The sequence below is a fragment of the Halanaerobium kushneri genome (genome assembly GCF_900156285.1).
Lineage (GTDB): Bacteria > Bacillota > Halanaerobiia > Halanaerobiales > Halanaerobiaceae > Halanaerobium > Halanaerobium kushneri.
In genome coordinates this window covers 57,672-115,342 of sequence record NZ_FTNC01000003.1, presented here as the reverse complement: position 1 = coordinate 115,342, position 57,671 = coordinate 57,672, and the positions used below count along the sequence as shown (strand labels likewise).

The following is a 57,671-nucleotide window of genomic DNA, read 5'->3' as shown; positions in this document are numbered from 1 at the left end:
AATCTCATCATGTTTATAATACCAGGGATCTGTTTTAGCCTGCACACCAAGGAAAGATGCTTTTTCCAGCAGGTCCTGATCCTTAGAAACCATCATTCCTCCACCACCAGTAGTTATAATCTTATTGGCATTAAAGGAATAGACTCCAATATCTCCTACTGTTCCACAGTATTCTCCCTCATATTTACCTGAAGTATAATATGAACCAAGAGCTTCTGTAGCATCTTCTACTACTTTAAGGTTGTATTTAGCTCCAATCTCCATTAATCTTTCCATATCGGCTGGGTTACCAAAGACATGGACAACTACAATCGCTTTTATTTCTTTACCTGTACTTTTATTAATTACTTTACCATTTTGATGTTCACATTTATTTGCTAAAAATGACTCCAATTTATCTAAGTCCATATTTAAATCATTATCACAGTCCATAAATACAGGCTCTGCTCCCATATAGGTCACAGGGTTAACTGCAGCAATAAAGGTTACGGTTGGTACAATCACCTCATCATCACGGTCAACACCTAAGACTCTCATTGCTAAATGAAGCCCGGCTGTTCCACTCTGAACTGCTACAGCACGCTCTACATCTAAGTAACTTTCCATTTTTTCCTGAAACTCTGCTATGTATTTACCACCTGTTGAAACCCAGCCTGACTCAATAGTGTCTTTAAGATTATCTAAAATATCCATTGAAAGATTGGGGACTGATAGTGGTATTGATCTTTTTTCTGGCATTATATCACCTTTCTATTATGAAAATATCTTAATTTTAATGTCCATTTTATAATTACAGTACTAATTATATATCAGTAGCATTATCATTTCAATTGATTCGACAAAACATCTCTTTTATTTTATACTAAAATTATATTTTATTTTAGTGTATTAGTAAAAACTCCCACTAAAATTTTAATTTCAAGTGAGAGTTAGATAAATAATCGTTAAATTTATCTGCATATGCTTTTAGAGCACTTATTCTAAACTATAATTTTCTTCAATATACTTTTTAAACTTAATCTTGGGTAATTTTCTTTTTCTAAATCTCATCTTAGTTATTATTGCTTCAATTTCATCGATGGATTTATTGTTTTTATGGTAATATTCAAATAAAATATCAAAGGTTAGCAAATTATTCATCTCTAAAGACTAGATAACCATATCCACCTTCAATTAGATACTCGTTATATCTACTCTCTGAAATTTTATTTTTTTCTAAAGCTTCTTCTGCTAATTCTGCATAATCAGATTCTACAATTAAATCATTATCTATTTTTGGTTTAGTATATAACTCTGTTGAATAACCATATTTTCTTGCTTCTATAATAACATTAATATCCTTCAATTCTTTATATCTTTTGTTATTAATATGCTTATCCAATTTAAGTCTTAATATTAGAGCTTGATGACTAATTTTAAAATAGTTTTCCAAATAAAGACAGTCTGAAATATCAACTTTATCTCTATTTTTATTAGTTAGTCTTTTCTTTAAATGAAAGTTTAAAGCTTCACGAGGCATTAATAAATAAGATGCAAAAATATCAGCTTCTCTTTCCAGATATTTTTGCTTTTCATTTAAATTAACATTATATTTTAAGTGATAATATTCATGGGCAGCAGTAAAATACTGTCGGCCTAAAGTAGCATTAACATTAATTAATATCGCCTGCACTTCACCTTTTTTTAAAAATAGTCCATATAAGCTACTGTCAATTGGCATTTTAATGATACTAACATTAGCATTATATTTTAATACTTCAAAAATATTTATGGATTCTGTATTGCTCAAGCCAAACTCATTTCTGGTTTCAATGGCTCTTGTTTCAGCAAGAGGATTATTTGCTTTACTCATTTATTTTACCTCCTGCATATTTTTAATTCATACAAATTATTAACAAAATTCTTAGCCCACTCTATTTTTTCTAAATCATCCTGAGCAATATCAGTTGAGCGGTGAGCAATTTCTAATTTATCTTCTTCCTCTCTTTCACCAAGTAAGTAATCAATACTTTTACCATATAAATTTGAGAATTTGTTTAACAAAGATAAATTAATTTTTCTGGCACCAGTTTCATAATAAGATATTTGACTTCTTTTTTTACCAATAAAATTAGCTACATCTTGCTGAGAATAATTCATTTCCAGTCGGGCTTCTTTAAGTCTTTTTGCAATAACTTCATAATCTAACATTATGATCACCCTTTCATTAAAGATCTTCTGCACTAATTGTAACATATTTGTTACAATAAAGCAATATATAATGATCAATGTAACATAAATGTGCACTTTGTTGCAAAAAAAATCCCACCAAAACCACAAGATTTCAGCAGGAGTAATCATCTAAGTATTTTTACTTTTCTAATTTAGTTACTCTTTTATTCATAAATTCTTTTATATATTAAATTATCCAGAGAGCATAATTAATGTTATTCATTTTTGTTTTCATCTAATAATTTATTAATGTTTAAAGGGGGAATAATAAGCGAAGATATATCCGGAGTATTAGCAGAATCATAATTTTTAGTTTCAATCTCAAAAGAATCTAAATCTGTTAACTGTATAAAACCAATATTAATATAAAGAATTCTCACAGACGCTTTTAACATAAAGTAAGAATAATTGTTGAATTATAAAAAATCAAATAAACTTTATAAATTTAACATAATCACTTATTCTTTTTTCATCATGAATAGCAATAATTTCGTTGATAGCATTTATAATTGGAGAAGTTATTTCTTCTTCAGAGGCAATTATTTCTTTAATTGCATTTATTAATTCATTTTCACTATGTTCCGGAAGTCTTTCAAAATCATTTTCTAAATTAAAATCAATAACTTTCTGTTGATCTTCACATTCAACCAGAACAACCTTACCACCAATTTTATCTTTAATATCTGAAATAATATTTAAAGCCCTGGCTAAGATTTCTGCTCCAGTAATAGCTTCAGTATTATAATCATCATTTCGTGCAAGTTGGCCTATTAAATAAACTATACTTTCTTTAGCATCTTTAGAAAATCCATCTATCTTCTTTATTTTAGAATTAGATAAAGTTTGCGGTATAATTAATGTTTTTAAAGCAATAGAAAAATATGCAACAATATTAATTTCATTATCTGATTCAAATTTATTCTGATCAATAATCAAATAAGTTCTTGTTAAATCTCTCTTTTCTCGATTAATTGCATTTTCTCTTAAAAAATTTTCAACATCCAGATTTTTCTCGCAAAAAAAATTAGAAACAGCATCTTCCACTAAAAAGTCTTTATTTTGGGCTTCAGCTGCTTCTATAAATTCGCTTAAAGGAATTATAGTTGTTTTAATAACTCTTTACCTCTTTGTATCTCTTTCATTGTTTGTTTAAAGTCATCTCTTTTTTTATTTAATTCAGCTCCACTTTTTTCGCGAGAAAGTTCTTTGTTTATTTTTTTAATCATTTCTGGATCTGTAACTATAAACTTATCTTTTTCTAAAGAACTAGTAGCCATAAATATCATCTCCTTAACTCCTGAATTTGAATGACTAGTTAAATTATATATCAAAACTTTTAATTTTTCAATATATATTTCAAATAATTTCCAATTAGTTTGTTCTTTAATAAACCCCCGGGAATTGCAAAGTAGTATTCTCAAAAGTTGCAAACTAAAATTCCCTATTATTGCAACGAAAAGTGTAAAATATTATTTGACATTTCCAATTATGAGTTTACAGAATAAACAATTAAGTCTAACTATAATTATTTGGAATACTCAAGCCACTCTTTTCTGCTGCTTTAAAAAATGCTTTTTTATACCACTGAGTTCCCCAGTAGTATTGATACCAGTTACTCTGCAGAAAATCATCAGCTAAATGGACATCACTTACTATCCTTTTCTCAAAATCACAGTTAATGAAATCTTTAAAAGCTTCCTTTAACCATCTATTATGGTCATATTCAATAATATTCTGATCTGAAGAAGACAGTAGACCATTAGAAAGCATAAAATCTTTCCAGTCAGCTATTCGCTCCTCCTCAACTTTTCTAGCAGTAAGAATAGAAGTAAATTCTTCATAATCTACTTCAACAATTGAATCATCTCTATACTGATTATTATTTTCTAAAAACTCCTGCAATATCTTTTTAATTTTTTTAAATGCCTCAATAAACCTTTCCTTATTCTTAACTCTGCTAACTTGATATTGACTTGAAAAGTTATCAGTTGCATCATATTCATATCGCCACTCTAAATAAGGAATATCAGGATAAGAATAAACCTGACCATGACCATAAGCTGGAACCACCCTATCCCTTTTCTGCTCGGAAACAAACGGCAGTATCCTAGTTCCTATTTGTTTCCAACTTTTTTCCTTTATTAGCTCCGATATTTCGGAGAGTATCTTATTATTTTCTCTAACACCTTCTACATCATTTACCTTACTGGCTATACCAGAAAAACCCTGGTGAGAAAAAGTATCTGCATAAGCATGGAGAGTAATCCCCAGTTTAATAGGATCAGCATTATTTACTGCTTCCTCAACTATAAATTTAATAATTTTAGATTCTTTTTTGCAGCGCATCTTTTTAGGAAAGTTTCTACCTTCACAGCCAGGGACAAAATGAAAAGCAGAAGTGTTGGCTGTCATCGAAGAATAATTATATGTACTTAAATCCGAATAGCTGTGACAGGTAGCAGCATTAATAATTTCATCACCGAGTTGAGAAAGTAAGTTGGAAGGGTTATCAGCAGCAAGAGTTATTTTATTTACTTTGGCATCATCAACAAACTGAGAGGCATAAGCTATTTTGTGGGCAGTTTCTTTTTCTATTCCAACAGAACGGGACATTGCCAGCAGAGCATAGTAATGAGCATCTTTTTTCATTAAAATCACCCTTGTTTTTTATTTGATAGATTCTCTATTGGAATAACTGGAATATTTACCTGGTTATAAAAAGAGTGAAATTAGATTATTAGTTGTTTTATTAATCTATCTATTTAAATTATAATACGTTTGTTCGATTAATTCAAGAAAATTTTTGTAATTTATCCAGGTTGTTTTCCATATAATTTATATTATCATATAATCCAACTAATAATCTTTTCCTACATCCTGCTCTAACTCCTTCAATTCCTGTTCAAGTTCTCCTCTTTCATCAATTAACTGATTGTCTCTTTCTGGCTGATAATTAAACCTTTTATATCCATTCTCTCTATAATGATTATTCTCATCACCCGCCACAAAAAATCTTTTAAAAAATCCAGTCGCAGTTAAAATACCGACAGGCACTGGAACAATTACACCCAACACCCCCAGATAATGAGAAGTTTTGATTATTTGATTTTTATCGTTCCAATAAACAGAAAAAATCAGTGCAGCCAAAAATAAAACAGCCAGCCCAATATTTACTCGACACCTATTTTTAACAAAGTCTTCTACCAGCTTTTCTTTATTTTTTACATCTTTTATTTCTTCACCAATCTTTTTAATTCTCTCTTTAATTGAACTGATCCTCTTTTTCTTTTCCAGCAGCAGCTGCTTATCTTTTTCCTCTATCTCTTTATTTTTCATTTCATATTTTTGTTCTTCTCTTTTTTCCAGATTTTCCAACACCTCATCAAGAGTAGTTCTAAATTCATTATCAGAAATTTTAGCTGAAATATTTAAGCTTTTAGCTTCTTTTTGCTGTAATGAATTGCTCGAAATTGCCTGAGCTAATATAGCAACTTCTTCTGGTTCAATAACTTCTCCTTGATATTTGATTAAATGTTCACTGAGTTCATTTATCTCCCTAAAATCCGGTAAAACTTCAGCAAGATTAACCTGGACTAGTTCCAGGAGATTAACTCTGGCAAAATCATCAAGATTAGAACTTTTGGCAGGATTGGCAAGCCATAAGATATTTAATAATAAACTGGCAGTGATTTTCAATCTTAATTCTCCATAATTATTGTATAAACTCCTTCTATAACCTCGTTGATCCTGAAGAAACCAGGAATTAGCCTGCTCAAATTTTTCAACTTTATTTTTACGAAGCTTTTTAGTATAAAGTATTGCTACTGCATCATGTTCGGCACCTTCTTTATTATAATTTCTCTTTCTCAATTCCTTATACAGCTTTGTGCTTCTTGCTTCCCTTTTAAAATCTTCATCTACTTCTTTAATATTTAAAGAAAAGTCATCTGCTAAGATTTTTTTAATATTTCTGGCTTTCCGCTGCAGATCAGTTTTGTTGATATCTTTTTCTAAACAGGTATTTAAAAAATCATCTTCAACAAAAATTCCCTGTTTAATCTCACCCAGTTCATTTGCTTTTTTAAATAAGAGGTGCTTGGTCTCTGCAACAGTAATATCAAGAACAATAAATTCAAAACCAAAATCACTAGCAATATCATATAGCTGTTTACATGTTATATTTGATTCTTCGGAATGCAAACCTAATAAGCTAACAATAAAGTTGGTATCCAAAATTAATTTTATTTTTTTATCCAGTTTTTGATCAGAAATATCTGTGCTGATATAACAAGAAATTATTGACCCTAAATAAATCTCCTGAATAATTTTGAATTTATCTCGATCCATTTTAATATGATTGATATATCTGGCAACCGGACTATATTCTCCATTACAACTTTTGCAGTTGTTTCCATTTATGAGCTCACAGAAAACTTTTTTATTGTTTTCTATAAAATCAAGGATCTCTGGCGCATCATCAATTCCCTCACTAATTAAAAAATCATTATAATCTTCATTTATTTTTTCAATTTCTTTTGCTTTCCTGGTTAAAACACTATCATATTCAAATACTATTTTTTCTGTAATTTTAATGTTATTATCTTTAAATAAGTAAATACGCTTGTCTTCACTGGCTATTAGCTCCACAATTCTTTTTAACATTCCAATTGGAATGTTAAGCTTAAATTCTTCTTTGATGCTTTCTTTGACCAGGGTTAAATCTCCATAAAATTTATCATTCTTATTTTTGAAATTTAAAAATGATTTTTTGATCAAAGGAATAAAGACTCGCATTATGTCTTTATTATTGTTATTATGATAGGCTAGAAAACTGTAAGTTATTGATTTATTAAAGTTAATTTTCACCACATCCTTAATACTAATATTTATATAACTATATTTATAATTCTTTATAAGTATAATTTTTCCTGCTTTTTAGTGAAAATTTTCTCAAAATTATTAATAATAAATAAAGAAAAAATCCCACCTATTACAGTGAGATTAGAAATCAAACTAAATCTATCTTTACTTTCCCATTGTATTTTAAACCTCCTGTATAATTAATAATGAGCTTATTATTCATCTTCCTGAAAAAAAGGAGAAGTGATTATAGTTAAATCATCATCAATGTTTGTAATATTACCGATCAAAAGAGATACTTTTTCTAATACCGGAGCAAGAATTTCTCTATCTTCTTCAATTTCTTTTTCTAAATTATCCATATTTAAATCATCTGCAAAGTCCTCATTAAGCTCATAGATTACATTTAGCTCTACTAAGATATTATAAAACATTTCAGGCATAAAAAACACTTTTCTAATAAAGGTCAAATATACAAAATTCTCATCATAATCTTTTACAATAACTTCATCTGCTATTTTAAGATCTATATTTTTTTGACCTATTTCTTCGTCTTCAAGACCTAAATAATTGAAGTCAATGTTAATCAAATTTATCTTAGGATATTTAGCTACATTAATAAAACTCATGGTGTTCACCCCTCAGCTAAAAATTACACAGATTTAATTTTACTTTATTTATTTTTAATTTTATATTTAACTTTTTCTTCAGATATAGATTTTTGATTCCAAACTGCTGCTGGCGATGTTTTATATCTTAAAATTGACGTTTGAATATCTTTTTTCAATTTATTTATTTCTTTTTCAGCTTTATCAGCAGCATTTTCCTTAGTTATTAAAAAGAGTAGATATTCAGATATATTCATTTTATCTTTTTCGGCCTTCATCTTGATTTGTTTATATAATTCTTCCGGCAAAGTAACTTCTACTTTATTTTTATTAGCTATCATTTCTTCAAGTCTTTTATGCAGCTTTTTGATAGTTTTATTGCTGAGATTATCTGAATTGTTTTCCAGTAAAATTTTAACATTAGATGGCTCTTTAATTAACCTTAGTTGATTATTATGGGTTTGATCGGGTAAAGAACCTTTTTCATATCTATGATAAGTTATTTCTCCCCAGCCTAATAGTCTGCTTATTTCTTTCTGTGTTAATTTATATTTTTTTCTAATATCTTTTATTTCTTTAACAGATAGAATATTTTTCTTTTCTCTAAACTTATCAAATGCTCTTTTTTGGTTTTCCTTATCTAATTTTTCATGAAATAGTTTTTCTTTGCAATTTTTACACACAGCTACTTTAGCATTTATTTCAATTTCTTCCTGGTTTAATATATTGCGACTCTCTTTTATTGATTCAATATTATATTCTACAAAGTCATCACATTTATCACAAAATAATTTATCAATATCTTTTGATTCTTGCATTTAAAACCCTCCTCGCTTTATAGTCAATTAGTTGTAGGGAAAATCAATAGGATAACCTGCTTCATGAAAAGATAAGCAGATAACCTGTTCTCTACCTCTAGTTTCAATCCTTATTTTTATGTAAAACAATGTATTTCCAAGAGCAGTATTGCTTTCCGAGTTAATATTATCACTTCATAATTATTATACAACTTTTAACAAGATTTATCAATATAAATTATCATATGATACTATAAACCGGACTGTATATTTGTTGTATACTAAAATTATCGGGAATTGTAGAATAAAAACATCCATTGAGTAGACTTTGTTGAAGTGAAATAAAAAACCCCCACCAAAAATTTAAAGTTCCAGTGGGAGTAATAGACAAAACTATTATTTAATTCTAAACTTTAATTTCAATTTTTTCTGTAATATCAATTAAGTTAATAATTTCTGTATATAACTCAAGATCTTCTTTTTCAGTAGTTAATGAAACTACTAATGAGTATCTCATCTTTTCTTCTGCCTTTCCTAAATAACTTCTTGTTTTCCACCAGCCATTTGCCGGATAAACTGCTATCTCATTCATTTGAGAAAGATCAGCTGCAGTACCAATCCATATATCAGAATGGATTGAACCTTTATCTCTGGCATTCATACCTAATGTCCAGTTATCAGTAGTAGTATTATTATAATTATCATTTTTATCTTTTTCTTTTTTATTTATTCTTGATAAAAAAGTCTGTTCATCTTCGTCAGGTCTTTTTAAATCAAATCTTAATAGAGCAGAAGGATATCTATATCTATCTTTCCAGCCTATTTCTCCCGGACCTGGTTCAATAAAATAAGATAAAGTGACTCTCATATTTACTTCTGTTTCTCCTAATGATAGTAAAATATCTTCTGGCCAAGGTATTTTATATAAATTCATTTCTTTTGAACGATAATTACTTGCTCCTTTTTCAAAAGGTTGAATTTCATCTTCAATTACTAAGTTAACGGCATTCTCATAACTCCATTTGGCTCTTTCTAAATTTGGAACTCCATAACCACAGGTTCTTAATAACTTTAAATAATCAGATTTAAGTTCTCCATCTAAAAACTGTTCTTTCATTTTATCTGTCCATTTTGCTGAATGAATAATTAGGGCTCTTATTGTTTCCGGCCAGACATCTGGATACTCAGCCATTAATTGCGAAGCAAACCAGGAAGCTTTAGCAGTTGCTGCACTTGTCATATTTATTGAAGCAAAATGATTTTCAGTATATTTATAATTTGTAGTTAGTTCCGAAAGATCTTCACAGCTAGAAAAAAATGGTTCTTCAGCGGATATATTATCTACAGCCAAATTTCCACCTTCCATTAATATTTCAGGTTTAATTGCCCAATCATTATCCCAACTACGAGAAGTCTTACTGAATGGAGAAAGTCCACCAACCGGAGCTAATGCTTGATAATCACTATAATCAGGATCAATGATATCTTTTTTATTAGTAAATGCACCTACTGTAATTGCATTCCAGGCCTGACCTGGTTCTTCAACTACTTCAGTGAAATTACTCTTGGGATAATTTGAATAATTACTTTTTCCGCTTATATTGCCTGAGGAAACAAATAATAGTCTTTTAGTATTATCATAAAAACCAGAAGTAACTGCATCTACTGCTGCAGACCAGGATGATGGAGCACCAGTATTTAAAATATAATTATTTGCTGTTACCGCCATACAAAATACTCGACTTAACTCAGGGTTTTCTATTTCTGCTTTGTAAATTGCTTCTTCAAGTATATAACCATATAATTCTTCATTATTTTCTCCATCTGGAGGAAGAATTTTAATTGACTCAATAAAATGATTAATGTCTAATTGTTTATCCATATTTATTGCTTGTTGTAAATCATTATAAATTGCTAATCCAGCCATCATTGTTCCATGACCAGAATGATCATAACTCCCCCAATCTAATTTATAACTCTGACAGTTATTATTACAAACTGGATCTATTAGCGGATATCCTGAATTCAAGCCCGTGTCAAGTAGACAAATACTATTTTGGGCCCTTTTGTTCACATTTAATCGCAACAACAAATCATCTACCCACTCAATCTGTTCCCTATTTTCTAGACCTGTAAAGAAATCAGCAGTCAATGATTTCCTTCTTATTTCAGCAATTACTGGTCCCTCTTCTATTAAATCTAGAATCTGCTTGTTATTAAGATAAACTGAAAATACTTTTCTTTCAGGAAAATTAATAACACCCTTACCAACCTGAATATCTAGAGATTCAGCTAGTTTTATAAATTCATCTTCGATATCTTCACCATTATCATAAATCCAAATTTCACACCATAATTTATCTTCAGCGGGGATCCACTCAATCTCACTCTGCCAGAACGACTGTAAAATTGCCAACTTAATATCTTCAATACAATTAATTAAGTCTTGATTACTTCTTTTACCTTTACTCGTTAACTGATCAGGATCTAAATATTTTTTTATTTTACCTAAAAAATGTCCCTCTTTACCGTCGGGAATAAAAACTAAAACTTGCATTTTGTTACTATCTTTTAAATGCTTAATATTAAGTATTCTTATTTTTTTCTTCAAATCTTCTAAACTTTTGACTTTATATTTAAGTGAATCATCAACTGTAAATTCTATATATGTTCCCTGTTGAGATTTAAAATACTTATTCTCTCTTTCAGTTTTTATTTTCTCGGCTTCTCTCCAGATTGATTTTAATTTATCAACTAGTTTGTTACCATGCTGTGAAACCTGTTTTGTAGGAAATTTGTTATCGACTGGTGTGCTTTTTGGTGTGAAGTCAATTACGTCTGGAGACAAATCAATAAATATATTTCTTTTATTCTCCATTTTTATTTGACACCTCAATTTTCATATGAAGTTTTTTTCTCTTTTATCATTCTCTCTAGTAAGGCTTTGTTTATTAAATCCTTATCATTTAATATAGTTTCTTTAATAGCATCATCACAGGCTTTTGTTATTTCTGAATGACTTAAACCTTTAGCTAATTTTACAATATCCTCTATTAAGAAATCACCTCTAGAAAAAGAAGCAATTCTATTTTTGATTAAACGATAGATTTCCTTTTCAGTTGGCAATTTATAAGAAATTATATCATCAAATCTTCTGAAAAGAGCATCATCTAATAATGCTGGGTGATTAGTTGCTGCTAGAATTATACTTTTAGATTTATCATTTTCTAAAAACTGTAAAAAAGAGTTTATAACACGCCTCATTTCTCCAACATCATTATCCAAAGATCTTTTATAACCTATTGCATCAAATTCATCAAATAAAAATACTGCTTCAATATCTTTAATCATATCAAAAATTATTCTCAGTTTTGCACTAGTTTCTCCCATATATTTTGTCACCAATTTATCTAATTGAACAGTGAATAATGACAAATTTAATTCTTTTGCAATAACACTAGATGTATATGTTTTACCGGTTCCTGGAGGACCTTTTAATAATATTTTTCTTCTATTATCCAAGCCATGTTTTAATAGCTTATCTCTTTTTTTATATTCTTTTACAATTCTTTTAATTTTATTATTAATATCATCATTAACTATTAACTCTGATAAATAATGTTTTTCATTAACTTCTTCAACAAGGCCTTTATATTCTCTCTTTAATCTTACTACCTTCTGAGGTCGATTTTTATATTCATCAACTAAAGAACGAATATCTCTAGCAATTATCTGATGCCCATTTTTAGCTTCATGAGCAGCTATCCGTAAAGCAACTGTAGAAAACTGTTCTTTATCCCCATTAAAGTGTGTTTTTATTATACTTTTGAGTTGTTCTCCTGTTGCCATAATTTATCACCAACTTCCTTAATTCCACAATACAAATGTATCTATATAATTATTATATTCTATAAAATTAAGCATATCAATTAAATAATTCAATTTAACTAAATTCTTATAAATTAAACTATAATGTTGTAGTTATTTGTCTATAATATTTGTTGATATCTATCTTTCATAACTTAGCTTCCAAAGTTTAAAAATATATGATAAATTTCTTCTTTATTTCCTTCCCGGTCGTGGACAGCTTTCGCCACTTTAACACCACTCAAATTATAATCTTCAGTTAAATCGTCCACAGGTTGAATTATTGCAAACTCAAAATTTATCTTTGAAAGATAATTAATATATTTATCCCATAAACCACTAAATTTACCAGCTTCTGAATAAACAATTATATAAGATCTAGCTAATCCAATCGAATTATACTTAAAAATTTTAGTTAAATGTTCTTCAATTACACCTTTTTCAAGATAATTGTATTTCAGCCTGAAAGCCTCAACAATTGCCATCTTTTGGCTAAATTGATTACTTAATATAATATCTCGAGAACCCACACCTCCTTGTGAAGTTTTCCTCTGTTGATGAGTTGCTGAACGACCTCCTCGAGGCTGATCTGTTACCTGCCAATTCCAGGCAGAGAAAACAGCTTTTAAAATAGAAGTCATAATATCATTATATTTATTTTCTTCCTTTGAGTCAGCAAAAACTCCATTTCTCTCTAACAATTGTCTTCCGGCCCAGATAATTTTATCCAGTAAAAATTTATTAAGTGCTTTTGCACTAACTACTTTTGCTATCTCTTCAGGATTAAAACCTAAAATATCTTGATAATAAGTTCTATATTGTCTTAAATCTGGTTTAAATGCTATTTCATCTACCACTTGTGGGGATAAATGTTTTCTTTTATAATTAGTTAGCTGTTCTTTTAGTTTTTGAAATTTATTAGAAGGTTTATTATCTATACCAAAATAATAAACTTCTTTTTCCTCAATTAGTTTTTTTGTTCTATCATATAGGCCCCGGTCTAAAAAGTTATTCACAGCCACTTCTAAAAAATCAATCTCTACTTTAATTTGATTGGGCAACTCATCCCATATTTGATCAAACTCTTTATTCATTTTAAGATAATCATAACATAGCAATTTATTATAAGCGACTTGTTTAGCAATAGTATGTAACTCATTTTCATTTAAGCTTTTTTTAATTATCCCCCATTCATTCAATGCCTGACGATAAAGATTCATTTGTTTTTTTAATTCTTCTTCCTGTTCAGCCATTCTAATTGTGGCTGCAAAACGATTAACAGCTATCTGTGATTTCAGGTATTTTGAATACAAAAGTTGATCAAATATTTTATAAGCCTTTCCTGGTTTGTTTTTTAATAATACTAGGGCTTTATAGTAATCTTTGGTAGCTTCAAATTCTTCTTCAGGAGCAACCATTTCTTTTTCTGTAGGTATCGAAATATTCTCTAGTCCTTCTAGATCCCCTTTTTGAAAAGCTAAGTTTAATTTAATTCGGTATACTAATTTTTGCCATTCAAGCTGTTTGGGATGTTGACTTAATATTTTATCCCCATAATTAATAATCTCCTCCGCAATTTCTGTATATCCAGCATTAACAGAATTAATTAATGCTTTCTCCATCTCCGGCAGCCAATACTGCTCCTCTAAGTATTCATTTAAATTCATATCAAAAATTTTTTTCCTTATTTTTTGCTGACTGGCTTCATCAATTACTTGCTGATAAAGAATTAAAAACCTCACTGGATCATCTGTCCCGGATAATATTTTATTAACAGCCTTATCATAATTTTCTTTACTAAATCCAGTTAACATCTTAGCTAAAAGAGGAAATAGTTCTTCATTTTCTGTAAAAAGATCTCGCTCATAAAATGAATCAAAAATGTCAGCTTTACCTGAACACAAATCATCAATAGTAAAATTAGCTAAGATATTTACAATAGTTTTTTCTAAATCACTCTTAATTGTGTTTTTCCCAACTTCATTAATAGATACTTTTTTTTGCGTATTAATTAAAATAGATAAATGTAATCGTATTTTATAAACCCAGGCTTGTTTACGTTTTAATTTACCCTCTGCTGAATCAGCAATCACTCTGCTGGCTTTTTTAGTAGCACCATCGGGTATTGGATAAATCTTCTTAAGTCGTTTCCTAATATTTATTGGTATTAAAATTTCATTTAATCTGTTATCCTGTCTTAAATAAATAAATAGACTCTCCCACGGTAATTTTAAATTATCTGGCTGTCTTGAGGTCCAGGTAACAACCAACTCCTGATCATCACTTGTAAATATCTCTCTTTTTAATTCACAAGTATAAATATTGATTATAGTATCAGCTATAGTTTGTAAAACTAAAGATTTTTCTTTATTATTAAAAGCTTTTACCGTCTGCCATTCTTCAGTAGTAGTATTTCTGACTAGATCAAATAACCAAAACATTAATTTCAGTTCAGCCCGGGGTAATCCCCCAAAAGCTTGTTTTCTACCCTTTCCCAATTCTTTCTTCCAATTATTAATCAACTTCAAAGCCATCGTATTTATAATTCCCGGATTAATTAAATTATCTGAAGCAAACTCTTTAATGTTCAGCCTTAAATCAGCCAAATAATTTAATAATTCCTGCAGCAAATTATTCTTTATCTCCCAATCATGACTGGTCTTTTTATCTTTTTCTATTTTTCTGGCAAGAGTTAACAAAACTTCAGCTATAACCTTTTCCTTAAATACCTGATCATCTTTTTCAACTTTAAGCAAAGGAGAAAAAGCAAGTTCTATTCCTTCACGCCATAAATTATTCTTAATTTCTGCAATTTTTTTACTGCGAACAGAATTGGGCAAAGAATAAAACTTCCCTGAAAAATCTAATTCAAAAAGTAAATTCAGACCAAGAGAAATAGTTTCTCTATTCAATAATAGCCCCGGAATTGCTTCTGGACAACTATTTCTTACTATATAAGCAACAATATAGGTAAGATATGGTCTAGAGTTACTATTTTGTAAAAGCTCTATTGTCCATTTGTTAAAATCTTCTGAAGCAACATCTCTTTCATCATTTTTTATAACTGCGTAAATAAGCGAATTTAACTGCTGGCGGGAACCACCATGCAGATTCATTACCAGTCCCTTTATAGGAGGTTTTCCCCACCATTTAAAAACTCTCAATATATTATTCTTATCATCAGGAAGATTAACATCTAATACAAAATTATTTTCCACTAAAAAGTCAGTTTCCAATCTTAATCTTAGTAATTCCTGCTCCCACCCTAATAAATCATCTTCATTAAGAATAAGTTCTACCGCAGCAGTAAGAAATTTGTTCCTATTTTCGGGAGACATATGCCTGGGAGCATCACTCCAGGAAAAAAATAACCTTACTTTTTTTAACCACTGCTGTAAACTAACAGTATCACTCTTTTGGCTGCCAGCTAATATCTCTTCCCAATACAAAGCGGCAGCTTTATCTTCTAAAAATCTCCAGAAAGATTTATCATAACCTCTTTTTAATTTGAAATTTTCTTTATCAAACTCGGCAATTATTTCTGATCCTTTCATTTCATTAATAGAAGGTGTATTAGGATAAACTTTAACATGTGTTTTTCTCAACTGCTTTACTCTTTCCTTAGAAATGTATAATCCCAGTTCTATTTTTTCTTCTCTTCCATGTTTTTTGTTATATAGCAATCTTAAAAAACTAAGCTCTGTTTTTTCTTCTTGATTTTTATTATGAATTTGGTTAATAATTGAACTAGGTATTTCAACTTGGTTTAAAACAAATCTAAACGAATAACTTTCAGTTAAATATTCAAAATCAACTACACCTTGATGTTCTTCATTATATTGCTCCAAAAGTTGCTGCACTGTTTTATGGTCTAAAAAAGGTAAAGTCAACTTAGACTCAGCTAATAAATGGGCCATAAATAATGAGGCTCCCCATTGAATATCAGCATTTTTTGCATATTTTTCTTCATCAGAAATAGAAGAAGTTATATTGTTCAAAACTTGTAATTGATCTGTAAGATATTCAAGCTGTTGCTTATAATCTCTAATCATTATTTTATGCTCCCTATATCATAAAGTATATATTTAAAAACAAAAAATTATTTTAATAACTGTTAATATAGTTCTTTGTCATTATAATTTTACCTGCCTTATTTGTCTGTCTTAAAAAATTTTAATTGGCAACTTGTAAATACTTATTTGTTGCATACTAAAATTACTGGGAATTGCAAAGTAGTATTCCCGAAAGTTGCAAACTAAAATTCCCTATTATTGCAACGCAACATGTAAATTCTTATTTAACACCAACAGCAGCAGAGGCTACTATTATTTTATAGCGCCAGCTATAAAAAATCCTTCTACTTATACAAACAAAAAACTCCCACCAAAATCTTGTGATTTTAGCAGGAGCAGTCGACCAAGTACATATTCAATTCTTCCTCAAGCCTGATAATATAACAATCACGCAGACTTCTCTTCCCATTCAACAACTTCTATCCCGGTTTCTTCCTTGAGTTCCTTAAATGTAGCCTCAAGCTTTTGCATTTCTTTTTCTCTAAAATAATTAACTAAGCTCTGCTCAAATTTATTTTCAAAAAAAGTACAAGCTGCTAATATTCTGGTGCAGCAGAATAGAGTTTTGCCAGAAAATATTTTTCATAAGTAAAATAAAATGAAACAATAATGATGAGAGATAAAATTATAAATACAACTAATTTAACCATAAAAGAATTTCTTCAATATCATTTAGTAAATTAATGTGTTTATTATAATATTTATTATCTTCATCAGGTATCCAGTTAATTAAAAATGACCTATAACCAGCTAAGTAATTAATTAAATCATCAATATCAGAAAAAAACTTGCCATTATTATTTTTATATCTATATTTAAAACCACCATTGGCATTATTTAATAATTCAACAAATTTATATTGGGAGACAGATTTATTACTTTTAAATAAAAAATTTATTTTAGAAATATCATATCTCCTATTTCTTGATAAACGTATTCCCTTTCCCACTACAAAACCATTTAAAGAAATTTCGTTTTTCTCACGAATTATTTTCTTATAATTTAATTTTAATTTTCTATCAGAAACTATTTTATTTACCGCTTTTATCACAAAATCTTTTGGCAACTTATCGTTATTAGAAGAAATTAAAATATCATCAGCATATCTGCTGTAATCAAAACCAAGTTTTTTACAGTATTTTTGAATTCTTATATCTAATTCTCTAAAAAATATATTTGAAGTTGCAGGTGAGGTTATAGCTCCTTGTGGAAGATAATCATTTAAAGAAATTATTGATATTAAATAATCTAAAATCTTATCTTTTTCTTCATCATTACTAGCGGTTATATAATAATCAAATATTATTTCCAATTTGTTTGTTTTGATAGACTCAAAAAAATTTTTGATATCTAATCGCAAATAATATTTTTTATAAGTATGAGGGATTAAAAAGTCTTTATAACCATAACCTTCTACAAATCCATAAACATTATCTGCTATTGGTATATTATCCAAAAAATTTTTCTTTAAATTAGATTGAAGATGAGAAAGATCCCCACTTTTTAAAGAATGTATTTTCCTATAACCATTTTTCTTAGGTATCTTATATTTAGAATATGCATTCTTTTTATTAGTTAGAGTTTTCTTTAACTTTTCTTCTGAAATCTCTAATATTTTCTTTAAAAAATAATTTAAATTATAAATCTTGATATACATCACCTCAAATAAAAACTATAAAAAAGATAATAGGATAAGTACCATCTCAAGCCTCGCTCTGCGCCAATAGTTAATTGAGGCAAATCTGAAAATATAAACTTGGTAATTTGAAGATGAAACTTAATTGTATTAAAAACCCCCTGGATTTTACAGTTAACCCTACCTCAAGAAGTATTCCACTCTCCTTGATAAAAGCTACTTATAATATATATGTTTATTTACATCAGGGATAAACAGTTTAACTGTTTAATTACTACTTATCCTACTATCTTACTAACAAAGATTCTATTTTTTCAATAATATAAAATAACTCTGGAAAATAATTTTTAAAATTTGTTTTTTTATCATATAGTGTTTTCTCTTTATCAATATTTTCTTCAAAAAAATAATCCATTAATTCTGTTATCCATTCTGTTTTATTAACTGACAACTCATTAATTTTTTTATAATAATCAACCAATACACTTTTATTTGATTGATTATAAACTTTTTTTATTTGTTTTTTCTTATTATCTAGAGTTTGTAAATTACTTAATTTACCACTAAACAATAACCTAAAAAGTGTTAAATCATCAATCTGAAATTTATTCGCTATATTTAAATTGTTTTTATAATCTAAAGCCCAACCTTTAAAAAAAGAAATGTTTTCCTGATTAATTATTATATCTTCAAGTGTATTCATAGCTACAATAACATTATACCTCATACAATAATCTTTAATTAAATTTTTTAAATTCAAATAATTATTAGCACCTTTTCCCCATTTTAAATCAAAGTTATAATCTTTATTTAATTCATTATCTATTTGGTTTCTTAAAGTCAAAAACTCTTTACGTTTTTTTCCATATAAAAACTTTTCTTTTTTTATTATATTAACATTTGTTAAAGGATTTACAAACTTATCACTTTTACTTTTAGAAAATCTTTTATTTTTATATGAATAATTTAATATTTTATCAAGGTCAACTAAAAATAAATGTGGTGTTTTATAACCTCTCTCTCGAGGAGAAAGAACTCTAGCTGCCGAATAATCTGATAGATTGTGGTAGAAATTTACTTTTCTTAGTTTTGGAAATAATTCTAAAATATTTTTATTTGTAAATAACTCTCTTTCAGTAACTCCTTCTAGAAACACAATAGCTTTTGAAAAATAAAAACTAGCTTCTGTAACTGTTATTTTATGATAACTTTTAGTGTTTTTCAAGATAGGCTTCATTCTTTTCATATCAGAATATTTATTTTCAAAATTAAAATGATATAGATTATAATCAATTTCTGAACGAATAATATTTTTTATTACCCTTGGTGAATGTGTAGCTAAAACTAATCTTAATTTTTCATTACATACATCCACCATTTTATAATTTAATTGATCAATATAATAAGGATGAAGATTTAACTCAGGTTCATCAAAAATTAATAAGGGTTCTTTTAACTTTTTATCAGAAATACGTTTTGCCAGACTCAAAAAGAAAGTCATATAATTATAAGAAGTAATTCCTTCAGAAGAAAAATCAAGTTCTCTATCATCTATATTAAACTTCCTTCCGCCAAGATATAATTGGTATAAATGATTAAAAACCTCTTTTATATTAAATTCTTCAACACTAATATTACTCTTTTTAAATTCCTCTCTTATAAATTGGAACTGTTTATTTATTTCATCTTCGTTCAACATAGTTTCCAGGGTTGAATTAATCTTATTTTTTGAATCCATTGAAATTTTATTTAGATCATTAATCATACTCCATAATTCCATCCATTTTTTCTCATTGATATTTTTACAGTGTAAAAAATAGACAGGAAAAAGTTTTTGTAACATTTTTCTTTCTTCATAACTATAATTCCATGTTGGATATTCTTTTTTATATTTTTTCATGACAACAGTAATTTTATTATCTGTTGCATTCTGATTAATAAATTTAGATATCTTATTTAAATAACTATGTGAATAGGAAAACTCATTCCTAAAAAAATTATTTAATAATATGTTCTTGAAATTACTAAGATCATAAGTAACTTTAATTTCAGAATACTGATTATATGAATTTTCTTTATCTCGTATTGTGAAATCAACTTTTTCATCAGTTAGCTTTTTATAATAATAATAAATAGTTTTTAATAAATTGCTCTTACCAGTACCGTTTTCGCCAAGTAAACAATTAGAATTCTTTAAATTTATTTCTATGTCTTTTAAAGAAATACAATTTTTAATTTTTATTCTACTTATTGGCAAAAGATCACCTTCTATATTACTAAGAAATTTTCTGATTGAATTGCTGTTATATTTACATTTCAATATAACTCCCCTAAATCCTTTTACGAATTATCAAATTTATTAATATAAATCATATTTATTGCATAAAAGCCTTCCCCATAAATTTATGAAATCACCTACCCACCCCTCACACAAAAAACTCCCACCAAAATCTTGTAATTTCAGCAGGAGCAGTCAACTTTTTCATTTAACCTTTCATTTTCAGCCTTTATTTTATCATTCTCCCTGGCTTCAGCTGCAATTTGCACTTCCTTATCCTTATATTTTTGCCTGGAATCCTCGATGATCTTTATTATCTGATCCTCTTTTATCTCCTTCTGATTATCATTTAAATCTGCCAGAGTGTTTTCCAGGCTTGTATTATAGGCAAGATAAGATATATCTTCTTCGTCAATAATCTCCTGCTCTTTCATCAGCTCCAATTTATTATAAAAATCATTCCAAAATTCATTATCTAAAAATAAAGAGTTAGCATGAATACTAATCGCACTATTTAAGGGAAGATCATTATTAACCCCCGGGTCTTTAAACCAGAGAATATTACTTAAAGTAAAGGTAGAAATAACTTCATTTAGAGTTCCATCATCTCTATGCCCACCCGCGCAAAAATTATATTTCACTAAATTTAAATCACAGGTTAAAAATAATGCTTTTGTTTTTTCTAATTTAGTTACTCTTTTATTCCTAAGCTCTTTTATATATTCAATTGCCCAGAGATCATGATTATAGGCTACTGTATCATTATCTTTATAGCGGGCAATAATGGAATAATCAAGTTCTTTATCTTCCTCTTTGTTTAATTCTTTTTCTGTGGGATAAAGATATTAATATCTTTATCTAATAACAAACTTTCTAATTTACCCACTATTTCTCTAATATCAAAGGGCGTTAAGCCCTCACTTTTCAATTTATTATAAAGAGAGTTATCTCTAAAATCACTCAGTGTTCTACCATAAAAATTCTGATAATTATTCAGCACACTTCTTATCTCCTGCAGAGTGAAATCAAATATGTAAAACTCAAAATTATGTTTTCTCAAAATCTCCATTAATTCTCTACAGGGACGAGCTAATTCGTCTGCATGGTAGCTCAAAGTATTTAAGAATGTATTTGACTTCTTTTTCTTTGATTCCTGTTTTATTAGTATCCGGAAATTCTCCTAAATAAGTTGTCAGGGTATTGAGGTTATTGTTTACCACCTGATTTAATTTGTCTGCTGTTTTTGAAAAACTGAGCTCAATATCATTTTTTTCTAGATACTCCTGTAATCCCAGTATAAATTCATTATTTTCTCGATCTATTTTCCTTTCAGTTTCTTCAGCTAAATATACTTTCTTTGATTTCTGTTTTAAATAATTGCTGCGCTTTGATCTGGTGATAATTGATTTTAAAACATAAAGTGGAATTTTAAGACTATAATTTTTCCTGCAATAAAGTGAAAGTTTTCTCAAATTTATTTATAATTAATCCAGTGGTACAGATTTCAATTAGCAGCTGGTCGTTTTTCGTTTAGCAAAAACTTTTCTTTTCACCAATATAATAAATATCGGACATATTATTTAGCAGAACTAAAAAAATATTCGAATCAAAAATTTAAACTTTAAATTAAAATATTTTCACTAATCTAGTGTTGTGCATTTATTAATGAATTTTTCACCTAATAATTTTACACCACCATTTTGAAGTTTCATGAAATCATCTTGTTCAATTAAATATACTCTTTTTAACCCAAATTTGGATTCTTTTTTAATAAAGTCAAAATAAGGCTTTAAATATTTATAAGATGTATCAGGCCTAGGAGAATTTTTACTATTACCAGCTAAAGATATTATAAGGTCACCCGTTGTTTCTTGATCACAATAAAATTTGTGACTTTGAAACATTTCTCCAATATGAACTTTTCTATCGCCTGTACTTGATGATTCTATAACACAAACAACTTTTTCTTTACTATTAATTATTGAAATGTCAGGTTTATACTGATCAGCACCAATAATAGAGCCCTTTGTATTCTTTTCAAAATCATGGCCAAGATTTAATTTGATATTTTTAAAACTTGTATCACTCATTACTTCCTCCATATCAACATTTTTTGTTGAAATTCAATTATAAAATAATAAGGCATTAAAACATGTTGTGAATGTCAATGCTTTAATGCCTTAAAATTTAGAGCAGTATATTTTTTAGTACCTTTAGCGATTTTCTTTGAGGGTTATAAATATTTTTTTTCCATGACCCATACGTCTGATGCTTTAAATTAATTCTATTATTTTGTTTAGCCTTTTTCCTCAGCTTTTTTATATCATAAGGTCTATGACAATTTCCATATTTTTTGTTCTTTCCACATCTACACTTACCAAGAGGATTTAATATCTTTGGATAAATATACGGTGGAAAACTTGCTGCTTCAGGTCCTATCCAGGTACCTTTTCCATAAACTTCTCTAGTTTTTAACCAAATCTGATGTCTAAATAACCATATAGTAATCAAATCAAAAGCAAATAACATTCTATCTACCATGTCTGTTCCTAATTGCTTAGGATTATCTGTATAACATAAGGAATCCGGAAGATGAAAATTGAAGCCCTCCATTGAAACATCCTTTGCCCCAGTATTTAAATGAGGGTGATCGGGATATTTAATATAATTAATTTCTGGCTTAATTGAAATAGCAATAGGTTGGCCATTTAATATATTTTTATCTCCAGGGTGAACAGCAATATAATATTTTTCATCTTTTAAATCACTAATAATTTTTTCAACATGTCTCAATTTAGATGAAAAACTATGACTCTCTCGATCACAATTATCCAAATGATGTTTTACTTTTCCCTTATTAACCTTTACGCTACCATTTCTACATATATCAGAAGCTACATCTTTTATCTCGCTATTTAACGGCATAGGCTTTAACTCTAATAAAAACCAGTTTCCAGGAAAGGTTTTAAAAGGCCCCGTATGAAATTCAACGGGGCCGAATTTGGTTTTTAAATCATCCACAACACTCTTATTCATAGAATACTGCATGTGATTTTCCTGGCTTTCTGCTTCTTTCTTGCTTCTTGTCTTTATTCTTGTTTTTTTCTTGATTTCGGTTACCTTTGCCTTTATCGTTACCGTTATTACCTGTATTGCCTTTGTTTTTTCTCTTCTTATCCATTTATTAAAAACTCCTTTTTAAAATATTTAAGGAACTGTCTCGGCTCAGACCTCATTCTTTATTTCTGACTTGAGACATCACTGAATAAGAATTAATCTCCTCTCTCTAAGAGCGAAACTTCTTGCAACACCTACACCTTTTATGTTACAATATATACAACATAATAATATATTTGTACCGAGAAACATTTCCGGTATATGCTTGGGCTTTCTCTTAGTAAAGCCGTCAAGCAAGAGTAAGGTTAGAGGTGGTATCTCTAACCTTTTTTATATTATACCACTTTTTTTGCGTTAACGCAAACTATATACTTTATTTTTTGTTCTGCGTAATTATAGAATTTAAATTTAATTGGTTTCCGATTATTAATACATTGTTTTTATGTTTTATTTTTATAGCGTTAGTATTACTTTTCATCGCTTTTTTCGTTTTCATTTTGTTCATCTGCATCTAATGGACGAGTCATCTCTATAACTAACATCTCTTCTTCTTCATCATAATAAGTTAAAAATCTCGTAGCTTTAGAAGAAAAATTAACCTCTGGTAAAAACTTCATAACAAACCTAACAAAATCCCTGTTATTTATGCGAACATAGCCATTTCGTTCTTTATCAATAAACGGTATTTTATTTTTGTAGTCTTCATCAACTTCCTTAACAACTATCCTTTTATTTTCTCTATCAAAGCCTAATGCTACATACTCAGGTCTTCCAAGAATCTTCACTGCTGATTTACTAAAAGTAATTCCATAATCCGCAATTGATACCATTGGCATACCTATTTCTGGATCAAACCACTCAAAACCCATCATAAAACACTCCTTTTTTCTTTTCTTGCCTAAATTATATCATTTATAATCTTTTTTTACAAAATTTTTTCGCTATTAATCTGCTATTATCTCTTTATTTTAATTATTTTTTCATAAATATAAGTTTTTATTTTGATATTACACGTTTTATTGTTTGCATTTAGCATTTATTAATTAGTCAAATGCAAAATTAACGTAACATTACTCCATAATAACTGGTGCAGTTTTAATTTAACAGAAAAAATATATGAAACTTCAGGGAAGATCTTGAAGTCTATAAAAATTTAATTTCGAAAATATTTATAATAAAATAAAAAAGCTCCCACTAAATTTAATAATTCAAGTGAGAGCAATAAATAAATCAAATATTTTATTTTAAAATATTGTCTTTAAAATATAATATATATCCTTAAAAAAAGAATAGTTCTCTATGTATTCCTTATTGATTCTAACCTTGTCCGGAAAAATAACTTCCTTGTTATATCTTTCTGGATTATCCTTTGCAGCTAATATTTCTTCTTCATTTTCATATTTTAAAGATGCAGGTCCTGTAATACCTGGTCTGACTGATAAAATAATTCCTTTTTCTTCCTCACCCATTGTATTAATAATTTCTGGTACATCAGGTCTTGGACCAACAAAACTCATTTCACCTTTTAAAATATTTATTAACTGCGGCAGCTCATCAATCTTAGTCTTTCTAAAAAACCTGCCGGAAGCTGTTATTCTAGGATCTTTATCAGTCGTCACATTTGTTTTTAAATCAGTATCGGATTTCATTGTTTTTACTTTTATAATTTTAAATATCTGACTATCCTTACCAACTCTTTTTTGAGTAAAAAAACCACTCTCTCCTGTTTCTATAAAAGCTACTAGATAACTAATCAATATAATAGGAGAAGTAATTATAAAACCTATTAAAGCCACTATGAAATCAAAAATGTATTTTAGATAAAATTTTTTGTTATTCATCTGCAAGCCTCTTAACTCTATTATAAGCATCATCACTTATTTCTTTAATAGTTTTAACTTCAGCTTCAGAAAGTTCTCTGTATCCTTTACCAACACTTCTATCACTTACTTTTTGAACAGCTGCTTTAATTTTTTGCTCATCTATTAATTCTGGATTTATAAATTCAATTATATTTTTTAGTTCAGCTGATGGATCTGCTACAAAATCTTCGTAAGCAATATGATGTACTTCTTTATTTAGCTTAGAAAAAGAATTATAAGAGTTTGAAACACTTTTCTGCCACTGAATTGCAGAAATTTCTATTAAAGATTTACCGGCTATTGTATTTTTGAAGTTTTTGAACTTAGGTCCCCAGTATTCAAGTTTTTTCTCCTTATTTGTAAATCTTTTAATTCTATTTTTAAAGTATTTAAAAGCATAATAAGGAATATCCTTCAGAGGTACATATCTTGCTTTTTTTAAGATATATTTTAAATCCAATGGTGCTTTCCACCTTTTTTTGGCAGAAGCACTAACATCAACAGGATCTCTATAAATATGAATATACTTTGCTTCCGGTATTATTTCATTTACATAATCCACCCGCAGAGAATTAGCACATGTTTTTTCTATTATATAATAGGTATTGTATTTATTATGTAATTTTTTAAATTCATTTCTAATATAAGCTTTATTTTGTGAATTCACATCCTCTGCTGTAAATTCATCATCTTCTCGTTCTCGGTTACCATAACGCCAGATATAATTTATCTCATCACAGGGCCAGGTAGAAAAATCATCTAAAGATGTTAATACATCTCTCAACATATTTGTACCTGATCTGGCTGCTCCAATTATTATAACTGGTTTAAAATTAAAATTATCCAAAATTATTCCCCCAATGAAACCTGATTCATAATTGTGTCAACTGCATTTTTAGTAGTTAAATATTCTTCATAATAATCCCTTGCATTTCTGGACATCTCTTCCCGTAATCCTTTACTATTTACAATTTTATTTAAATTAGTTATATATTCTTTTTTATCTCCATGAATAGAATACAGTCCAGCTTGTGCCTGATTTTCTAGTATGTCTCCATAATCAGTATTTTCATCTATAGAAGCTATAATAGGTAAACCCAATTTGAAAAAATCAACAGTTTTAGAAGGTATATTTGGTATTGTGTACTGGTTAAGTAAACTAACAATTCCAAGATCACAGGCTGCTATTAATTTTTCATATTCACTTTTTGGAACATAATCAAAGACTCTAACATTATTAATTTTTTCAGTCTCAACTCTATTTTTTAAGTTTTCCTTATCAATGCCTCGACCAACAAATAAAAATTTAATATCATCATTTTTTATTTCTTTTGCTACATCCAGGATAAACCCTAATCCCTGGGCTTTACCCATATTACCACCAAAAACCGCTATAAAATCATCTGAACTATAACCATATTTTGCTCTAATAGCTTCTTTATCAACTTTAATTTTTTCTTTATAATCAGACCAGTTTCTTAAAATATGCATTTTCTCTTTATCAACTTCTGGGTTATGTTTTAATACATAATCAATATTAGCATCTGACATACAGCCTATATGATCACTATATGAATAAAGCTTCTTTTCCATCCATTTAAAAACTTTATAAATCAAGCCTTTATTTATTACTCCAAGATCTACAGCATTATCAGGAAATATATCTCTTAAGATTAAATACGATTCAGCATTATCTCTTTTATTAATATATTTTATTAAAGGAGTATAAGTTATAGGTGGAGAGGAATGGATAAGCAGATCAAATTTAATATCTGAAAAATATTTTTTCACTGCTCTTTTAAATAAATAACCCAGAGATAGCATTGTAATTCCTTTTTCAATAAAGTTAGTGTCAAAAAAGTTTCCTGTCTTTACTCTTAAAACATTAACTCCATTTTCTTCAAATAATTTTGTAGGTTCATTATATTTTCTTTCTTGAAGTGTGACAACATATACATTATGTCCTTCATCTACTAATTTACTTGTAAATTGTTTAAACATTGTATGGTTGTCAGCTTTACTTGGATATGTAATAAAAAGTGATAGTATATTCATTCTCTAACCTCTTTTAAATTTTAGTTGAGTTTCTTAATTACTTCTGAGTATAAACTATTGTTATTTGATTTAGATACTGAATTAACTTTTTTATAGCTTATTTCTCCAACAAGTAATTTCTTCATATATTTCATTAATTCTTCAGCATCAAAAGGATCGAAAAAATAAGCATTCTCATAATCATCTAAAATTTCGTGAGAAAAAGCTTTATCTGATGCTAAAATTATAGTTTTGTGGAGTTTTGCCTCTAACATCGGTAATCCAAATGTTTCAATGTAAGAAGGAAATAGCAAATAAGACTTAGTATATAAATTAAAGACTTCATCTCTTTCAAGTCTTCCAGCAAATTCAACTGGTAAATTATATTTTTTTACTTCTTTATATAATTCTTTTATATTTTTGTTTTCATTTCCATTAAGAGTAAGAATAATCTTATAGTCATTAATATTGCTAGCTTCTAACAATTTAGATGCCTCAATAATTAATCTATGGTTTTTATAATAACTTGCACCAGCGGGATAAAAAAAAGTTTTTATTTTATTATTTTTATCAAAAGTATTTTCTATATTTAAATTAATTTTAGGTGGAATCACATCTATCTTGTCACTTTTAACATCTGCTTTTTCTGTACATGCTTTTTTCATCCAATTAGTCTGAACAATGACTTTGTTAGCTAGTTTTATAGAATTATATATTTTTTTACTAATTAAATTTTGATAAATCCAAAATTTAAAATTTTCATTTATATTAAATTTATATCCAGAAAAAGGAAGAGGTTGATGAGCATATAATATTTGTTCAACATCAGTTTTAGGAATTATTACATTCTGTAAGGAAAATATCTTATCTATGTTATATTTTTTCACCAATTTAGGAGCCACAAAATGATCAAAATATAAACGATGAAACCAGCTTTTTTTCACCCAGGAAAAATTCAAAACTGTAATATTATCAAATTCTTTATATTCTGGCTTACTCAAAACAAAAATCCAGTTTATATTTTTATCATCATTTTCAATAACTTCTTGATAGAAATCATTTAATATTGATAATGCCCCTCCACTTTCTGCTGGTACATCAAATACCATTATATTCATCTAAATTTATCCTTTCCTCCAGACAACATCATCAATAATTTTAGTATAACTCTGAATAAGCTTAACTACCTTAATTGAAACATTATCATCCTGATAATCATCAGCTAAATAAGTTTGTTCATCATTCTTTTTCATGTTTCTGCTTAAATCAACAGCCTGAACTATATCTTTTTCATTTATCCCACCAATTACAACTGTACCTTTATCTAAAACTTCCGGTCTTTCTGTAGAAGTTCTAATTAAAACTCCCGGAAAACCTAAAATAGCTGATTCTTCAGAAAGGGTTCCACTATCAGATAAAGTACAGAAAGAATTTAACTGCAGCTTATTATAATCAAAGAAACCAAAAGGTTTGAGCTGTTTAACTAAAGGATGAAATTCAAAACCTCTTTCTTCTATTCTTTTTTTACTTCTGGGATGAGTGGAGTAAACAATAGGCATCTGATATTTTTCTGCAATATCATTTAAAGCATTCATCAAAGATAAAAAGTTTTCTTCATTATCTACATTTTCTTCTCGGTGAGCTGAAACAAGAAAATAATTGTCTTTTTCAAGATCTAATTCTTCTAAGACATTGCTGTTTTCTATTTTATCTTTATGTTTTTTTATTACTTCTGTCATTGGGGAACCAGTTACAAAAATATGTTCTTTTCTGATACCTTCTGATAAAAGATATCTGCGACTGTGTTCTGTATATGGTAGATTAATATCTGAAATATGATCTACAATCTTTCTATTAATTTCTTCCGGTACATTCTGATCAAAACATCTATTACCAGCTTCCATATGGAAAATTGGTATTTTTAATCTTTTAGCTGCTATAGAGCAGAGAGCTGAGTTTGTATCACCCAAGATTAAAAGAGCATCTGGCATCTCTTCAGCTAAAAGCTCATAAGATTTTGAGATTATATTACCAATAGTATCTCCTAAATGATCTCCTACAGCTTCTAAAAAATGATCTGGTTCTCTTAGGCCCAGTTCTTCAAAAAAGACTTCATTTAGCTCATAATCATAATTCTGACCTGTATGTACTAAGTGATGATTAAAATATCTATCACAGGCTTTTATAACCTCAGATAAACGTATTATCTCAGGTCTGGTACCTATAATAGTCATTACTTTTAACTTATCCATTTAATTAAACCTCCAAAAAGTATGTATCAGGATTATCTGGATCATAACATTCATTTGCCCACATTACTGTCACCATATTTGTATCTCCTGTATTTTCTATATTGTGGGTATATCCGGTTGGGATATCTACTACTTCTAATTTATCTCCACTTACCTCATATTCTATTACTTCCTCAGAATAAATATCTCTAAATCTAATAATTCCCTGTCCGCTGACTACTAAAAACTTTTCATTTTTAGTATGATGCCAGTGGTTACCTTTAGTTATACCTGGTTTAGATACATTAATAGAAATCTGACCACTATCTTCAGTTCTCAGCATCTCTGTAAAGGAGCCTCTTTCATCCTGATGCATTGTTAAATCATAAGAAAAGTTATCTTCTGGTAGATAACTTAAATACATACTGTATAATTTTTTAGTGAATTCATCTCCCATATCAGGTAAATAAAGATTTTCTCTGCTTTCTTTAAAGCTTTTTATTAGTTCTGCTAATTTACAAAGTTTAACTTCATGAGTTACTGGTACTTTGCAGTATTTATCTTCTTTAACTACTTGATCATCTAAAGCATTAATAAACTGCTCGACTACATCATCAATATAGGCTAAAGTTAATTCTACTTCTGGATCATGTACTTCAATTTCTAAGTCATTAGCTATATTATGACAGAAAGTAGCTACAACTGAATTATAGTTTGGTCTTGACCATTTGCCAAAAAGATTAGGCAGTCGATAAACATAAACTTCTGCTCCTGTTTCTCTGCCGTATTCAAAGATAACTTCTTCTCCTGCTTTTTTACTTCTACCATAGGGATTATCTAATTTAGCCTGGATGGAAGAAGTAATTAATACTGGTGACTGGTTATTATGTTTTTTTAATAGATTTAAAACTTTAGAAGTAAAACCATAATTACCTTTCATAAATTCTTCATAATTTTCTGGTCGGTTAACACCAGCCAGATGATAGACAAAATCACATTCTTTAGTATATTTATCTAAAAGTTTTTCGTCTGTTTCTCTATCATAAGAGAATATATCTTCATAACCTCTATTTTTTAATTCAGATCTTAAGTTTTTACCGACAAAACCTTCTGAACCTGTTACTAATATTTTCATTAAAGATCAACCTTCCTTTATTCAGGCCAATTATTTAATTCATCTTGTACATAATCAAGTTCTAATAATTTTTCTTTTATTTCTCCAACAGTTAACCTCTTTGTATTATGAGAATTATATTCTTTATTACCCGAAAGTTCTTCTTCTCCTTCTACAAAATATTTATCATAATTTAAATCTCTGGTATCAGCTGGCACTCTATAGAAGCCGCCAAGATCTTCTGCTACTAAATATTCCTCTTTAGTAAGTAAAGTTTCAAATAATTTTTCTCCGTGTCTGGTACCGATTATTTTGATATCGTTATCAGCATTAAATAATTCTTTAATTGCCTGAGCAAGATCTCCAATTGTACAGGCTGGCGCTTTCTGGACCATGATGTCTCCGGCTTCAGCATTCTCATAGGCAAAGAGCACTAATTCAACTGCTTCTTCTAATTTCATTAAAAATCTTGTCATATCTGGATTGGTTACAGTGATTGGATCACCATCTTTTATCTGTTTGATAAATAAAGGAATTACTGAACCACGGGAAGCCATTACATTACCATATCTAGTACCACAGATAACTGTATCTTCTGTAGATAATTTTTGTGATTTAGCTACAAATACTTTTTCCATCATAGCCTTAGAGATTCCCATAGCATTGATAGGATAAGCTGCTTTATCAGTGGATAAGCAGATAACCTTTTCTACACCACTTTCTACAGCAGCATTAAGTACATTATTGGTTCCTAAAATATTTGTTTTTACAGCTTCTACTGGAAAGAATTCACAGGAAGGAACCTGTTTTAAAGCTGCAGCATGAAAGATATAATCTACTCCATGCATTGCATCTCTTAAGCTATTTTCATCTCTTACATTACCAATAAAGAACTTTATTTTATTATTTTTATATTTTTTTCGCATATCATTCTGCTTCTTTTCATCACGAGAAAAGATTCTTATTTCTCCAATATCTGTATCTAAAAATCTTTTTAAGACTGCATTACCAAAGGAACCTGTACCACCTGTTATTAATAATGTTTTGTTTTTGAACACTATATTATCATTCCTTTCTTTGAATTAACAAAGAGTCTATTGTTTATAATTATTTATAACTTTTGCGAAAAATTTCAATATTTTTTCAGAATTTTTTTTAGCTGAAAAAATATTTTTTCCTATTTCAAAAGCACTTTTTTGCATCTTAGTTATTTCATTAAAGTTTTTTTCAAAATATTCAAAAGCTCTGAGTATGCTTTTAGGTCTATTTGAATCAATTATATAAGCATTTTTTTTATGGTCAAAATAATGATTTATATCATTAAAATTAGTAATAATAATTGGCTTTCCTAACATTAGATATTCAGCCACTTTTTGAGGAAAGCTAAAATTACTAAGCTTTTGAATTGGTCTATTTAATACTAATACATTAACTCCCTTAAATTTTTCTAAAAGTTTTTCTTGAGGTATGAACCCCTTTAATTCAATAAACTCGTGTAAATTATTTTGCTTAATATATTTTTTTATATTATTTAAGTACCCCCTGTTATCTTGTCCAGCAATAATTAGTTTATGTCCTTTATTCTTATTAAAAAGTTCAAACCCCTTAACCATTTCTAAAACACCATCTTTATATGACGGAGTCCCAAAATATCCAAACTTAATCTCTTTTGGATTAATTTCTAAATCAACTTTTGGAGAATTATCAAAATTTCCAATTGATGGTATAACACAGCAATTTTGATTTCCATAATATTCTTTTATGTTTGAATTTATTGCTATAATTCCATCCCAAAAAAAGTTGTTTAGGAATTTCATCTGTATTGTATGATCAAAAAAATGTGGGTCAAAATATTTCAAACTAAATTCATTTTCTGAAAACCAATCCATAATCTCATTAACTACAGGTATAGAATGTTTTTTAGATAAATAAATGATTGGAAGGGAATGAAAGATGAAATTTGAAAATGTCCAAATTATATCATATTGCTTTTCTTTATTATTTTTTTCGAATTTCTTAATTACCTCAAAGGATGATTTATATAAATGATATTTTCTTATAATAAAATTACTAGATCTCATTATTCTATTATTATATATGTTGATTTCTCCATAACTCGATGGATTATCAGTTAAATAATTTGGATATTGATTATATATATCAATTTGGTTATCACTAGAAACTATTTCATTAAATAAAAATCTATATCTAGATGCAGTTGAACTTCCATAAGGGAATTTTAATGCTCCAATTAAAGCTATATTCAATTATTAACCCCCCATTCCTATTTTGTTTTTTACAAATAAATCATAAAAAAAATAATATCCAAAAATTATAATACTAGAAACAAAATTATATCCACTTTGAAAAATATAATTATTTGAAAAAATAAATAACAAAAGAAAAGTTAATTTCAAAAATATTAAAAAAGATATTTCACATTTATTTATTAAAACTTGAGCAAAAGTTTTATTGTAGTAAAACCCAATCCAAAAAAATAAAACTAGTGTAAAAATAACTCCAAGATCATTAAATAAATAAGGGAATATACTTATCCACTTTGCACCAACTGGCCATCCAGTTTTTGATATTTTATATTGGTATGAGCTTTCAAAAACATTTGAATCTATATAATCCGAAAAATTATTTAAAAGAAAATCGGAAAACCCAACAAAATAAGTAAAATTACTATCAAGAGAAAAAGTTACATCTAATCCATGAATCCCTTGAGTTAAATAATTCGCTAATTTAACAAACAAAAAATATATATCACTAGAAAATGATTTAAGAGATGAAAAATTGTCATTTAATTCATAATACTTATTTGTTTCCATCGTTGAATAAGATCTACTTTTTTGAACTTGATAAAAAACAGCTATAAAACTTATCAAAAGAAATATGATTAAAATTCCTATCAAAAAATTTTTTTTATTGATTTTTTTATTTAATTTAATAAATAATACTAATAAAAAAATTATGATCAAATTAAAAATTATATTAACAGTACCATTATGTATAAACAACAAAATGGTTAAACCTATATTTAAAAAAAATAGCATTTTATCTTTTCTTTCTAATTTATAAAAATTAAAAAAACTAAGTGGAAAATATATATAAATGAAAAAAGCTAATAAAATTTTATAATATGATAACAACTTGAACCATAATTGTGTTCTAATATTAGAATTATAAGAAAAATAGTTTTGAGATAATGTATAAAAAATAGAAACTTCAGAAGAATTTAAAATATTATAAATTAAAATCATATTAAAAAAAGTAACTAAAATCTTTGAAATGTTATATGTTTTTTCAAAATTGAATTTAATTTTATTTGAATTAATATTTGTATAAAAATTTATTAAATAGCCAAAATTAATCGATAAAAAAATACTAACCAGAAAAAAATTTAAAATAAATTTATTTTTACTAGGCCAAGAAATAGGACCATAATTATAAATTATTAAACCAATTATATAATACAAATCAAATAATGTAATAACAGAAATGCGTGCTTTCAATACTTTATTCAATAAAATCCCTCTTTTAAATTAAATTTAAATCCAAATAATTTATTCAAGCAATGAAATTATAATTTGAATTTAGATTTTATTTTTTCAAAAATAAAATCATCCATCTCATCCCTTAAAGTAAAGGCGATTAAAATAAAAATCAACATTGATATTAATGTTATAAAAAAAACTAAGATAATATTAATATTAAAATATTTTTCAAAATAATTATTCATAATAATAACAATTACCAAACTAATTAATATACTAGTATAATTAAAATTATAGGGATTAATGTTTAAAATTTGATTAACCTTAAATAATTTAAATAAGTTAAAAACAATTACTGATAATGAAGTAGCAATTGCCGCACCTAGTATGCCATATTTAGGTATTAATAATATATTTAGAATAATATTAAAAATTAACATCAGAACATCATTTTTTAGTGAAACCTTTTCTAAACCACACATATTCATTAAATAACCATTGGCACCTGTAGCAGCATTTATAAATTGAGCTATTGCTAATATTATTAAAGTTGAAGTTCCTAATAAATATTCTTCTCCAAAAAAAAGCATTATATCTTCGGCATAAAAAAATATACTTATTAATATTGGCATAGAAAGTATTATAACCCATTTGGTAATCGCTGAATATAATTTTTCTAATAAATTAATATTTTGTTTATGATATAGCTCAGATATTATCGGAGAAAAAGACATACTTGTAGCATTCAGAAAAAAAGTCAATAATATTGTTATTGAAGCTGCTGTACTATAAACTCCAACAACATTAGAAGTCTTATAAATTCCCAGCATTATTCTATCAACTTTATTTAAAAGATAAAAAATAACTTGTATAAAAATAACCGTTGTAGAAAATTTAAGTAATTTATTTCTTAAATTTTTATATTCATTATTATCATATGTAAGTTTTATATTTAAAATGTTTTTAATATTTATATTAAAAACATTTATTTTTTTAACAAGATAAAAAATATTTATGATCTCTATTAAAAGAATAACAATTATTATATATTTTATATTCAATAAATCAAAATAATATAAAATGAGTAAAATAACAATAATTAAAAGTCGTCTTATCACTTCAACTGAATAAACATAGTATTTAATGTTTTTTAAAGTTAAAAATACACTATTAAAAATTCTTCTTAAAGCAAATGGGATAATTAACCAAGCCCCATATTGAAAAGCTAAAACCAAATTGTTGTCCTGAAAAATATTATTAGCAATTATATGTCTAAATATAATAACTCCTACCAAACTAATAAAAGAAAAAACCATACAAAAAACAAAAGATATCCTCAAAACTTCTATGACTTTTTCTTTTTTGTTATCACTTCTATATATTGGAACATATTTAATAATTCCATTATCTAAACCTAAAACTGAAAAAACAACAATAACATCTACAACTGTTTTAACAATAGAATATTGACCAAATATTCTAGCACCAAATAATCTAGCAAGAATAAAATTAACAAAAAATCCAAGTATATAACCTAAAAATCTCCCAAAAAATACTACTGATGATTGCTTAGCAGTTGTCTTTAAATACTTTTCAGTTTCTTTTTTTTCTTCTTCGCTAACTCTGTTTTTCACAAGTTAATTCACGCCCAATCCATAAAATTAATAACTAGAATACTATATTAAATGCTTGTAGACTAAAAAATAGACCTTATTAAATAAACCAATTGATTTCTATATATAATAACCTTTAACCATAAAAAAATAGTTTTTTACATCAAAACCTCTCTCGAGATTTAAATATAAAAAACTAATTTATATATATTATTTATATTCACTTTAAACCTCTACCCCACCTCAACACTATGTCCCTTTAGTTGCATAGCAGCTTGACTTAGAGATAAAGCATTAAAAATTATTTAAATTGCTTATAAATTGACTAAAGTTCTTTATCACTTCTCACTACTCTTCTTAGCCTGGCTGAAATGCTTGACATTCACATTTTATCTTTCTCTACTATAAGCACTAAACTTTCTGGTATTCTAATATCTTCTAAATTAAGAAGTTCATAAGATTTAGTCGACTGCACTTACCTAATGAATTTGAATATAGCGAAATAGGAACTAAATCTTAAACCTTGCTGTTAGCCAAAGTAAAAAGTTGCTATGTATATTTCAATGGTTCATTTTGTAATTACTCTGCCATCATCATTAAATGTCCATTCTTCTAAATCTTTATCAAATATAACTTCATCTAAATCATTTAACACACTATATAATATTAAAATAGCTATTTTTTTGCCTTGATTAATAATAGTATTAAAATTAATTTCATGACTATCAAATTCATATTCAAATCCTTTTATTCCAAATAAAACTCCACACATTTTTATATATTTAGTTTCATCAAATTCATAGAAGCCTTCTGATTTTTCATCAGTTTTTCTTTCAAAAGAATTAAATATAGGTTTTAATATTTTTTGAAAATTATTCCTTTTTTCTCCATTAGAATTATAGAAATAGGTTTTTGATGTATTTAATGATATTTCTTCTCCTTCGTGATTGGCTATAGCTCTTTGTATTTTTTTTAGTTCTTTTTTATTGGCAGGCACCCATCTGCTTATTGTAGGAGTTCCCATTATTTTTGCACTTACCTGAATGTTTATTTCTCTAATTCTATTTTTCCAATCGTCCTCTTCAAATTTTCTTAATATCAACAACTTAATATTCTCATCAGTAGCAAAATCAACTGCACCTTTTGTATATCCCTTAGTTGTAACAACAAAAGCATTATCTGGTTTTATTTGGGCAATCACACCAAAAAAATTTCTAATAATCCCCAATCCGACCACTTTACTATAATCTTTACATTCAATTAAAATCCTTCTTTTGGTATTTTCTTTTTCAATAGTAATATCTATTTGATGCTTTGTTTTTTTACCTTCCCCCCGCAAACGCAAATCATGCATCACAACATCTTGCTCGTTTAATACTTTAAAAACAATAGCAGCTAATTTTTCATATTTAGTTCCATTTTTTAATTTTTCATTTGCAACATAATTATTATAAATAACATCCATTTCATTTGTCATAATAAATACTTCCTTACTTTTTTTAGTCTAACGTGCCTTTACCTTTAAGATTAGCAGAAAGCATGCCCTTATGTTTCTCACTGCATATGATTGCAAGCTTTTTGACAGGAGGCAGTCAAAAACGAGACGTTGTCTTTTGTCCGTTAACCTAACTGTAATCTCATATTATATGATGTTCCAAACCTTAAAAAACATTGATAAATAATAAAAAATCACCACAGATAAATCTTTTACGAAATAAACCTTACCAGTATATTTCGCGATTTAGATTTGCATAAACATATTGAAGATTTATGCTTTTAAAAAAAAATTGCCAATTTCTTGGCGCTAAAAACCCCATACGACCAGCACCAGCATTCCAAACAGGTACTACAGTACCTGCTAAACCAGCATTTGATGCTCTCATCTGAAGTTCATTAGTTATTTGATTTTTATCTTTATTACTCTTAAATCTAAATGAATCACTTAAAGGAATAATTATAAGATCAACACCTTGTTCTTTAATGTGAGCAACTTTATATCTTGGCATTATTCTTCCCACTTCCTTTTTGATTTTATATAGCTTATTTTTAAAATCTTAACTTAATTAATCCACAAACTGTTTATTATATTTTGCTACGAATTTCACAAAAATAAACCTTGATATAAAAAAGTATACATTTATTTTTTATGTTATTTCTTTAAAATATTTCTATTCTCGTAATCTGATCATAATCTGAATCGACTTTGATTATTTCATCGAAATTAAAAATTTATATTTTTACTCTATATTCAATATAATTCATAATTATTTGTCAAAGCCCTTTTGCTGATTCTTTTGTGTATAGCTTTTACTACAGCCATATAGATAATTCAACAATTCAGTAATTATTAAATGATTTCATAATAAACAATTAAAATATTCTCTAATTTAATTTTTTGATTTACCATCTTTCTGTTTTGCAATGGAAAAACATAGAATTTATTTTTAAATTTCAAACTATTAATATTTATTTCGCTTAGTTTATATATTTGTCTCTTTCTAATTATTTCCAATTCAGTATAGCCGTTAAACTTCTTATGCTTTTTTAGTTGGAACTTTAACTTTTCTAAATCATCTATAAAAATAACAGAGTAATTATCTGAAGTCAGAGTAAAAAGTCGAGGATAGCTATAAATTATAAAATCTAATTCACATTTACTCAATATTCTATTAGTTTTCTCATTCAACTTATACTTTAATTTTTTATTCACAATTTCACTTCCTTTAATCCTAATTTATATTCTATATTTTAAGTATCGCATAGATTTAAAGAAAGGTCAAAATTGAAAATTTAGTTACCCCTGCTCATCTAAAACATGCTCTTCCTTCTTATCTTCAGCATAAATCAGACGGTCTGAACCGGAGGCAGTCATCTTAAGATTAACTTCACCGATTCCAAATTCTTCATTGGCTTTATGCTGAATGGCAGCCTGAATCTCTGTTAAATTATATTCTCCCGGATCAATTTTTAGAGCCCGATTGCGGTTATTATGGTTAATAAAAAAGATATTATTGCTGTTGTTGATTTTAATAGGTCTTTTAATTCCATTTTTAGCTGCAAAATCATCCAGGTCATAGGTGACTTTCTCTGTCGGCTGTGATTTAGTGAATCTGTCACCTTTTAGATCCTGTTTATTCTGCTCACTACTCTGATTAGGCTGATTGAGCTGATTGACAATTACATTTTTGATTTGATTTAGGATGGAATTGGTATTATCTACAGCAGACATTTTTGGTCACCCCTTTTAGTTATTTTGAATATAACTATAGACCAATCTTAAAATCATCTTTGTTAAAAATCTCTTCCAAATAATTATCATTCATTTTTATAAATTCTTTTAATCTTTTTGCTATAACTTGAAAATCATCTTCAAACCCAAGATTCATAATGCTCTTACCATCTAATTTTTCAGCAACTCTAATCTGATTATCAGCCTGCAACAATATCAAACCAGGAGTCTTAGTAACAGCTAACTCATAAAGAGTACTACCCCCTGAAGAAATTGCAATATCACTTTTAATCATTAACTTACTCATTTTTTTAACATTGAAATTTAATGAAATATCTAAACTACTTTTTTCAACTTCTGAAACTATCTGATCTACATTATCAAAAGAAGGTCCAACCACAACATCAATATGTAGTTTTTCTTTATCTATATACTGATTATCTATTTCTTCTAAATTTAACTCACTTAATGCCTTTATTATTTTTGGAGTAAGATTCCTCATATCATAGCCACCAACTGTGACTAAAATATTCTGAACTTTTTCTCTTACTTCTACCTCAGGAAGATTTCTAAACTCTTCCCTTAGCAGTAAGTAATCAGTGCCAAGCAAAAATTCAGTATCGCCGTAGTAAGATTTATAATCTAAATCTTCAGCATAGGCATTACCATTAATCACAACATGGGATGGAAAAGCAAAAGGTGCATAATCATGAACAGTTATTAACTTATCAACTACTTTTCTCATTTCAATCAGATAATTTTGATCTATCTCATAGGAATCAGTTATTAACTTGTTAACTTCTCTATTTTCTATTATTTCTTTTACTTTTTTTATTTCTTTCTCATATGATAAGTCTTTATCTATAACTAAAACATTAAAATCATTATCTTTTAATTTGTTGACTGCTGTTGGATCGTTTTTAGTAATATAAAAGACTTCTTTGTTTTCTGGCTTTTTCTTTAAATCATTGGCTAAAGCCATTGTTCTCATGATATGACCCATACCTATATCTTTACCACCATCAACTCTTAAAGCAATTACTGACATTTTATCACCCTAATCTTCAATTTTTCTGATTACTTCAAAGGCTTCCACATATTTCTTTGCCACAACAGTTCCCCATTTAGCTGCAATAGTTTTTAATGATTTTAAAGAACGTGGATGAGGATAGTCTCTTTTTTCTGATTGATAGCAGTCCATACCTTTTAATTTAGCGTCAATAGTATTAGTTATATCGACAAAATAATTAGGCTTAAAAGTATTTTCACCATACTCAAAATTCCATTCAGTTGAAGACGGTGTTTCAAATGCATATATCTCTTTTACCTTATATTCCCCAACCGGCCTACAAGCAGTAATTACTGCTTCCAAAGTTTTTCGATGATCTATATTTAAATCCCCATAATGATGAGTAAAAATAATATCTGGTTTAACTTTCTCTATAATCTTTTCGATTTCTTTGATAATATCTAATAAATCAACTGAGTCAAATCTGTTATCAGGCAGTCTAGAAAAATATAGATTATTATAGCCTATATGCTCAGCTGCTTTATAAGAATCTGAATATAAACTGTCTAGGTTCTCTTCTTTTTCTTCTTCCCTATTATCTTTGCGTGAGGTTAAACCTTCACCTAAAATTAAGCAGTCTGCTGTATAACCAGTGTTAACTCTTTTTCTTATTGTTCCGCCTAAACCCAATAGTTCATCATCAGGATGAGCTGCTATTGTTAATATCTTTTCACTCATTATTATCATCCTTATTTATTTCAGTTATTTTTACATCTGCGACAATTCCATTTGCAGTCAATTTTGCTCTATTAAATTCTAGTTTCAAATCACCATATTCAATAAAAGCTTTTGGATAACCTTCTGCATCAAGCATTCTTATATAATCATATACTTTTGCTATCGAAAATTTTTTCTCTATTTCACTTTCTGCCGGTTTTCGTCTTTTAAATTTAACTACTTCACCCTTTTGTTTTTGGGGTTCAGGCTTTTCATTTAAAATAAAGGGAATCATTTTCTCAAAAATAATATTAGATAGACGAATAAAAATTTCTTCTGCACTTCCGTTTAAGTTTAAATCTTCTTTTAAGTAAATATCGCCTGTGTCAAGACCACCATCTACTTTTAATGCAGAAATTTTAGTATTTTTAATTCCTCTAACAATAAGATTCTGAAGTGGGCTTCCCCCTCTTCCAAAAGGAAGATCAGTCATATGAAAAACTATACAATTATAATTGCTATATATTTCTTCGGGAATAATCCAGGACCAGTGAGGAAAGAATATATAATCAGGATTAAAATCTTCAATATTTTTTAGACTTAAATTATCTTTATCTGTGATCAGCTTGATATTATATTCTGGATTATTTTCTATAAATTCTTCTGTATTTTTTATGTTCCAGCTTTTTATAGTCGCAATAATAATATTCATTATTCAATCAGACCCCAGTCTAATGGTGTCCCTCTTTCAATATCTTTTAAAGCTTTTTTACCTAAAACATTAGGCCAGTGTTTAGGTTTTAATCCATAACCTGGTCTAATCATTCGTACATTTTCTTCTGTAATTGTTTCTCCAGCTTTGATATCTTCAACTACAAAAATTGATCTTCTAAATATTCTGCTCTCTTTTTCCTTTTCAGAAATTGAATAGTCAACTGTTCCTATAGCTTTTTCAGCTGCTCTAATATCTTCAACCATTTGTTTGAATTCAGCTGGCTCCATTGAAAATGAAGAATCAGGATTCTCTATTTCTCTGCTTAAACAAAAATGTTTTTCTATTATCTTTGCTCCCATAGCTATACTGGTAACAGCAGCTACTGAGCCCAGAGAATGATCTGATAAACCTACTGGCAGATCAAAAGTATCTTTTAAATTTTTAATATTTTTAAGATTCATATCATCAGGTATTGAGGGATAGGCACTGGAACAGTTTAAAAGAGCCAGTTTATCATTTCCTTCATTTCTGATTGTTCTAACTGCTTCATCAATTTCTGATAAAGTCGCCATACCAGTTGACATAATGATTGGTTTGTTTTTATTAGCTAAATATTTCAAAAAAGGTATATTAGTTATACTAAAAGAAGCAACTTTATAAAACTCCACACCCAGATCTTCTAAAAAATCAACTGCTGTTTTTTCATAGGGTGTTGAAAAGAAATCAATCCCTATTTTTTCAGCCTCTTTTTTTAAATCTTCCTGCCATTCCCAAGGAGTATATGCTTTTTGATATAAAGTGTGTAAATTTTCACCTTTCCAGGTCCCCTTATCTATTTGAAACCATTCTTTATCGGAATCAATTGTCATAGTATCAGGAGTGTAAGTTTGAACTTTAACACAATCAGCGCCAGCATTTTTAGCCGCTCTAATAATTTCTAAAGCTCTTTCTTTGCTGCCCGCATGATTGGCAGACATCTCAGCTATAATATAAGCTGGATTCTTTTCTCCAATAGCTCTGTTTTTGGTTAATTGTAATTTATTATCCATAAATATCGCCTCAATTTATATTATAATAAAAAAGATTATAATTCGATTTTTCTATTTTTTTGAAATCAGCTTTTAAAAATGCTTTTTCTGATGCTTTATTTGTTTTCTTTACTTCACCTATTACTTTTTTTATACTTAAATCATTATTCTCTATTTCATCAATTAATAAATTTAATAACAAAGTTCCATAACCATTCCCACGTTCATCTTTTATTATACTATAATCAATTTCACCAATCTTTTTATCTATATCAATTCTTATTTGGCCAATTGGATTTCGGTTTTTTAATAAAATATAAATGTGAGATTTTTTACTATTCAGTTTCTTATTAAACCATTTTTGATGTTCTTTATAGCTGATTTTTTCTTGATGAAATGCATTGTTTCTTACTGTTTTCTCATTAACCCATTTAAATAAAAGATCAATATCATCAGCTTTTACTTTTCTTAGGTGTATATTATCATCATTCATTATTTAACCTCTTTTTGACGAATATTCTCATTTAACTTTAATAATTCTTCATTATTGTCTAAAAGCTCTATTATCTCAGAAAGATAGAAATCATTTTCAGCATAATATAAATTATCATAAATAGCTTTTATTAGTTCATAATCTTCTTTTGTATCTAAGGTTAACCTATAATTTGATAGATCTTTATCATTTTTATAATAATAAATATCATCATAATTTTCATATATATAGGGAGTTACATGTTCTCTTTGATATTTTTTTTCTGACTTGTTAAACGCTTCTTTTAAAATATCAAAAGAAAAAACTTCAGTATCTAAACCTCTGGGATAAGTTCTGTTTTCTAAATCAGAGCCAGCGTTGGTTACCAAAGTATAATTATTATCATTATAGTATTTAATTATCTCATCTATAACCTGAGGATCAATTAAAGGACAGTCAGAAGTTATTCTAACTACAGTATCTACATCATTTTTAGCTGCAGCATCATAATATCTTTTTAGAACATCTTCCTCACTACCTCTAAAAGCTTTTACTCCCCATTCTAAAGCTTTTTTATAAATTACTTTATCCTGCTCTTTAGTAGTAGTTGCTATTATAATGTCATCAATCATCTTAGATTGTTTAATTCTCTGTATATCATGCCATAATACTGGCCTTCCTGCTAAATCTTTCATTACCTTCCCAGGCAATCTTGTTGAACCCATTCTAGCCTGAATTATTGCTGCTGTTTTATTAGATTTCATAAAAACACCTATTTCTGATATTTTCTTATAACTTCTTTTGCTCTATTGATTACTTCTTCAACCTGTTGATCAGACATTTTAGGATAAAGAGGTATAGTTATTATTCTTTCATATAAATTTTCAGCATTAGGACATATACCTTTTTCATATCCTAATTCCTGATAATATGGATGATAATATACGGGAATATAGTGGACATTAACACCTAAATTCTTATTTCTTAAATCTTTAAATATCTCTTTGCGATCAGCAGATAATTTTTCTAAGTCTAACTGGATTACATATAAATGCCAGGCTGAATTAGTATTTCTAAGCTGTTCCGGTATTATTATACCTTCGAAATCACTAAAAGCTTTATTGTATTCTTCAACTATTTCTCTTCTTCTTGTTAAAAATTTATCTATTTTTTCTAGCTGGCTGATACCTAAAGCACACTGAATATCGGTAATCCTATAATTATATCCTAATTTCTGCTGTTCATGATACCAGGGACCATGACTTTCATTAATATATTCACTGCTCTCTTTTGTTATCCCATGAGTTCTGAATTTAATCAGTATATCATATAAATCTTTCGAATCAGTTGTTATCATTCCACCTTCACCAGTAGTTATATGCTTAACCGGATGAAAACTAAAGGTTGTCATATCTGCAACGCTTCCAACTTTTTGACCTTTGTATTCAGCACCAACTGCATGAGCTCCGTCTGCAATAACTGTTAAGTTATATTTATCAGCTATTTCCATTATTTCATCCATCTCACAAGGCTGACCTGTATAGTGAACGGGAATTATTGCTTTGGTTTTATCTGTTATTTTTTCTTCTATTGATTCTGGATCAATATTATATGTATCAGGATCAACATCAGCAAAAACAGGAGTAGCATTATGATAAAGAATTGAATTAGCTGAAGCAGCAAAGGTTATTGGAGTAGTAATAACTTCATCACCTTCTCCAATACCTGCTGCATAAGTTGCTGCATGTAAAGCTGCTGTCCCATTTGCAATAGCAACAGCATATTCTGCATCCACATAATCAGCAAACTTTTCTTCAAATTCATTTATCTTAGGGCCTGTTGTTAGATAATCACTTTTAAGTGTTTCTACAACAGCTTCTAAATCCTGCTCATCTAACCACTGACTGCCGTAAGGTATAAATTCTTCAGTCATTAGTCTAACTCCTCAATTAGTTCACGCATTTCTTTTACACTTAACCACTGGTCATTATTACCACTGTTATATTCAAATTCTTCCTCTAAAGGTTCTCCTTCAGGATGATTAACATTTTTCCACCAGTCAAATTCAGGTTCAATAACATAATGGTCATCAAACTCTAAAGTGTGTCGGGAATCAGATTTAGTAATCATAACTTCATGCAATTTTTCTCCAGGTCTTATCCCTACTGTTTTCTGTTCACATTCTGGCGCAATTGCTTTGGCAAGATCAGTTATTTTCATGCTAGGAATTTTAGGTACAAAAATTTCTCCCCCTTGCATTTTATCAAAGGCTCTTAAAACTAATTTAACTGCATCTTCTAATGTGATCCAAAATCTTGTCATTCTGGGATCTGTTATTGGAAGAGTTCCTGTTTCTTTCATTTTTTTAAAGAAAGGAATCACACTTCCGCGGCTCCCCATAACATTACCATATCTTACTACAGCCATTTTTGTTTTCTTACCACCAGCATAAGCATTACCTGCTGTAAATAGTTTGTCTGAACATAATTTAGTTGCTCCATACAAATTGATAGGATTAGCAGCTTTGTCAGTACTTAAAGCTACAACCTTTTTTACTCCTTTATCGATTGCAGCATTTATGATATTCTGAGCGCCATTAACATTTGTTTTAATAGCTTCAAAAGGGTTATATTCACATTCGGGCACTCTTTTTAAAGCAGCTGCATGAACAACATAATCTACACCATCAAAAGCTCTATATACTCTTTCTTTATCACGAACATTACCTATAAAAAATCTGAGTTTTGGATGATTGTTAAATTTCGCTTTCATTTCAGCTTGTTTTAATTCTCCGCGACTAAATATAATAATCTTTTTTACGTCATCCTTATCTAAAATCATCTGTGCAAATTTTTTACCAAACGAACCTGTTCCACCTGTTACTAATATGGTTTTATTGTTTAAGATCATGTGTTATCACTTTTTCCTTCTATATTTAATATTAATTCCTTATTAAACTCAATTAATTCTTCGATTGTTTCTACTATCTCATATTCCAATATGTCAGCTACCAGAACAAAATCCTCTTTATTATATGCAACCATTAAATCAGAAAGGATTTTATTAATTTTATTTATCATATTCTGCCCTTTTTGATAATACTCTTCATTATTCATTAAAGAAGTAACCTGAGATAACGCTTCAATATACCATTCTAAACCATTTAAAATTAACTGATAATTTTGTACAGCCTTATCATCAGAATTTCTAAATAATTGAGCAGCCTTTTTTGTCCCATCTTTTAATCTTGGTAAATATTCACTTGCTTCTTTTAATGTTTCTTTAATTAGCAAACTAGTGTCTTGAGTGAAAAACTCTATCTTTTTCACATCATCTATATCAATTAATGCTTCTCTAAGATATTTTTCATTTACCTCTACTTCATTAAGAAATATTTCTTTTAAAATATTATTTTCTAAATTGCTTTTTACTTTTGCAAGTATTTCCGGGAGAGTTAGATTATTATAATCTTCTCCGATAGGTTTTTCATCTAAAAATATCTCCACTATATAACCTCCCAATAAAAACCATTAATTTCCAATATAATCTTGATAAACTTTTTCGAAAAGTTTTTTACTATTCTTTAATTCTTTTAAATACATAACCCTATAACTGCGGTAAAACTTAAGTTTTTCTTTAATTCCCTGTTTTTTATCCAGATAAAATTTCGAAATCACTTCTTTATAACGCATAGATTCTATAATCAAAATTCTTTCAATAAAATATTCTATATAATCTAATTTATTTAATTTCTTTTCAAATGAAAGTAATTTTTTTTCTATTTCTTTTATCTCTTCTTCAGTAATTGAATTAATTTTAGGCAGTTGATTTTCAACAGAAGCTATAAATGACAATTGTCTTGTTGAAATTGAAATTGCTTTATCAAGTTCCTGTAGAGTTAAATCAAACTGCTGAACAACTTCGTTATCAAGTTTTTCACTATCACTTTCAACATTTTTTTTATAATATTGATCCAAAATTTTTCGTACATTAATATTATTATGACTATTATTCAAATATTTATCAATAACTTCACTAAATTTCATCACGAGAGTATGATCAATTTTTGCTCCACCTTCAGTAGCATCAATATAAATTCGACCAGGTCTTTTAGCAAAATAATTATTAAAATAACTTAACATTGATAAATAGCCCTTATTAGTTAAAACTTTTTTCCCATCAACTCCTTCAACTTCAATTAAATTTTCTCCATTACTTTTGTTATCTTCATAAGTAGTTCCTCTAGCATGAGTTCTATTTTCAGAAAAAGCTAAATCCTGTCCCATTAATATAATAGGATTAGCTCCAAATCTATAAGAAAGATCAACCATAGTGTGTGCCACTGTACCACCTGTATGAATCGGGGTATATTCACCTTTTAACTCTTCTATCCACCCACTAAAATTTCGCTTCATTGTCAAGAAAACTTGTTTATCATTCCATATATTTTGTATTTTGTAATGGTTTCCTAATTCAGCAAAAAGATAAGAGTTTGGAATATCTTCAATCCCTTCAAAATGTTTGTAGTTTGCTAAATTACCATCCACAGAAACCACAATATCTGGTTCTATTCCTTTTTCTAATAATGGTTTTAAAGAAGTTCCTACACAGATTATTAAAGCTTTATTCTTAGCATTTTTCAATTGATCTATATTTTTGTCTAATGAGGGACCTGCCGCAACACAAATTGCGGGGATATTTTTAAAAGAATTAAAAAAATTACTGACTTTGGGGTGATCCATTATATAGGGGATATTATGTATTATATTTCTTCTCCATTTTTTCGCACTATTAATATCAGTAACTAATGAAGATTTTTTATAATTAATTCCTTCTTTTATTTTATTATATATTTTTTTATATTCATTTTTGAATAAGTTAACTTCAGCTTTTTGCTCCAAAAATTCAATATCTTTTTCTAAACTTAAAGAATAATAAGTTCTAATAACATCAAATAGAGAAGAGATATCTTCTCCAATTAAATAAATAACATTTTTGCTTTTTAGTAAATCACTTAAATCAACATATTTTAATGCTGTATAAAAAATAGATATATATGGCTCAATAATTATTACTTTTTCATATTTGTTTTTTTTAATAAGCTCGTTCAAATGATAACCCAAACCAAAACCAAGAGCAAAGATTTGTTGTTTATCTTGTGGTTTTAGTTCTTTAATCTGTTTAGTAGCTTCCTTCAATGGGTAATATTTACTATGGATATATATGTCTTTATTTTGAAATTTAACTCTAATAGTATAATTACCAGATTTAGATTTTTCTAAGTATATTTTTACATTTTTATTCATATCAAAAATAGTTATTTGGGTTCCATCAGAATAATTAAAGTTTAAACTACCACTATTATCAAACTTCACAATTTTATTATATAAAACTTTATTTTTAGATTTCAAAATACGCATATTTTTTTTATAAAAATCCAATTAAAACACATCCTAAAATATATTAAGTAAATTAGAAAAAAATAGAGGAGTTAAAGAATAAAACTCCCCTTTATATTTACATCATACTGCTTACAGTAGATCCTCCCATGCTGGAAAGTTGACTCATCATCCAGCTCTGTTGACTCTGCATCTCTGAGATAGCTTCTTCCATAGCAGCAAATTGATCAACATAACGCTGTCGAGTCATTTCTACTTTACGCTGTACATCTTCTATATCATCATTCAAACTATCTATCCTGGTATCATAGAAGTCAAGTTTTCTTGGTATCAGACCGGTATTGGACTGCATCAATTGGTTAAGATAACTGTCCATTCTGACAGCCATTCCGTTATAGCCATCAGAATCACTTTCAGCATTAAAGATAGACATTACCTCTTCTGGAGAATTTTCAAGGGCTTCAGTAAATTTGGCACTATCAAAGCTCATTACTCCATCTCTGTCAATTTCTATACCAAGAGATGTTAAGGTTTTATAGGCTCCACTATCTTTTACTTTAGAGGTTACAAGCTCTCTTAACCTCATCTGCAATCTCATTACAGTTCCATCACCCTGTAAAATTCCACCTTCTTCAGTTTCAGAATCATAACCACTTTTGCTGTTCATAAAATCCATTACACTATTATACTGATCTACAAAAGCCTGTACAGCTTTAGTAGCTTTACCGGCATCTTTAGCAACTGAAATAGTAGCTGTACTATTTGCAGCAGCTTCTGGATTAATATTAAATGTCATACTATCTACAGCCTCAGTTATTTCATTACTTGAGCTTGTAATACCTGTAATACCATTGATTTCAACTTTTGCATCAGTGGCTGCTTTTTCATTAGTAAAATAACCATTAGTAGTATCCAAAATGCCTAACTCTTTCAGAATACCATTATTATCAGATACTGTAGGAGTAGAGCCATCACTACCATCCAAAAGTGCATTTTCAACACCAGTTTTCTCTGCTTCTATGACCAATACTTCATTAATAACAGAAGTCGAATAACCTGAATCTGCATCATTAATCTTAGAGCTAATATCACCCAAAGAATCGCCTGTACTGATATTTATATCTGTACCATTTAAAGTAATTACATCATCTGCAGCAGCACTAAAACTAGTCTTCCGTGCCCCAATCAATCTTTGTGCTGTGGCAACCTGATTTACTGTAATATCATAATTAGCTTCATTAGCACTATTAGCTGCAGTTGCTGTAACTACATCCTCATTACTGCTGCTTGCGGTTCTGGAATTATAGGTTGAAGACAATTTTAGGTCAGTTAACTTATTCTCTAAATTATCCAACCTGCTGTTGATATCTCTCCAGGCTCCCTTAGTCTGCTCGAGTTCTGATATTTCCTGCTGGTAATTATAGATTGGGCGCTGTTCTAATTGAACTAACTGATTTATTATTGATTCTGTATCCATACCGGTGGCTAAACCACCAAGACTTAAATCACTCATTTATAACACCTTCTTTCTAAACCGTCTCGTCTATCAGAATTCCTACCATCTCATGAATTCTTGCTTGTAAATCAAGCATTTCTTCCGGCGGTAGTTCTTTTATTACTTCATCTGTATTTAAATCAACTACCTTAACCATCATCTGTTCTGTATCTTCATGAATTTGAAAGGATAGTCCCTCTTTTACTTTATCTACTATTTCATTTACATCTTTGACTGATTCTCTGACTTCATCGTCAAGTTCTTGCTCGGTATATTCCTGTTTTTCCCGAAGAGATTCAGGCTTGCGATCACTATTATCATTTTTATTAACTCTAGTGTTTTGATTACTGCTGTTATTATTATGAATCTGACGGTTGGAAAGAGATTCCACACTATCTACTCTCATAATAGCTTCCACCCTTTCTTTTAAAAAAAGCCAGCCGGAAAACCGGCCGGCCTGATTTTTATTGTATATTTAGTTCTCTTCAAGAAATTAACCGAGTAACTGAAGTACTCCCTGTGGTAATTGGTTTGCCTGAGCCATCATAGCTGTACCAGCCTGACTTAAGATCTGATTCTTAGTAAAACTCATCATTTCTTTAGCCATATCGACATCAGAAATTCTGGATTCAGCAGCTGTTAAGTTCTCTTCAGCTGTGTTTAGATTATTTATTGTGTGATCTAATCTGTTTTGATAAGCACCTAATTTAGAACGTTCTGAAGAAACTCTGGCTAAAGCGTTATCTATTTTTGTAATTGCACTATCAGCATCACTTTGGTCCATAACACTAATACCTTGTCCTTTTTCTAATACATTCATTGAAACAGTACCAGCATCGGTATCAACAGTTCCTGCAGTAGTAGTATCTTCTGATAAAGATAATGTTACTGTACCACTTGCCGCACCATCAATTAAATAAGCACTATTTGTAATACCACTAATAGTTATAGAAGTATCACCACTAACCATAGTCTTACTACCTAAAGAAGTACCATCTGCCGCTTTAATTGTGACTGTACCTGTAGAAGTAACTTCAGCAGAATATGAACCACCAGCAAGACCTGAAATAGAATTAGTACCAGATAAATTAGTTGAACCTCCATCAAAAGTTGAAACCCTACTATCAGCAGTAACATTTAAAGAGTCCGCTCTCATATCATTAACATCTAAGGCAATATTTTGACCTTGGTTGGAACCTATCTGGAATTTCGCGTCTGTAAGAGTACCATCCAATAAATTCTGAGTATTAAACTCAGTATTATTTCCTATTCTAGTTAATTCCTCGGTTAGTTGATTAACTTCTTTTTGAATCTCAAATCTATCTGCATCAGTATTTGTATCGTTAGCAGACTGTACAGCAAGTTCTCTCATTCTTTGAAGAATTGAGTGAGATTCTTTAAGAGCGCCCTCAGCAGTCTGAATCATTGAAATACCATCTTGTGCGTTTCTCTGAGCCTGAGCTAATCCTCTAGTCTGACTTTTCATCTTCTCACTGATTGCCAGACCTGCAGCATCATCAGCAGCACCATTAATTCTTTTACCTGAAGACAACCTTGATAAAGACTTACTTAAGTTATTCTGTGTGTTTTTTAGCTGGTTGTATGAATTCAACGCAGCAACATTAGTGTTAATTCTCATTTTTTATTCCTCCTTGAAATTTTGTGTTTTACTGGCATCCTTGCCAGTTAAATCTATTCATTTTGGTTATATGAGCACCTCTGCAGCAACACTTCGGCCGATAGTGTTGCCAGCAACGGTGTTTTAGTAACCATTACAACTATGGTGCTCTTTAAACCATAGTTATAAAAGCCACTAAAAATTTATCTAATAAAATCTACTAAAGACTGCTGCATAATTCTGGAGCCAGAGGCTAAAGAAGCTCTGTAAACTGTTTCTTCCATTTTCAGTTCTGTTATTACCGCAGCTAAATCAGCATCCTCATTTTTAGATTTTAAACTTCTAAGGTGAACTTCATTTGCTTCCAGTCTGCTAATAATATTTCCTGTCCGCTGAAGCTTCCCACCAACTTCAGATCTTAGTTCAACATATTTATTGATTGAATCATCCATTTCGGATAAATTGTTACCTATATCTTCACCTGAAATACTGGGATCTTCTAATTCATTATAAATTTTATTTAAATTCTCAATTTCTTCTTTAAAAACTTCATGTCCATTCAAATTAACAGCCATCTCAACATTTTCATTTAATCTTCTTTCAACACTGCTGATATCACCCTGATATTGTACATAATTATTGGGATCACTGGGTGTAACTTCAAATGGTTTTTCATTCGTTTTCTGGCCGGAAAAGATATAACTGTCACCAAGCTTAGCGTTGGAAATATCAATTAGCTCATCCCGCAGCTGCTTCATTTCCTTGGCCACCATTTTCCTGTCATTAGAAGTCATTGAGTCATTAGCAGCATAAATAGTCAATTCTCTAGCTCTCTGCACAACTTCAGTTCCACTTTTCAAGGCACTTTCTGTAGTATTTAACCAGTTCTCAGTCTGGGTCAAATTTCTTTGAAACTGTGAATTCCTATTTAACTGAGATTTATAATTCATGCTGTCTGCTACCTTAATAGGCGCATCAGATGGCATCTGGAATAACTTACCTGAACTTAACTGTTCATTTAAGTCGTTTAAATCTCCCATATTATTTTTAAGATGATCTAACATATTTCTAACCATCATTGAGTTTGTAACTCTCATTGCTGTCAACTCCTGTTATTTATACTATAGTCATTAAACTGTCAAGTAATTCTTCGGTTTTTGTTATATATTTTGCTGCAGCAGTGTATGACTGCTGATATTTGATTAATTTAGCCATTTCTTCATCTAAAGAAACTCCAGAAATGCTGCGGTCAAGAGTCTGCAGTTGTTTTAAAACTACATCCTGATTAGCTTTCATCTGCTGAGATCTTGATGATTCAGCCCCAACAGAGGTTACAATTGTTCTAAAATAGCCTTCAAGAGAAGTTCCTTCTATAACTTGATCACTGTTAAATAAATTTCCAAGCTCATTAGCATTTTCTCCATTACCAATCGCTTTATCTAAACTGATATTTCTATTACCAATCTTATTAACTGTTAAAGTGAAATTATCAGTATTAACAGCTGTAGTCGGTGATTGAATACCACCACTACCATCTACTTCTAGATTAATAGTATCGCCAGCACTTATTCCTGTCTGAGTATATAAGTTATTACCATCAAGATCTTCAATAGTTAAATCAAAACTACCACTGCCATCATCTGTAACCTCAATCTGATAATTACCTTCCAGATCATTACTCTTAGTATCTAATTTAACAAAAGTATCAATATTCTTATTTCCGGCTGCTATTTTATCTAGTCCATTTTCTAAATCTTTGATAGCCGCTGTCAGATCTAACTGTTCTATGGCACTCTGATCACTTGTTGTATCTATTGGTTTAAAGAAATCTCCACCATCAACACCATTAGCATCATAACCTGCCTGATGCTGTGTATTAAACTCGCTCACCATAGTTTCAGCTAATTTATCAAGTCTACCTGCATAAAAATCAAGTTTTTCATCTCTCATATCCATCCAGGCAGAAATTTTTCCATTTGTAGGTTTAAGCTCTGTGCCGGTCCGACTGTGGATCAACTGATCTTCATTTCTTGGAATGCTATTATCATCAGTAAAACTTTTAGTTTCCAGCTCATAAGCATCTGAACCATTAACCAGCTGCAGACCATTGGTAGAAACTACCAGATTTCCCTGAGCATCCTGTCTGGACTGAACATTAATTAGTTCACTCAAATCTTTATATAAGGCATCTCTTCTATCAATTAGATCATTTGGGTTCTGTCCACTACCCTTAACAGAAACTATCTGTTTATTTAAATCAGCCATTTTGGTTGTTATATTATTAATATCGGCTGCTGCATTAGATAAGTTTTCATTAATACTCTTTTTGTAGTCATTCAGCTGATTTTCTACACTCTGAAAAGAATCAATTACATTATAGGCATTTTCTCTGACCATGTTCCGAGCTGCATTATCACTGGGATTGTTGCTTAAATCCTGCAGTGAGTTCCAGAACTGATTAATTGAACTGTCTATTCCGGAATCAGAGGGCTCATTTAAAATATATTCAACCTTCTCTAAGCCCCGCTGCATCTCTTCCCAGTAACCTGAGGTCTGAGTCTCATTAAAAATCTGGGAGTTGATAAACTGATCTTTAACTCTTTGGACCTCTGCAATCTCAACTCCTGTACCAAACTGTCCTGCTCCACCGTGATTGGAAAGCCCGGGAGCTGTATAAGGGTAAGAAGCCTTATGTACTGCTCGCTGTTTATTATAATCTTCATTATTTGCATTTGCTATGTTATGTCCTGTAACATCGAGTGATTTGCGCTGTGTTTCTAAAGCTCTCAACCCGACACTCAGGCCGCTGAATATATTATTCATTATCTTCCCACCTTTAGCCCTGTTTATTTATAATTCTCGGCTGTTCCTTTTTCTTTTTTGCATCTTTATTATAAGTAGTATCCTGATCTTTGATGCTCTTTACTATTGTTTCAAAAGAAATCTGATTTAACTCTATAGCCTGCTCGAGAAGTTTTTGATTCTGCTCATTTAAACTGTGGAATTCATCAGTCAGTTCTATTAACTCTTCTCTAATCGGATTTAAAGCTTCTCCCCAATCTTCAGGCAGTTTTTTGATTAAGTTGCTGTAAGAATCTTTTTCTAGTTCAATTTCAAATTCAGCTTTAATCTCCTGGATCTTCTCATTTCTCTCCTGATCCTTTGCTTCTATATCTGAAATAACTTCTCTATCATTTTCTACTATTTCCATTAATTGATCTGTATTATTACTTACTAAAGCTTCATTTTTTTCTTCCGCAATCTCAAAAAGCTTCTGATAGAGAGCCTTTTCCTCTTTTAATATATTTAATAAATCATCTTTTAGCTTCTCTGACATTTTTACACCCGCTCAACATTATTTAAAATCTTTGCAGCTAAATTTTTGCTGTCAACCTGGTAGTTACCTGATTGAACTCTTTCTTTTAAAGCTGCTACCTTTTCTTCTCTAAGCTGAGGCATCTTTTTGAGTTCAGCTCTAGCAGTCATGATTTCTTTTGCTTTAGCAGAAATTTGAGTACTGTCATCTTTAGCCTGTTTCTTTTCTGTCTGCTTCTGCTGCATCTTTTTATAATATTGATTTATCTTTCCTGCTTGAATGTTATTAATTTTCATGGCTGCTCCCTCCTAAAAAGTAATTTATTTTTATCTTCTGCTTATATTATCGTCAGAGTAGTTGAATTCTTAAATAGACTATAATAGCTTTTGAGCCTTTATTTAGCTTTTAGATATGATTATCTCATTTATTCTCTATTTTTTAACTTAATCCAACTTATTTTAGATTAAATTTTAAATTTCTTTATTGGAAATTTTTTCATAATCAACTTGTTTTGGTCAAACAAATGTATTATAATTAAATTAATATAAAGAAAGGGGAGCTAAAGATGAGTTACTACAAATCTAAACAAGAACTATTCAATTATCTTAATAAACATTCAGCTGAAAAGAAAGACGAGTTAGATCTCCATAAAACAAGATCTCCCCTACTTAAATCATATATTGTGGAAACTTCAAGTAAGAAAAAAGAAAAGGCTTTTTTTGATGAGATTAATAATTATTATGATTTATCTCAATTAAAAGGTAATATTGTAGAAATTAATGATGATCAAGAAGATGATAAACCGGCTGCCTGGATAGAAAGTTTTAATGACCGTTATTTTATTTTCTACTCAACTAGATCTACAGACACTATTGAAAATAAGTTGATCAAAATCATCCATGATTCTCCACTTCTTGATACCTTGTGGCTTGCAGACTCATTTTATTATAATTTCTATAATTATATCAAAGATAACTTTAATGATTATCGCTATGTAAAACTTAAAATGAAATATGATAGTGAATTGGTAACAAATATTAATAAAACCATTGTAAGTGAAGATAAACCCGCGGATTTGCTTGAAGACTTAAAAAGTATTGAAACACATAAAGATTTCAATTTAAGTGAAAGTATAAGTAAAGTGAACAAAATATTACCAGAATTAAGGAAAATGAAATATTGGTCGGCTGTAAACTCTATTCATATGCTTAGAATACCTGCCAAAAGTGGTGGAGGGATTGATTTATATAATAATGGTAAGATAACTAATCGAAGTCGAAGTTTTATTGATCTACATCATAATATAAAATTTATTCTCGACAATTATAGCTATCTAAATAAACTTTTAGAAGAAAAATCCTGGTTAAAACAGGAAAGATATAATTTTAAGAGCAGTGGTTATACAATAAAAGGTAGTCCTGTAATTATTGAATTTGAAGAAGACCTGGAATTAACAGTGTTTAAAAACTTTATCTATAAAGTATTCCAGCAGCGAAATAAAAACTTTAGACTCTGGGGAGAACCACTTCAGCTTTCCGAACAAAGATATCACATATACGGACTCGATCTTCATCTCTGGAAAGAAGTTTTTCTGGAACTTACTCCCAAACAATTTGTATTAATTTTACCAGAAGGAGTTTGTGGAAATACAATTAATAGATTTATCACCAATGTTCAAACTTTTTTAGAGCCAAATTTTAATGTTTATATTGGAGATGAATCCTATGAGAAGTTTTTAGAAAAAAGTTTTATTAAGGGAGGTTTAAAATCATGATAGAAGTTTCTTTAGAAAATAATCCTTTAATACAATTAAACCTGCTCTTATGGATGTCCCTCAATGGTAAGGAAAGCTGGTTAAACCCATATTTTAATAAAATGGGTTATGAAATTCTTGTGATTGAACCAGAATTACCTCTACCTCCTAAACATGTAAACATTTTAAATCAAAATAATATTGAATTTATTGATAATCCTAAACCCGAAGTTATCTTATTAAATAAAGAAAACAAAAATTACTTTATTATCGAATGTAAAAATCAATGTTTTAATTTAGATAATAAAGACACCAGATCCACAAAACAGGTTGTTTCCTTTTTAATTTATAATGCAGATTTAATTTCTGAAAGTTTTGGTATAGAAGCTGAAAATTATATTGGTCTTTTAAATTATAATTTCATGAAAAATGATTTTCTAACAGAGTTTAGTCAAAAAGTTATAGAAATGCAGGAAAATTTAAATGAATTATTTAATGAAAATATTAATCTTCCTTCAACTTCATATTTTTTTGAAAAAGATGAAACACTATATTTAAAGTTTATAGATCCCAAAAATACAATTCCTGAAATAAGTGATAACAATCAAATAAAGGTTATGTCCCTTAAAGAAAATAATATTTTAGCTCCACTGTATTTAATCCCAATTGATAGTTCAGGTAACACCGATAAATATGGCGAGATAGTCTTTTATAAAAGAATAAAGAGCAATTTTGGTGTTTTCCTGGGAAAACTTAATAATTTAATTAAGAATGAAAATATAATTTTAGACATTGAAAAAGAAATTCTTAAAAACATTATAAATGTATGGGACATTTGGAATAACGCTGAGACTAAAAAATATATCAGAAACCAAACTCGACTATATTTAAATAAGATCATTTCAAAATTAGAGAAAAAAATTGATACTTTTTCATATCAAAGTATAAATAATGGATATAATTTAGATATTCAAGATAAATCAACTGTTGAGGAACTTAGAAAAGAATTTCTAAAAGTAAATATTAAAAGAGAAAATAAAGCTGTTAAAAATAATCAGCTAAATTTTAATTTTAGTGAAGATGATATTTAAGTATCACTATTTTATTAAAATATTTAAT

The 57,671-nt window shown here is 28.7% G+C and carries 54 protein-coding genes (1 of these 54 only partly in view); 2 read left to right on the top strand and 52 right to left on the bottom strand.

Annotated features, from left to right (window positions below):
• The 52 genes from BW929_RS03260 to flgM all read right to left on the bottom strand — a co-directional run.
• A protein-coding gene (locus BW929_RS03260; RefSeq protein ID WP_076543953.1) for a LegC family aminotransferase crosses the window boundary here: on the bottom strand, nucleotides 1-738 show its 5' portion. 438 nt of this gene lie to the left of the window's left edge; the window shows 738 of its 1,176 coding nt (coding positions 1-738); its start codon is at nucleotides 736-738; the stop codon falls past the left edge of the window.
• Nucleotides 739-1,132: 394 nt separating this feature from the next.
• Nucleotides 1,133-1,852: an ImmA/IrrE family metallo-endopeptidase gene (locus BW929_RS03255; RefSeq protein WP_076543952.1), complete on the bottom strand. Its 720-nt coding sequence runs from the start codon at nucleotides 1,850-1,852 to the stop codon at nucleotides 1,133-1,135.
• A gap of 5 nt (nucleotides 1,853-1,857) precedes the next feature.
• The gene (locus tag BW929_RS03250; RefSeq protein WP_076543951.1) at nucleotides 1,858-2,190 is read right to left on the bottom strand and encodes a helix-turn-helix domain-containing protein; all 333 of its coding nucleotides are present in this window, start codon (nucleotides 2,188-2,190) and stop codon (nucleotides 1,858-1,860) included.
• Nucleotides 2,191-2,637: 447 nt separating this feature from the next.
• Nucleotides 2,638-3,255 (bottom strand): hypothetical protein, encoded by a 618-nt coding sequence (locus BW929_RS03245; protein ID WP_076543950.1) that lies wholly within the window; start codon nucleotides 3,253-3,255, stop codon nucleotides 2,638-2,640.
• A gap of 53 nt (nucleotides 3,256-3,308) precedes the next feature.
• Nucleotides 3,309-3,488, bottom strand: coding sequence for a hypothetical protein (locus BW929_RS03240; RefSeq protein ID WP_076543949.1), 180 nt, complete (start codon nucleotides 3,486-3,488; stop codon nucleotides 3,309-3,311).
• Nucleotides 3,489-3,726: 238 nt separating this feature from the next.
• Nucleotides 3,727-4,860 (bottom strand): DUF6765 family protein, encoded by a 1,134-nt coding sequence (locus tag BW929_RS03235; protein ID WP_076543948.1) that lies wholly within the window; start codon nucleotides 4,858-4,860, stop codon nucleotides 3,727-3,729.
• A 207-nt stretch (nucleotides 4,861-5,067) separates the two neighbouring features.
• The gene (locus tag BW929_RS03230; RefSeq protein ID WP_076543947.1) at nucleotides 5,068-7,077 is read right to left on the bottom strand and encodes a hypothetical protein; all 2,010 of its coding nucleotides are present in this window, start codon (nucleotides 7,075-7,077) and stop codon (nucleotides 5,068-5,070) included.
• A gap of 209 nt (nucleotides 7,078-7,286) precedes the next feature.
• On the bottom strand, nucleotides 7,287-7,700 hold the full coding sequence (locus tag BW929_RS03225) for a hypothetical protein (protein WP_076543946.1): 414 nt from the start codon (nucleotides 7,698-7,700) through the stop codon (nucleotides 7,287-7,289).
• Nucleotides 7,701-7,744: 44 nt separating this feature from the next.
• Complete coding sequence (locus tag BW929_RS03220) at nucleotides 7,745-8,497, bottom strand: type II TA system antitoxin MqsA family protein (RefSeq protein WP_076543945.1); 753 nt, start codon at nucleotides 8,495-8,497, stop codon at nucleotides 7,745-7,747.
• 385 nt (nucleotides 8,498-8,882) lie between these two features.
• Nucleotides 8,883-11,354 (bottom strand): S8 family peptidase, encoded by a 2,472-nt coding sequence (locus BW929_RS03215; protein WP_076543944.1) that lies wholly within the window; start codon nucleotides 11,352-11,354, stop codon nucleotides 8,883-8,885.
• 14 nt (nucleotides 11,355-11,368) lie between these two features.
• Nucleotides 11,369-12,325 carry an AAA family ATPase gene (locus BW929_RS03210; RefSeq protein WP_076543943.1) on the bottom strand — a complete coding sequence of 319 codons (957 nt, stop codon included), beginning with the start codon at nucleotides 12,323-12,325 and terminating at the stop codon, nucleotides 11,369-11,371.
• 173 nt (nucleotides 12,326-12,498) lie between these two features.
• Nucleotides 12,499-16,395, bottom strand: coding sequence for a hypothetical protein (locus tag BW929_RS03205; RefSeq protein ID WP_076543942.1), 3,897 nt, complete (start codon nucleotides 16,393-16,395; stop codon nucleotides 12,499-12,501).
• A gap of 658 nt (nucleotides 16,396-17,053) precedes the next feature.
• Nucleotides 17,054-18,073: a reverse transcriptase family protein gene (locus BW929_RS03200; protein WP_076543941.1), complete on the bottom strand. Its 1,020-nt coding sequence runs from the start codon at nucleotides 18,071-18,073 to the stop codon at nucleotides 17,054-17,056.
• Nucleotides 18,074-18,338: 265 nt separating this feature from the next.
• Complete coding sequence (locus tag BW929_RS03195; protein WP_234978057.1) at nucleotides 18,339-20,309, bottom strand: retron Eco8 family effector endonuclease; 1,971 nt, start codon at nucleotides 20,307-20,309, stop codon at nucleotides 18,339-18,341.
• 203 nt (nucleotides 20,310-20,512) lie between these two features.
• Nucleotides 20,513-20,971 carry a hypothetical protein gene (locus BW929_RS03190; RefSeq protein WP_076543939.1) on the bottom strand — a complete coding sequence of 153 codons (459 nt, stop codon included), beginning with the start codon at nucleotides 20,969-20,971 and terminating at the stop codon, nucleotides 20,513-20,515.
• Nucleotides 20,972-21,147: 176 nt separating this feature from the next.
• A complete protein-coding gene (locus tag BW929_RS03185; protein ID WP_076543938.1) occupies nucleotides 21,148-21,330 on the bottom strand; it encodes a hypothetical protein in 183 nt (60 codons plus the stop codon).
• Between the two features lie 76 nt (nucleotides 21,331-21,406).
• Nucleotides 21,407-21,802, bottom strand: a complete 396-nt coding sequence (locus BW929_RS03180) for a hypothetical protein (protein WP_076543937.1) — start codon at nucleotides 21,800-21,802, stop codon at nucleotides 21,407-21,409.
• Between the two features lie 168 nt (nucleotides 21,803-21,970).
• Entirely contained in the window at nucleotides 21,971-22,420 is a 450-nt protein-coding gene (locus tag BW929_RS03175) for a hypothetical protein (protein WP_076543936.1), read from the bottom strand.
• Nucleotides 22,421-22,517: 97 nt separating this feature from the next.
• On the bottom strand, nucleotides 22,518-23,366 hold the full coding sequence (locus BW929_RS03170; RefSeq protein WP_159437147.1) for a hypothetical protein: 849 nt from the start codon (nucleotides 23,364-23,366) through the stop codon (nucleotides 22,518-22,520).
• Nucleotides 23,359-23,511 (bottom strand): hypothetical protein, encoded by a 153-nt coding sequence (locus BW929_RS15210; protein ID WP_159437146.1) that lies wholly within the window; start codon nucleotides 23,509-23,511, stop codon nucleotides 23,359-23,361. The genes BW929_RS03170 and BW929_RS15210 overlap by 8 nt, the downstream gene beginning before the upstream one ends.
• Nucleotides 23,512-23,914: 403 nt before the next feature.
• The gene (locus BW929_RS03165) at nucleotides 23,915-24,319 is read right to left on the bottom strand and encodes a hypothetical protein (protein ID WP_143009692.1); all 405 of its coding nucleotides are present in this window, start codon (nucleotides 24,317-24,319) and stop codon (nucleotides 23,915-23,917) included.
• A gap of 372 nt (nucleotides 24,320-24,691) precedes the next feature.
• Entirely contained in the window at nucleotides 24,692-25,288 is a 597-nt protein-coding gene (locus BW929_RS03160) for a sugar transferase (RefSeq protein WP_076543933.1), read from the bottom strand.
• Complete coding sequence (locus tag BW929_RS03155) at nucleotides 25,281-26,156, bottom strand: sulfotransferase family protein (RefSeq protein ID WP_143413999.1); 876 nt, start codon at nucleotides 26,154-26,156, stop codon at nucleotides 25,281-25,283. The genes BW929_RS03160 and BW929_RS03155 overlap by 8 nt, the downstream gene beginning before the upstream one ends.
• Before the next feature lie 2 nt (nucleotides 26,157-26,158).
• The gene (locus BW929_RS03150) at nucleotides 26,159-27,364 is read right to left on the bottom strand and encodes a glycosyltransferase family 4 protein (RefSeq protein WP_076543932.1); all 1,206 of its coding nucleotides are present in this window, start codon (nucleotides 27,362-27,364) and stop codon (nucleotides 26,159-26,161) included.
• Nucleotides 27,365-27,384: 20 nt separating this feature from the next.
• On the bottom strand, nucleotides 27,385-28,461 hold the full coding sequence (locus tag BW929_RS03145; RefSeq protein ID WP_076543931.1) for a glycosyltransferase: 1,077 nt from the start codon (nucleotides 28,459-28,461) through the stop codon (nucleotides 27,385-27,387).
• Nucleotides 28,462-28,467: 6 nt separating this feature from the next.
• Complete coding sequence (gene wecB, locus BW929_RS03140; RefSeq protein WP_076543930.1) at nucleotides 28,468-29,595, bottom strand: non-hydrolyzing UDP-N-acetylglucosamine 2-epimerase; 1,128 nt, start codon at nucleotides 29,593-29,595, stop codon at nucleotides 28,468-28,470.
• 4 nt (nucleotides 29,596-29,599) lie between these two features.
• On the bottom strand, nucleotides 29,600-30,709 hold the full coding sequence (locus BW929_RS03135; RefSeq protein ID WP_076543929.1) for a capsular polysaccharide biosynthesis protein CapF: 1,110 nt from the start codon (nucleotides 30,707-30,709) through the stop codon (nucleotides 29,600-29,602).
• A 17-nt stretch (nucleotides 30,710-30,726) separates the two neighbouring features.
• Nucleotides 30,727-31,746: a polysaccharide biosynthesis protein gene (locus BW929_RS03130; protein ID WP_076543928.1), complete on the bottom strand. Its 1,020-nt coding sequence runs from the start codon at nucleotides 31,744-31,746 to the stop codon at nucleotides 30,727-30,729.
• 36 nt (nucleotides 31,747-31,782) lie between these two features.
• On the bottom strand, nucleotides 31,783-32,955 hold the full coding sequence (locus tag BW929_RS03125) for a glycosyltransferase (protein WP_076543927.1): 1,173 nt from the start codon (nucleotides 32,953-32,955) through the stop codon (nucleotides 31,783-31,785).
• 3 nt (nucleotides 32,956-32,958) lie between these two features.
• The gene (locus BW929_RS03120; RefSeq protein WP_076543926.1) at nucleotides 32,959-34,218 is read right to left on the bottom strand and encodes a hypothetical protein; all 1,260 of its coding nucleotides are present in this window, start codon (nucleotides 34,216-34,218) and stop codon (nucleotides 32,959-32,961) included.
• Nucleotides 34,219-34,274: 56 nt separating this feature from the next.
• Entirely contained in the window at nucleotides 34,275-35,822 is a 1,548-nt protein-coding gene (locus tag BW929_RS03115; protein ID WP_076543925.1) for a flippase, read from the bottom strand.
• A 547-nt stretch (nucleotides 35,823-36,369) separates the two neighbouring features.
• On the bottom strand, nucleotides 36,370-37,278 hold the full coding sequence (locus BW929_RS03110; RefSeq protein ID WP_076543924.1) for a restriction endonuclease: 909 nt from the start codon (nucleotides 37,276-37,278) through the stop codon (nucleotides 36,370-36,372).
• Between the two features lie 244 nt (nucleotides 37,279-37,522).
• Nucleotides 37,523-37,807, bottom strand: a complete 285-nt coding sequence (locus tag BW929_RS03105; RefSeq protein ID WP_076543923.1) for a hypothetical protein — start codon at nucleotides 37,805-37,807, stop codon at nucleotides 37,523-37,525.
• A 341-nt stretch (nucleotides 37,808-38,148) separates the two neighbouring features.
• Complete coding sequence (locus BW929_RS03100) at nucleotides 38,149-38,511, bottom strand: hypothetical protein (RefSeq protein ID WP_076543922.1); 363 nt, start codon at nucleotides 38,509-38,511, stop codon at nucleotides 38,149-38,151.
• Between the two features lie 84 nt (nucleotides 38,512-38,595).
• Nucleotides 38,596-39,030, bottom strand: a complete 435-nt coding sequence (locus tag BW929_RS03095) for a hypothetical protein (protein ID WP_076543921.1) — start codon at nucleotides 39,028-39,030, stop codon at nucleotides 38,596-38,598.
• Nucleotides 39,031-39,064: 34 nt separating this feature from the next.
• Nucleotides 39,065-40,078 carry a UDP-2,4-diacetamido-2,4,6-trideoxy-beta-L-altropyranose hydrolase gene (gene pseG, locus BW929_RS03090; RefSeq protein WP_076543920.1) on the bottom strand — a complete coding sequence of 338 codons (1,014 nt, stop codon included), beginning with the start codon at nucleotides 40,076-40,078 and terminating at the stop codon, nucleotides 39,065-39,067.
• A gap of 9 nt (nucleotides 40,079-40,087) precedes the next feature.
• Nucleotides 40,088-40,777 carry a PIG-L deacetylase family protein gene (locus BW929_RS03085; protein ID WP_076543919.1) on the bottom strand — a complete coding sequence of 230 codons (690 nt, stop codon included), beginning with the start codon at nucleotides 40,775-40,777 and terminating at the stop codon, nucleotides 40,088-40,090.
• On the bottom strand, nucleotides 40,770-41,468 hold the full coding sequence (locus tag BW929_RS03080; RefSeq protein ID WP_076543918.1) for a formyl transferase: 699 nt from the start codon (nucleotides 41,466-41,468) through the stop codon (nucleotides 40,770-40,772). The genes BW929_RS03085 and BW929_RS03080 overlap by 8 nt, the downstream gene beginning before the upstream one ends.
• A complete protein-coding gene (pseI, locus tag BW929_RS03075; protein WP_076543917.1) occupies nucleotides 41,468-42,520 on the bottom strand; it encodes a pseudaminic acid synthase in 1,053 nt (350 codons plus the stop codon). Before pseI ends, BW929_RS03080 begins: the two co-directional genes overlap by 1 nt.
• Before the next feature lie 10 nt (nucleotides 42,521-42,530).
• Nucleotides 42,531-42,992 (bottom strand): GNAT family N-acetyltransferase, encoded by a 462-nt coding sequence (locus BW929_RS03070; RefSeq protein ID WP_076543916.1) that lies wholly within the window; start codon nucleotides 42,990-42,992, stop codon nucleotides 42,531-42,533.
• Nucleotides 42,992-43,735, bottom strand: a complete 744-nt coding sequence (locus BW929_RS03065; RefSeq protein ID WP_076543915.1) for a cytidylyltransferase domain-containing protein — start codon at nucleotides 43,733-43,735, stop codon at nucleotides 42,992-42,994. The genes BW929_RS03070 and BW929_RS03065 overlap by 1 nt, the downstream gene beginning before the upstream one ends.
• An 8-nt stretch (nucleotides 43,736-43,743) precedes the next feature.
• Entirely contained in the window at nucleotides 43,744-44,904 is a 1,161-nt protein-coding gene (pseC, locus tag BW929_RS03060) for a UDP-4-amino-4,6-dideoxy-N-acetyl-beta-L-altrosamine transaminase (RefSeq protein WP_076543914.1), read from the bottom strand.
• Entirely contained in the window at nucleotides 44,904-45,881 is a 978-nt protein-coding gene (gene pseB, locus BW929_RS03055) for a UDP-N-acetylglucosamine 4,6-dehydratase (inverting) (protein ID WP_076543913.1), read from the bottom strand. The genes pseC and pseB overlap by 1 nt, the downstream gene beginning before the upstream one ends.
• Nucleotides 45,878-46,477 carry a hypothetical protein gene (locus tag BW929_RS03050; RefSeq protein ID WP_076543912.1) on the bottom strand — a complete coding sequence of 200 codons (600 nt, stop codon included), beginning with the start codon at nucleotides 46,475-46,477 and terminating at the stop codon, nucleotides 45,878-45,880. Before BW929_RS03050 ends, pseB begins: the two co-directional genes overlap by 4 nt.
• A 24-nt stretch (nucleotides 46,478-46,501) precedes the next feature.
• A complete protein-coding gene (locus BW929_RS03045) occupies nucleotides 46,502-48,412 on the bottom strand; it encodes a motility associated factor glycosyltransferase family protein (RefSeq protein ID WP_076543911.1) in 1,911 nt (636 codons plus the stop codon).
• A 76-nt stretch (nucleotides 48,413-48,488) separates the two neighbouring features.
• Nucleotides 48,489-49,883, bottom strand: a complete 1,395-nt coding sequence (gene fliD / locus BW929_RS03040; protein WP_076543910.1) for a flagellar filament capping protein FliD — start codon at nucleotides 49,881-49,883, stop codon at nucleotides 48,489-48,491.
• A gap of 16 nt (nucleotides 49,884-49,899) precedes the next feature.
• Nucleotides 49,900-50,271, bottom strand: coding sequence for a flagellar protein FlaG (locus BW929_RS03035; RefSeq protein ID WP_076543909.1), 372 nt, complete (start codon nucleotides 50,269-50,271; stop codon nucleotides 49,900-49,902).
• An 87-nt stretch (nucleotides 50,272-50,358) separates the two neighbouring features.
• Nucleotides 50,359-51,504 carry a flagellin N-terminal helical domain-containing protein gene (locus BW929_RS03030; protein WP_076543908.1) on the bottom strand — a complete coding sequence of 382 codons (1,146 nt, stop codon included), beginning with the start codon at nucleotides 51,502-51,504 and terminating at the stop codon, nucleotides 50,359-50,361.
• Nucleotides 51,505-51,686: 182 nt separating this feature from the next.
• Nucleotides 51,687-52,580, bottom strand: a complete 894-nt coding sequence (gene flgL, locus BW929_RS03025) for a flagellar hook-associated protein FlgL (protein WP_076543907.1) — start codon at nucleotides 52,578-52,580, stop codon at nucleotides 51,687-51,689.
• 19 nt (nucleotides 52,581-52,599) lie between these two features.
• Nucleotides 52,600-54,306: a flagellar hook-associated protein FlgK gene (gene flgK / locus BW929_RS03020; RefSeq protein WP_076543906.1), complete on the bottom strand. Its 1,707-nt coding sequence runs from the start codon at nucleotides 54,304-54,306 to the stop codon at nucleotides 52,600-52,602.
• 13 nt (nucleotides 54,307-54,319) lie between these two features.
• The gene (locus BW929_RS03015; RefSeq protein WP_076543905.1) at nucleotides 54,320-54,820 is read right to left on the bottom strand and encodes a flagellar protein FlgN; all 501 of its coding nucleotides are present in this window, start codon (nucleotides 54,818-54,820) and stop codon (nucleotides 54,320-54,322) included.
• A 2-nt stretch (nucleotides 54,821-54,822) separates the two neighbouring features.
• Nucleotides 54,823-55,095, bottom strand: coding sequence for a flagellar biosynthesis anti-sigma factor FlgM (gene flgM / locus BW929_RS03010; RefSeq protein ID WP_076543904.1), 273 nt, complete (start codon nucleotides 55,093-55,095; stop codon nucleotides 54,823-54,825).
• Between the two features lie 269 nt (nucleotides 55,096-55,364).
• On the opposite strand from flgM, the gene BW929_RS03005 reads away from it, so the two are divergent.
• On the top strand, nucleotides 55,365-56,573 hold the full coding sequence (locus BW929_RS03005) for a hypothetical protein (protein ID WP_076543903.1): 1,209 nt from the start codon (nucleotides 55,365-55,367) through the stop codon (nucleotides 56,571-56,573).
• On the top strand, nucleotides 56,570-57,643 hold the full coding sequence (locus tag BW929_RS03000) for a hypothetical protein (protein WP_076543902.1): 1,074 nt from the start codon (nucleotides 56,570-56,572) through the stop codon (nucleotides 57,641-57,643). The genes BW929_RS03005 and BW929_RS03000 overlap by 4 nt, the downstream gene beginning before the upstream one ends.
• Nucleotides 57,644-57,671: the final 28 nt, after the last annotated feature.

Excerpts from the sequence above, each read along its gene's own strand:
- fliD (WP_076543910.1), bottom strand. The coding sequence starts at position 49,883 with ATGAGTGATTTAAGTCTTGGTGGTTTAGCCACCGGTATGGATACAGAA.
- BW929_RS03175 (WP_076543936.1), bottom strand. The coding sequence starts at position 22,420 with ATGAGTGATACAAGTTTTAAAAATATCAAATTAAATCTTGGCCATGAT.
- pseC (WP_076543914.1), bottom strand. The coding sequence starts at position 44,904 with ATGACTGAAGAATTTATACCTTACGGCAGTCAGTGGTTAGATGAGCAG.
- flgK (WP_076543906.1), bottom strand. The coding sequence starts at position 54,306 with ATGAATAATATATTCAGCGGCCTGAGTGTCGGGTTGAGAGCTTTAGAA.
- BW929_RS03015 (WP_076543905.1), bottom strand. The coding sequence starts at position 54,820 with ATGTCAGAGAAGCTAAAAGATGATTTATTAAATATATTAAAAGAGGAA.
- BW929_RS03210 (WP_076543943.1), bottom strand. The coding sequence starts at position 12,325 with ATGGCAACAGGAGAACAACTCAAAAGTATAATAAAAACACACTTTAAT.
- BW929_RS03135 (WP_076543929.1), bottom strand. The coding sequence starts at position 30,709 with ATGAAAATATTAGTAACAGGTTCAGAAGGTTTTGTCGGTAAAAACTTA.
- BW929_RS03000 (WP_076543902.1), top strand. The coding sequence starts at position 56,570 with ATGATAGAAGTTTCTTTAGAAAATAATCCTTTAATACAATTAAACCTG.
- BW929_RS03065 (WP_076543915.1), bottom strand. The coding sequence starts at position 43,735 with ATGAAATCTAATAAAACAGCAGCAATAATTCAGGCTAGAATGGGTTCA.
- BW929_RS03160 (WP_076543933.1), bottom strand. The coding sequence starts at position 25,288 with ATGAATAACAAAAAATTTTATCTAAAATACATTTTTGATTTCATAGTG.
- BW929_RS03145 (WP_076543931.1), bottom strand. The coding sequence starts at position 28,461 with ATGAATATAATGGTATTTGATGTACCAGCAGAAAGTGGAGGGGCATTA.
- BW929_RS03030 (WP_076543908.1), bottom strand. The coding sequence starts at position 51,504 with ATGAGAATTAACACTAATGTTGCTGCGTTGAATTCATACAACCAGCTA.
- BW929_RS03080 (WP_076543918.1), bottom strand. The coding sequence starts at position 41,468 with ATGAATATTATTATTGCGACTATAAAAAGCTGGAACATAAAAAATACA.
- BW929_RS03250 (WP_076543951.1), bottom strand. The coding sequence starts at position 2,190 with ATGTTAGATTATGAAGTTATTGCAAAAAGACTTAAAGAAGCCCGACTG.
- flgM (WP_076543904.1), bottom strand. The coding sequence starts at position 55,095 with ATGAAAATTAATAACATTCAAGCAGGAAAGATAAATCAATATTATAAA.
- BW929_RS03005 (WP_076543903.1), top strand. The coding sequence starts at position 55,365 with ATGAGTTACTACAAATCTAAACAAGAACTATTCAATTATCTTAATAAA.
- BW929_RS03215 (WP_076543944.1), bottom strand. The coding sequence starts at position 11,354 with ATGGAGAATAAAAGAAATATATTTATTGATTTGTCTCCAGACGTAATT.
- BW929_RS03235 (WP_076543948.1), bottom strand. The coding sequence starts at position 4,860 with ATGAAAAAAGATGCTCATTACTATGCTCTGCTGGCAATGTCCCGTTCT.
- pseB (WP_076543913.1), bottom strand. The coding sequence starts at position 45,881 with ATGATCTTAAACAATAAAACCATATTAGTAACAGGTGGAACAGGTTCG.
- BW929_RS03170 (WP_159437147.1), bottom strand. The coding sequence starts at position 23,366 with ATGAATAAGAGTGTTGTGGATGATTTAAAAACCAAATTCGGCCCCGTT.
- BW929_RS03105 (WP_076543923.1), bottom strand. The coding sequence starts at position 37,807 with ATGCCAAGATATAAAGTTGCTCACATTAAAGAACAAGGTGTTGATCTT.
- wecB (WP_076543930.1), bottom strand. The coding sequence starts at position 29,595 with ATGGATAAGTTAAAAGTAATGACTATTATAGGTACCAGACCTGAGATA.
- BW929_RS03085 (WP_076543919.1), bottom strand. The coding sequence starts at position 40,777 with ATGAGTGAAAAGATATTAACAATAGCAGCTCATCCTGATGATGAACTA.
- BW929_RS03200 (WP_076543941.1), bottom strand. The coding sequence starts at position 18,073 with ATGTATATCAAGATTTATAATTTAAATTATTTTTTAAAGAAAATATTA.
- BW929_RS03095 (WP_076543921.1), bottom strand. The coding sequence starts at position 39,030 with ATGTCTGCTGTAGATAATACCAATTCCATCCTAAATCAAATCAAAAAT.
- BW929_RS03205 (WP_076543942.1), bottom strand. The coding sequence starts at position 16,395 with ATGATTAGAGATTATAAGCAACAGCTTGAATATCTTACAGATCAATTA.
- flgL (WP_076543907.1), bottom strand. The coding sequence starts at position 52,580 with ATGAGAGTTACAAACTCAATGATGGTTAGAAATATGTTAGATCATCTT.
- BW929_RS03240 (WP_076543949.1), bottom strand. The coding sequence starts at position 3,488 with ATGGCTACTAGTTCTTTAGAAAAAGATAAGTTTATAGTTACAGATCCA.
- BW929_RS03110 (WP_076543924.1), bottom strand. The coding sequence starts at position 37,278 with ATGACAAATGAAATGGATGTTATTTATAATAATTATGTTGCAAATGAA.
- BW929_RS03220 (WP_076543945.1), bottom strand. The coding sequence starts at position 8,497 with ATGCAAGAATCAAAAGATATTGATAAATTATTTTGTGATAAATGTGAT.
- pseI (WP_076543917.1), bottom strand. The coding sequence starts at position 42,520 with ATGGATAATAAATTACAATTAACCAAAAACAGAGCTATTGGAGAAAAG.
- BW929_RS03225 (WP_076543946.1), bottom strand. The coding sequence starts at position 7,700 with ATGAGTTTTATTAATGTAGCTAAATATCCTAAGATAAATTTGATTAAC.
- BW929_RS15210 (WP_159437146.1), bottom strand. The coding sequence starts at position 23,511 with ATGGATAAGAAGAGAAAAAACAAAGGCAATACAGGTAATAACGGTAAC.
- BW929_RS03035 (WP_076543909.1), bottom strand. The coding sequence starts at position 50,271 with ATGAGAGTAGATAGTGTGGAATCTCTTTCCAACCGTCAGATTCATAAT.
- BW929_RS03255 (WP_076543952.1), bottom strand. The coding sequence starts at position 1,852 with ATGAGTAAAGCAAATAATCCTCTTGCTGAAACAAGAGCCATTGAAACC.
- pseG (WP_076543920.1), bottom strand. The coding sequence starts at position 40,078 with ATGTCAGTAATTGCTTTAAGAGTTGATGGTGGTAAAGATATAGGTATG.
- BW929_RS03165 (WP_143009692.1), bottom strand. The coding sequence starts at position 24,319 with ATGATGGGTTTTGAGTGGTTTGATCCAGAAATAGGTATGCCAATGGTA.
- BW929_RS03150 (WP_076543932.1), bottom strand. The coding sequence starts at position 27,364 with ATGAATATACTATCACTTTTTATTACATATCCAAGTAAAGCTGACAAC.
- BW929_RS03070 (WP_076543916.1), bottom strand. The coding sequence starts at position 42,992 with ATGAATGATGATAATATACACCTAAGAAAAGTAAAAGCTGATGATATT.